A 57,436-nucleotide genomic window follows, 5' to 3' on the forward strand; every position below is an offset into this window, starting at 1 on the left:
GTTCGACGCGCAATCGAATCTGGTCTGCCAAAGACGCCGTCGGTAACGTGGGCGCTTCCTCCGGCAAGTCGGCCAAGTCACCGCCAATCATGGCTGCGGCCAGCGCATCCACCGTGACATTGGGCGGCGTGTATTCCGCCACGACTCGTCCCTGGCGGAGCACCGTGATGGTGTCGCACAGGTCGAGCGCTTCGCGCAGTTTGTGGGTGATGAAGACGACGCCGGTTCCGGCCGCGCGCAACTCGCGGATGAGATCAAAGAGCGTGGCCGCTTCGGGCGGCGTAAGGACGGCAGTTGGCTCATCGAGCAGCAAGAGCCGGGCCTGGCGATACAGCGCCTTGAGGATTTCGACGCGCTGCCGCAGTCCGACCGGCAACGCGCCAACCGTCACGTCCAGCGTATCGAGCAACCCCAGGCGCGCCGCCACGGCGCGCAGCCGGGAGGCATCTGGCGCACGCTCGCCAAGCCAGACGTTTTCACGAACCGTAAAACTATCCACCAAGTGAAAGTGTTGGTGAACCAAACCAACGCCGGCAGCGATAGCGTCGCGGGGCGAAGCGAACTTGAGCGGCTGCCCGTCGCGTTCGAGCCTTCCCCGGTCAGGGTGGACCGCGCCGAACAAAATGTTCATGAGCGTGGACTTCCCGGCTCCGTTTTCACCCAGGATGCCGTGAACCTGGCCAAGCCGTAGCGTCAGCGAGACCCCATCGAGGGCCTGGACGGGGCCGTACCGCTTGGCAATATCCCACAGCGCAAAAGTCGCCAACGTCTAGGGCTGCTCCTTGAAAACATCAATTTCACCTTTTTGAATCGCCAACGTGAGCGCATTGAGCTTGCTTTCGATGTCTTTCGGGATGAAGCCCTTCTTGATGGCAAAGCCAACGGCGTTGTCCCGGATGCCGAGGTGGACGACCTCACCTTTCTGCTCTTTTCGCAAAATGCGGCGCACGACTTCGGCCAATCCCTGCGGGTTGCTCGTCGGACTGCCCACGATGTGGTCCGGCGCAAGGTGGGACTGATCCTTTTGCATGCCGAAGGCACGGATGTTGCGCTCCTTGACAGCCTGGAAAACGCCAGCCGCCGCCGCGTCGCAATCATGGATGAGAAAGTCCGCGCCTTTATCAATGAGCGCTAGAGCTTGTTGGCGCGCAGCGGCGGTGTCGGTCCAGTTTCCAATGAAGACCACCGGAACGTCCATCTTCGGGTTGACGGCACGCGCGCCGTTCCGAAAGGCATAGAGGTTGCGCGCCGAAGCCGGAATCTCCTGCCCACCAACCGCGCCGGCCCTGCCGGTTTTGGACATCAGCCCAGCAATTGCGCCCGCCAAGTACGAAGCCTGCCCGGTATCAAAAACCACGCTCACCACGTTAGGCGCGGCGCGGTCGCCGGCCGTGACGACAAAAGTCGTCTGGGGAAAATCGCGCGCCACCGACAGCGCCTGATCGGTGAACTCGCCGCCATGGCCAATCACGACATCAAAGCCCTCCTGCGCAAAGGCCCGAAAGCCCTGCTCCCGGTCCGCCGGGCTGTCATTCACCTGTTGCTGGCGTACCTCGCAGCCCAGCTCTTTTTCGACGATCTTGAGCGCGTCATAGCCAAACGCATTCCAACCGTCGTCGCTAATTGGCCCCGGACTCAGCAGCGCCACACGCGGTTTTTTTTCACTGGCGGGCGGTGAAGCTGATGACTGGGAAGCCGGCGCGGGGTTGCCCGCCTCCGGCGCTTTGCCGCCGCAAGCCGCGCCGACCAGAAGCCAACTGAAGCTCAAGGCGCAAAGCAACCAAGACCGCTTTGGCAAGCGGCGAACGACACAGGTCACAGATAGCATCACGGTAGTCTATCGGGTGAGATCAGTGGGGTTGAAGCAGGGGGCGCTTCTGCCGCTTCACGCGAACTCAACCGCTCACGCGCGATTTCAATCACGGCCGGCAGAAGTGAAACCATGATAATCCCCAGCACAACCAGCGAAAAGTTCTTCTTGACGAAGGGGATGTTGCCGAAGGCATAACCGGCGTAGGTCATCGAGGCAATCCAGAGCAGGCCGCCAATGACGTTGTAAAACAGGAACTTTGGATAGTGCATGGCGCCAATCCCGGCCACAAACGGCGCAAAGGTGCGCACAATCGGGACAAACCGGGCAATAATGATCGTCTTTGCGCCATACTTGGCATAGAAACGCGCTGTCCGGTCGAGGTGGCGCCGGTCAAAGAACCGGGATGTATCGCTACGAAACACCTTCGGCCCAACTTTCTTGCCAATCCAGTAATTGACCGTATCGCCCAAGATCGCGGCGATGCTGAGGAGAACTACCACTAGGTGAACATTGAGCACGCTGGTTGGGGTTGCGGCCAATGCGCCGATGGCAAAGAGCAACGAGTCGCCCGGCAAAAAGGGCGTCACCACCAGGCCGGTCTCACAAAAAATCACCAGAAACAGCAGCACGTACAACCAGCCGCCAAGCTGGCCGCCCAGGGCATTGAGGTGCTTGTCGAGGTGCAGGACGAGGTCGAGCAGGTATTTGAAAAACTCCATAAATGATTCGCTGCAGACTGGTCAGCGGCGTCGAGCCGGCGAAGATGGCGTGGCTGCCGATGGCTTGGCGACCGGCTCCTCGGGTGGTTCCAGCGTCCCAGGCACGAAGACCGCCGGAAGTTCCCGCATCTCCCGTCCGTCGCCGGTCACGATTCGTTTGAGTGACGATTGGCGATAGTCAGCGTCCACGATGGTCAAGGTATAGCGCCCTTCCTGCTGCGGCTCAAGCAAGTTGGGCGTCAGGTAAATGATGCGCCGCTCCGGTGGCGCGCCATCTGGCGTCCGTGGATAGAGTTCGATTTCAGCACGCAAGTCGTAGAGCGTCTCGTCGGTAATGTTTTTGACCACCCCGGCAATGGTCACCGTGCGGACAATTTTCCCGGTCGCGCCCTTGGGAGCGGATGAGTAGGCATTGGCGTACTGTCGCACCTCAACCTGCTTGACTGGAACGGGCGGTGGGGGAGGTGTTTCAATCCCCAGTCCGCGTGGGAGCGCGGCCACCCGCTCAGCCCAGGTCGGCGGAAGCACGCGGCTGCGGATTGCCGGGAAAAAGACCACCACAACGCTTCCCAGCAGCAGCATGAACACGACAAACCCGACCCCTAGCCACAGGGCTTCACGCCCAATACCAGTTGGGCGGTCATCGCCAAGAAAATTCGGCGGCGCAATGGGAGTTGCGTTGGGTGATGGGCTGGGCGCCGCCACTTTGGGCACGAACTGCACCGGCAGTGGCGGTGCAGCGTCCGCTAAATCGGAGGTAGCGGCGGCAGCCGACTCGCCACGCACAACCTCCTCTGGCAAACGAGCTGTCCCAGGCGGCGCAATGACAGCCGTGCGAACAGCCGGCACAGGCTGGGTCAAGGGGGTCGTTTCACTTGGCGGCGGACGTAGCGTTTTTCGCTGGGCCGGGAGCCGCTCGGTGAGCGCGGCGCTCGGCTTAGGAGACGCTGACGGATTGGTTTCAAGCTTTCCAGTTTCGCGTTTTGGGGTGTTGAGCGCCCTTGAGGTTGCCGTCACTGGGACGGTTGTCTCAGCGGGCGGCGGCGTCAGTGGCGAGGTCGTGCCGTCCAGGGGAGAGGTGGTTTTGGGCAATGGCGCGGCTACCGGGTGTGCTAACCGAGCCTGAATGTCCTTGGCCAGGGAACTCACGGATGGGGTGGCTTCCGCCGCTGCCGTCGGCAGGGGTGAAGCAACAGTGGACTTTGAGGCGTTGTCCTCAGCCACCTGACGCGATGCGGACGACACCGATTCGGCAGCGCGCTCGGTGGATACCGCCGCCAAGTCATCAGCCGTAATCTGCGGACGAATTTCAACCGGGAGCGACGGCTCCGGCAATGGAGCAGTTTGTTGTTCGGCGGCCGGCGCGTTGACAACCGCCACGGGCGGGCGGGCGCCATCGGCTCCAGCGGCCGGCGTCACAGACGGCGGCGCCGCCGGCTCACCTGGCTCGACCAATCCAAGCAGTCCATCATCACCAACATCACGGTTATCCGTGGACGTTTGCAACTGGCGCAGGGCAAACCAGAGCAACGCAATCGCCAGCAGAACAAAAACAATGACCACCGTCACGCTAATCACGCCCCACCAGTTGGCAGCTAGTGCGCGTGGAAACCAGCCAGTCACCAATGCGTAAAGTGAGTTCATCAGGATTCGCCATTCAAGTGTTTGATGATGGCTTCAAGGATTTCATTTTCCTTGACACCGCGCGAGGGGCACTCAACCCACACGCCGCCGGTTTCGGTCTGGTATTCGCCTTCAATGCGCGCATAAACGGTCAGCCGCGTCCGCTGTGGGTCAAGGGGTAGGGCTTCCAGCTCGAGCGCATAGCGCCCACGTACCCAAGTGAAGTTACGCCCACCCGGACGCCGAGCAATGAACTCCAGATTAGAACCTGAGGTGAGCGCGCCACGGGTGAAAATCACCGGCTGGGTCACGAGGCGTCCGGGCTTCTCGGCGCTTAGCTTCTCATCAATGATGAGTTCGCGGTCACTCAACACCTGCTTGATGGACTCAAGCAGTGTGTCGCGTGGCACGGTAAAGGTGTAGGGGTTGGGCAGCATGGGCTTTTTTTCCTTGCCACGCCCCCAACTAATCTGCCCGGCGGCGGGCGTAAGCGACAGGCTACTGACCGCGCCCAGGAGCAGCCCGACCACAAGTAAGCGTCCAACAAAATTCGCCATAATGGAAACCTCTGGGAACCTTGCGCGTCCCCGGATTCGGAAATCAGGATGACCGACGGCGCCGGCACGCTCGCTTTCCACGCCACCTGCGCCAGCGTGCTATGTTAGCATTTCACGCCCAACGTCAGCTTGTGTTCAAGCGATGTCGGCCTGAGGCAAAACGTTTTCCCGGTAGGGCTTGAAAACATGGCGGTTGATTTTTCCGTTGGCGACTTTCAGCGCGCAGACGACATCGCGTGGATCCTTGAACACTGCCGCCGCATCGCGGTCGTTGGACTATCGTCCAAGCCGACGCGCGCCAGTCATGGCGTGAGTCGGGCCATGCTCGAATGGGGTTATGACATCGTACCGGTCAATCCGCTAGAGAAGGAAGTGTTCGGACGTGAAAGTTATCCTGACTTGGCGGCAGTGCCCGGCGAGATTGACTTGGTCAACGTGTTCCGGCGGTCGGAAGATGTGCCGCCGATTGTGGAAGCAGCTATCGCCAAGGGGGCGAGGGCGCTATGGCTCCAGTTAGGCGTGACGCATCCGAGTGTTCAGCAGGCCCGCGCGGCTGGACTGCGGGTTGTCGTGGATCGGTGCCTGATGGTTGAGCGTCAACGTCTTGGCTGACGCAGTTGACCCGGTACAGATACAACGCTATGGCTTCTTCAGCGTAAACGACTCAAAAAAGCGCTGCACATCGTCGCGATCAAGCTCGATAGGCAAGGTCGTCACAACCGCCAACTGATAGAGGCGCGGCCGAGCAAAGATAAAATCCACCCGTCCGAAAATGGCTTTGTCGTCGCGTACGCCACCAAAAAAGACGGCGCGGGCGGGGTGTCCCTGCACAATGTAGCGGTCCTCTTGCTCGATAGCCCCTTTGTAAGGCCGCAACAAGGCATCACGGGCCGCGTCCATCACTTGGTCAGGGGTGGCATTTCCCAGCTCAGGGCGTGTGAATGTTCGGACGGCGACGCTGCACACCGTCTCGTTGGCCGACGTACTCGTAAAGGCCAGAACCGCGCCGTTGGGGCTTTCCTCCCGCTTGGGCTGCTCGAAGCCACGCGGCAGGCGGACGCGGAAGCCTCCATCGGCTGAAATCAGTTCAAAGCCGGTGCGTGGTTTTTCGTCGGGGCGCTCTCGCTGGCGTCCGCTCTGGGCATAGAGCGGCGCAAGCACTGTGGCGAGCAGCGTCACCAGCCAAGCGATTCGGAGGGATTTCCAGCGGCGCGGCCATGTCTGGTGCCGTGACAGGTGTTGGTCATTGGGTCGGGTCTTCATCAGGGGTTCTCAGGAACGTGACTGTAAACGCGCAAGACTTGCCCATCGGTTTCAAAGGTGACAGCGCCATCCCGTCCGGTATGCCACTGCCCAGCGCGGGGCAGCACGCTGGCGTAACGATTCACGACTTCCACGTGGGGATGCCCAAACGGCGATTGTCGCGGGGCGCTAAACACGATGTGCGACGCCTGGGTAGCGGCGATAAAGTCCGCCGAACTCGAACTGCGGCTTCCGTGATGCGGCGCTTTGACCACGTCACAGGCAAGTTGAGCGCCGCGCGTCACGAGTTGACGCTCACTGGCGGCTTCAATATCGCCAGTCAAAAGCAGTGACCGGCCACCATAATCCACACGCAAAACCAAGGAATCATCGTTGGTTCCGGTCGGCGGCGCGCCGGCCGGTGGCCACAGAAACGTCAACTTTACGTCCCCAAGTCGCGCTTCCCGTCCGGCGTGAACGACTTGGCGCGGAATGCCATGCCGCTCAAGCCCTTGGATAAACCGCCGAAACACTGTGTCTTCAGGGCGCGCCACGCCGTGCCAGGCCTGACCAATGGAGATGCTGTCGGCCAGTACGCCGAAACTGCCCACGTGATCGGCATCGGGATGGGTCGCCACGATGGCATCCAGCCGGGCAATTCCCCGCGCCCACAAGCACCGCGCCACCACCCGTTCGCCGAGGTCCACGACATCTTCCCGGAACGCATCCGGCCGTGGCGGGCCATAGTCCACCCGCCCACCACTGTCCACAAGCAAGGTTTCACCGGTCGGAAATTCCAGCAAGATGCAATCGCCTTGTCCCACATCAAGGAAGGTCACGCGCAACCAGCCGGGCAGTGGCGCGCGCCAGGCACGTGGCGGGCTGACGGACAACCAACCAAACGCGATACACAACAAGATCCCAGCAACCATTGGCCTAACTTGGGGACGAACCGGGGGAGCAGCCAATGGACGCCAGTGATGGAGTGACCGAACAACCAAAAAGCACCCAAACGCGAACCCAACATAAATGCCAACGCCCCAGCCTTCCCAATGCGGAATCCGCCAGCTTCCCCACTGACTCCCAACCTCAGCTACCCACACGACCCACTGGACGCTCGACGCAACCAGCCACTTGAACGGCGCTACGGCGAGCGGAAAGAGTCCGAGAACAAGGAAGTAGCCCAGTGTGGCGAGCAAGACCACCGTGAGGAGGAGTTCTGCCGCAAGTGTCGCCACGCCACCGCCCGGCGTGATGCGATTGAAATAGGACAGGTTGATTGGAAGGAGCAAAACCTGAATACAGGCGCTGGCCAGTAACAGCCCAAACACCCAGCGCACCCCGGTCTGGAGGTTCCATGCGCCCCGGCCGACCCGTTCGAGCCGCCGCGCCCAGGGAGACTTGTCCAAGCGATAGGTGACCGGCTCGCGGCGCATCTGTTTTTGAAATTCGGATTCCTGCCAAAACAATGCTTCGGCAAAGCGGCGGACCACCCACGGTGCATGCGGGGGGTAGGGCGTGATGCGCGTTGGTCGCCATGCGCCAATCGCCCGCAGGCGGGCATACAGTGGCGCGGCAACCCCGACCAGCGCCAGGACCGCGCCAAACGTCAACTGAAAGCTAGGGGCAAAAAGATTCGACGGCTGCACAACAAGCAAGACGCAAGCGCAAGCGCCAAAGACATTCAGCCAATCCGGCTCACGGTAGGCCAAGCGCGTCACTTGCCACACCGAGACGGCAACGGCAGCACGCCAAACTGGCGGCTCAAGGCCAACCAGGATGGCATAGCTCCACACCGCCAGCAGGACGCCAAGCGACGCTAACCACCGGTGGCGTGTCATCCGTGACAGCAACCACGTGACGAGACCGGCAACCAGCGCAAAGTGTGAACCCGAAATAACCAGCAAATGAAACGTGCCACTTTGCCGAAACGCAGCGGCCCAGGTTGCGTCTAGGAAACGGTCACTCCCAAAGACAACCCCGGCCAGCAGACCGCTGGTCCGCGCATCGAAGTCACGTTGCACTTGATGGATGGCATACCGGCGAAGCTTGCGCAACCAAGCGCCATGGCCGGCGCGGACACCAGGCCGGCGGGTAACCGTGATGACCGAACCTTGCGCGTCATAACCTCGCCAATCGAGATAGTCGCCAACGGCGTGACTGCCGGGATTGCGGTACCGTCCCTGGCGGTTGAGCGTCACTGTGGCGCCGAGCAGCTCGCCAGGTTCGAACGCCAGTCGTTCCCATTCCAGCAAGTGCTCAGGGCGTGTCAATGGCAGCGTGAGGCGAACCCGCCCAGAAACCGGCTCCGCCGCTGCCTGATTGGCGGTCCAAGAAGCGGAGTGATTGGATAATGACCTATTCTGGTCTGATTCACCAGGAAGCAAGGTCATGACCTCCAAGTCGAAGGTGACCCGCCCGACGGCTGGTTCGGGCCAATCCGCAAGGTAGCCGGTGATAAGCAGCGGCGTTTCTGGCGCCAGTGTCCGCAGCCGGACACGAACCCGGTCAGGCAACTCCCGGCGATACCGTTCAAGGGAGGCACCCCACGCCCCACCTAAAACAATGCACAGCGCCGCCAAACGCAGTCCAGCCATCGGTTGAAAGGTGATTCGACGGCGGTACACAGCCCAATACAGCCACAGCCCAGCCAACCCACATCCCCAGAGCCAAGGCGGCGTATGAGGTAAACCAGCCTCTCCGAAAACACCCAAACTGAACCAACCAGCCGCGACCAAGAGCGGGGCGCGAATCAATAAACTTGGTGGGCCCGGTGGTGGGAAGCTGTTGCTTGACATGGTTGCAACCATTCCCTTAGTTTCCATCCTAAAGTTGGAAAAGTTATCTCCGCGCGGTTTCAGTTGGGTTGTTCTGCACGCTCCATGAGCCCCGGTTAGGTTGATCATTTACCCCAGGGTGTTCGCAAATGTCAGCAAAGCTTGGTGAAGTCCTGCTCAAAGAAGGGCTGATTACGCCGCAGCAGTTGAAAGAAGCCCTTGACTACCAACGGGCCAATGGTGGTCGGCTTGGCTCCATTTTTGTCACGCTGGGGATGGTCCAGGATGAAGCCATTACCTCGGTTCTGAGTCGGCAATACGGTGTTCCGGCGGTCAACCTGGACCTTTTCGATGTTGACCCTAACGCGGTTCGCTTGCTTCCTGAAGAAACTGCCCGCAAGTACATGGTACTTCCGCTCGCTCGCAATGGCTCGACGATGACCCTGGCGATGGTTGATCCGGCGAATGTGTTTGCGGTGGATGACATCAAGTTCATGACGGGCTTGAGCATCGAGCAAGTCGTCGTTTCTGAACTGTCGCTCGAACGCGCCATCGCGCGCTATTACGCGCCAGAGAAGGGACTCGTCCTGGCTGAGAAAATGAATGAATTCTCAGCCGGACTCAATGACCAGTTCAGCCTTGCAAACCTGAGCAATCTGGCTGGCGCAACGGCCGCGCCAGCCGCCCCGGTCAATCTCGACGAGGCGATGAATGAGATCAACGAAGCCCTTGGTGAAGGTGATTTCGAGGTTTCCGAAGCGCCTACCGAGGATGTGCTCGATCTCAGCACCCAAGCGGCTGATGAGGCTCCAGTCGTCAAGCTGGTCAACATGATCTTGGTTAGCTCACTGGAGTATGGGGCGAGTGACATCCATATCGAGCCATACGAGAAGGAGTTTCGCGTTCGCTTCCGAGTGGATGGGTTGCTGCGAGAAGTGATGCGTCCGCCAATGAAGATGCGGGCCGGTTTGACCTCGCGCATCAAAATCATGGCCAAGCTCGACATTGCGGAAACTCGCCTCCCCCAAGACGGTCGGATCAAAATCAAGCTCAAGCGCGAGACCGGTGTGCGCGACCTTGACTTTCGCGTGTCAACTCTGCCGACCCTCTGGGGCGAAAAAATCGTGCTTCGGCTGCTCGACAAAGAGAAGCTGATGCTCGACATGACCAAACTCGGTTTTGAACCGGAAAGCCTCGAAAAGTTCAAGCGCCAGATTGCCAAACCCTACGGCATGGTGTTGGTCACCGGTCCGACGGGATCAGGAAAAACCAATACGCTTTACTCGGCGCTATCAAGCCTGAACACGCCGGACACAAACATCATGACGGCTGAAGACCCAGTCGAGTTCAACCTCACAGGCATCAACCAAGTTCAGATGAAAGAACAAATTGGGTTGAACTTCGCAGCCGCGCTCCGGTCCTTCCTGCGCCAGGACCCAAACATCGTCCTGGTGGGTGAAATCCGCGACTTTGAAACGGCTGAAATCGCTGTCAAAGCCTCGCTGACCGGACACCTCGTGCTGTCCACGCTCCACACCAATGATGCCCCATCTACGGTCAGTCGGTTGATGAACATGGGGATCGAGCCATTTCTGGTAGCCACTTCGGTCAACCTCATTCAGGCGCAGCGTCTGATCCGGCGCATTTGCTCAGAGTGCAAGGCCCCGGCCAAGATTCAGCCGCCAGCCCAAACGCTGATAGAACTTGGGTTTACACCAGAAGAAGCGTCCAAGATCACGATTTATGAAGGCACCGGTAAAACCAAGGATGGGCGCGAGTGTCCGAAGTGCAAAGGCTCCGGCTACAAGGGCCGGGTTGGTCTGTATGAGGTTATGGAGATGAACGATGAGTTGCGCGAACTCATCCTCATCGGGGCCTCGTCCCTAGAGCTGCGCAAAAAAGCGATTGAACACGGCATGCTCACGCTGCGGCGGAGCGGACTCAGGAAAATTATGGATGGCATCACTACGATCGAAGAAGTTGTACGCGAAACCGTCTTATAACCCAACCAAGGTCTAGCCCAGTTAGCATTCGTGACCAGTTAGCGCTTCGGCCAGTGCGGCGCCAGCCTAGCACGGTGCGAGAGCCAAGAAACAAACTTGGTTTTTAGCTTTGTGACTGAATTCCACTGCCAGCGTCACCCACGGAGGTACACGCCATGTCGTCCAATTTTGTACTGAGCGACCTGCTTCGAAAGATGATCGAGCTAGGTGGCTCGGATCTCCATATCACCACGAATTCGCCGCCACAGGTTCGCGTGCACGGTCACCTACGCCCTCTCGACTATCCAGAAATGACGCCGGCGGATACCAAGCAATTGGCTTATTCTGTCTTGACAGATGCCCAGAAGCACCGCTTTGAAGAGACGCTTGAGCTTGACTTTTCATTTGGTATCAAAGGGATGTCACGTTTCCGAGCCAACCTGTTCAATCAACGGGGCGCGGTTGCCGCAGTGTTTCGGGGCATTCCCTATGAAATTCGGACCTTTGAGGACCTTGGCCTCCCACCAGTTGTCAGAAAACTCTGCGAAAAGCCACGCGGTCTCATTCTCGTTACAGGTCCGACGGGTTCGGGCAAGTCCACGACGCTGGCCGCGATGATCAACAAAATCAATGAAGACCGGCACGAGCACATCATCACCATTGAGGATCCCATCGAGTTCCTGCATCCACACAAAAACTGCCTGGTCAACCAGCGCGAAGTGCACGCCGACACGCATAGCTTTGCCAACTCGCTCCGCGCGGCGCTGCGGCAGGACCCCGATGTCGTGCTGATCGGGGAAATGCGTGACCTTGAAACGGTTGAAACGGCCCTGCGAATCGCCGAAACCGGCCACTTGACCTTTGGCACGCTGCACACCAACTCCGCCTACTCCACGATCAACCGCATCATTGACATCTTCCCGGCACACCAGCAGTCCCAGATTCGGACGCAGCTCAGTCTCGTGCTGGAAGGCGTGCTATGTCAGTCACTCCTGCCCAAGGCGAATGGGCAAGGACGCTGCATGGCGCTTGAAATTCTGGTTCCGAACTCAGCCATTCGCAATCTCATTCGTGAAGACAAGATTCACCAAATCTATGGGATGATGCAGACTGGGCAGGACAAGTTTGGGATGCAGACCTTCAATCAGTCGCTCCTTGGCCTCTACCTCAATCGCCAAATTACGCTTGATGTGGCGATGGCACGCTCGCACAACGCTGATGAGTTACAGGACTTAATCAACCGCGCAACCGCTGGTCAGGGCATGTCACCTGGCGGGATGCCGCCAGGCGGACGTCCGATGCCGCCAGGTGGAGCGGCTCGCCCTGGTATGCCACCGCCAGTTCGACGTTAGCCAGGTACGACTTGTTGGATTAATTGTGAAAAGTCACGGAGTTTTTGCTTCGTGACTTGCGCATCTCGATGGTATCGCCAACAATCAGTTTACGCTTTGAATCAGGGAAAACGGCTGCAAGCGCGTGGGGTGGTTCGGCACCGCCAATCGCCTCCCAAATCCAACTGGGTCTGGCTGTCGGCGAAGGTCAGACGCTGGAGGCTATGGATAGTAGCCACCACAGGAAGATGACTCGGCGTTTGGACGGGTGCCCCGCCTGCCAGCCTTAATCAAGCAGACGCATCTGTGCAAGGAGTGATTCGGTCATGCCGACGTATGTTTTCACAGGACGCAACCAGCTCAACCAGCAGGTGCGTGGAGAGCGCACGGCTGCCAGCCGCGAACAACTTGAAGCACTGCTCCGCCGTGAACAAGTCACGGTTGTCAGTGTTCAAGAAAAAAGCCGTGACATTGCCCTGCCCAAGCTCGTTGGCGGCAGCGTTTCCTCGAAAGAGTTAGCGATTTTCACGCGCCAGTTTTCCGTCATGATTGACGCCGGCTTGCCGCTGGTGCAGTGCCTTGAAATCTTGGCAAGCCAGCAGGAGAAAAATAAGTATTTCAAGCAGGTGCTCACGCAAGTGCGGACGGACGTTGAAACCGGTTCGACGCTCTCGGAGTCCATGGCCAAGCACCCGAAGGTATTTGACAACCTCTACACGAACATGGTGGCGGCTGGCGAAACCGGCGGTATCCTCGACACGATTCTCCAGCGCTTGGCCACGTTTATCGAGAAAATCGTCAAACTTCGCTCCGATGTCATTTCGGCGCTGATTTACCCATCCGCAGTTATCGTGCTGGCGGTAGTCGTGATTGCCGTCATCATGGTCGTGGTGATTCCAGCCTTCCGAAACATCTTTGAAGGTCTGCTTGGTCCAGGCGAGCGCCTGCCGCTGCCAACAGAAATCGTGATTGCCATCAGTTCGTTCATGGCCAGCTACTGGTGGCTTCTTTTGATCATCATTGTGGGTATCGTATTGGTCATTCGCGCTTACTACAAGACACCTGGCGGGCGCTTTCAAATTGACCGGCTCATGCTCAAGATTCCGATTATCGGTGATATTTTGCTCAAGATTTCCGTGGCGCGTTTCTCGCGGACACTCGCCACGCTCCTGTCAAGCGGCGTGCCAATTCTTGAATCGCTTGACATTACGGCACGAACCGCCGGGAATGTCATTGTCGGGAATGCGATCAATCGCGTGCGCGACTCAATTGAGCAGGGGCAAACCATCGTCGAGCCGCTCAAAGCCAGTGGAGTTTTCCCCTCTATGGTCTGCCAGATGATTGGTGTTGGGGAGCAAACCGGTGCGCTGGACGCCATGCTCTCCAAAATTGCCGACTTCTACGAACTCGAAGTGGACGCAGCCATTGCCAACCTCTTGACGTTGATTGAGCCGATCATGATTGGCTTTCTGGGTGTTACCATTGGGGGGATCGTCATCGCAATGTACCTCCCGCTCTTTGCCTTGGTTGGAAAACTGGCTGGACGCTAACCTCAACGTGGCGGACCTGGTTTCGCGCATGAGCGTAGCCAGGTCCTGTCTCACTCATCGCACCTAATCCCGCACGGGCCGTCGGCTCGTTGCCCAGGCTGGCATCTTCAAAACTGGGCGATAGTTCCCTTCCTCAAAACTAAACTTGAAATAGCCATCAAAGCGTGAAACGTCGGAGATTCCCTCGCCGCGCGCAAGGGTTGGCATGCGAAACCGGTCGTTGAACTGTGAATAATCCACCGTCGCCGAGATGGAGCGGATGTTTTTGAGGTTCTTATCGAGAATCTCTAAGTTGTACATGCCGTCTATGGTCAGGGTGAGCATCTCGCCTTGCTCACTTAGATAAATCACGCCAGAGGCGAGGGGCACGGTACGTGACCGCGTGCGTGGGCGAAAGCGGAAAGCCAGTTCCCCATCGCGCGGCGAAGTGGTTGGCTCGAACTCATAGTAGGCAACCCGTTCTGGTGTCAGTGGAAAAAAAATCAGATCAAAGAAGCCCTGTGCCGAGAGAATGGTCAACCCCTTGGGGTCAACGCGACTCTTGGGGCGGCCGTTGTCATCGGTGTCGCTCACGATGCGCGTCAAGACCGGATATTGCCCGGTTTCATCTGGTCGGGTTGATGGCTCAATGATGACTTCGGTTTCACGGTTCTGCCGCTGTCGCCCTGGCGCATCCCCAGGCCGGCGCGGCTTGTCGTAGCGCTCGACAGCCAGTCGCTGCCGATAGGTACACCGGTCACGCACCACGGCCGATTGGAATTGGTTGCAGATTGCCCGGCAAACCACAGGCGGGATGCCGCTGCAATCATAACCAGGACTGCCAGGACAATCTGGACCTGGCATTCGAGAAACGGTTCGTGGCACTGACCAAGCGGAAGAAAGGTTTCCCAGCCCAAGCAGGACACCGATCAGAACCAGGACAAGCCAAGACCTAAACACACATTTCATCATACCGTTCACCTCAATCAGGGTTGCTTTCATAGGGCACGACGTTCTACAAGCGAGGACGATCTTGGTTCATTCGTGGGCGTTCGCTCAACGTAGGCCCAATCCAACCTTTCCAAAAGTCCAGAGTGTGACGATGCAAGACCGTACCTACCGCCTCCCGTCTGGGTTCAATTTACCAGCCTTGGCCAACGACATTCGGCACTTTTTCCTGATGCGCGATCACCGCGTGCAAGTTGTGCCAATGGGTGAGGCCGTCATCGTTCAGGCCGTTCGGGACTCCACCCTGACCACCTTGCTTGGGCAATCATCCGCCTTGACCGTGCGGCTTCAGCCCATTGGAGATCACCTAAAAGTTGAAATTGGGACAAGCAAGTGGCTCGAAAAAGCCGCGCTGGGCGTTGTGGGCTATGTTTTACTCGGGCCACTGATTGTCTTACCAATCGTCGGCGCATTCAACCAGCTCAAGCTGGTCGAGGACCTCTGGGCGCATCTCGATACTCGGCTTATGTCTCCCTTTGATAGCCGTTTGCAAACGCCAGTGCCACCGCCAGAGCCATCTTACCGGAGCGACACGCCCTCCCAACCATCACCGGAGCAACGTTGCTTGTCGTGCCAGTCACCGATGCCGGCCAATGCGGTCTTTTGTTCCCGCTGCGGGCAACGGGCGTCAGTCATCCCCTACACGGCGGAACCAGAAGCGACTTCCCTGACACCGACTTGCCCACAGTGTGGGCTGGTCAACCAGATGGGAGCCCGTTTTTGTTCGGGGTGTGGGTACCGCTTCCCGTAGAGTCCTGGCGGGCCATCGTAGCCGGGGCGCAACCGGCTTGGATTCGCAAGACAACATATCCACCGGTTGTCACACAGACAACGGACAGGGTGGCCTTCGCTGACTTGGCAGTAAAGTCGCCAATCCTGAGCCTGGTCCAATCGCGTTCCGGCTGCTTATCGTGCATTGGGTCCTGCAAGCGGTGTCATTCACGGCGCATTGCCGATTGTTGTTTTTCAGCTTCGCGCGCCTGCGCTGCGCGGGACTGCTCAACCGCTTCTTTTGTGGTATGAATGTGAGGGCGTTTGGCTGAGTAGATGATTTTCAGGGTCTGTCCTACCTGGGTACGGTCGTACTCCGAGTAAAAAACACGTTTGTCCATCCGATGGATTTTCCCAGTGACATCACGATACTCATAGGCCAGCCGATATTTCCCATACTTACGCACAACGAGCGCATCTGTCTCGACTCCATTCGCCAGGATTTCCTGGAAGTGATGGGTTAGCTGGATAAAACGGAACACGATGAGTCCAACAGCGACAACAAGAAGCCCACAAAACAAAAAAACGGACAGCAATATGCTGGCCATAGCCCTCCATCTCACACGACCCAATTCCCGGGTCTCTTCAGTTTGATCATCAGGAAGCAGGCATCCGCCTGATGTGTTCCCTCCTAAGGAGCCGGTCACGCGAAACACAGGCGACCGACCACACCCCGTAGTGCCACCTGTGACGTTTTCCTAACCCAATCATACTAGTGCGAAGATAAATAAAGCCACAAAAACCGAACGAGGCTCACGAGAAACAAGACCGTGCCAATGCCACCGAGCGCCAACGCCCAGCGCACGCGCCGCCGCAGGGTGACAAGCCGCAAACGGTAGCCCTCTGGCAGCTCGGCCCGTTCCTCAAACCGCAGGCGGCCAGCCTCGGCCTGAATCGCGAAAAAAAGCGCGAAGACCCCTAACGGAAGCGTACAGAGCCAGCCGACGAGCGCCGCGGCGATGCCAAGCGCCAATCCGAGGAAAGCTCGCCCTTCTAGTCGAACGAGTTCATCAATCGGTGACACCGCAAGTGAAGCTGAACTATCCCCTTGCTCTATCACAGCGCCTCAAAACCAGCCGCGCCGACCCTGCACATAAGTTGCCACGAATTCCTGATCAGACTTAGTCAAATACATGATCCCTTCCACCAAGCCAATGACACTGGAGATCATGGCGCCAAAGCCACAAGTCAATATCGTGATGCCTAGCATGATCAGCCCTTCGGTGGTGTAGCCAAGGATAAACTTATGAACCCCTAGCGCCCCCAGCAAAATGGCGCAAATGGCAGCCGGTATTTTCTTGTCAGCGCCTGGAACCGGGCCGCCCGCTGATGGCGGATAAGGTGCTGGTTGATAAGAAGGCGGGGTTTGCCCACCGTATGGACTTGAGAAAACATTCAAATCAAAAGCGGTTCTCGAACCGGTCAGCATTGCCAAGCGCATCTGGTGCATAGCGTCCTCTCACAACATTAAGCCGAATCCCACAGGTTTCCAGGGTTTGCCCGACAGGATTCGGCCAGTCACAAGCGATCAAAATTGGGACAAGCAAGGTGTGGCGCGCCAACAAGTCTAACTCAAAACCAAGGTCGCCGTCCCTGAATATAAGTCGCAACAAACTCATCATCGCTTTTTGATAGATACATCACTCCTTCAACCAACCCAATAACTGAAATAGCAACTGGGATGAGGAGGAGAACAAACCCGATCCCGCAGGTCAGAATACCGACAATGACCGCAAGGATGAACCCACCGATCGTCCCACTCAGCATCATGATGCCTTCCTGCTGATAGCCCAGGACGAATTTGTGCGCCCCAAAACCGCCAAGCAAAATGGCCAGCGTGGCGGCAGTTACTTTCTTCTCGGCACCAGGCGGCGGCCCGCCTGGGAGAGGCGGCACCGGCGGTGGATAAGATGGCTGCTGGTAAGGTGACTGGGAAGGCTGACCGTAGGGACTTGTCAACAGGTTGAGTTCCAAGGCTGTAGCCATCAGCGGGTCCTCCACAACGAGACGTTGCAATGTTGTTTGGCTCAAACGAATCGTCTCAGCGAATCCCGCTGAAGTCAAATCACCCTGAAATCAGGCTCACCAACATCCCCAAGAACCACAGCGCAGTTGCAGCCCCACCCAGAATGATACCGGCCAGGGCCATGCCTTGACCTTCGGTCACACCAATTCGCTGCAACTTGCTTTTTGATTGAAAACCAAAACCCATGGCGATCGGTCCAAGCAGTCCACAGCACAGCAGCCCCAAAATGCCCAGAATAAGCGCCGTTCGCGCCTGGCTTTGCAGCCGCCCAGATTCAGCGAACAGCGTTGCTTCTTGATAACCAACCTGCCCATAGCTGGGTGGCACATAGGCAGCCATCGGCGGCGGTGGTGGATACTGATATGGAATCGTGGGTGGCGTCCCGTAAGCGCCCGGTGGAACCGGCGGCGGATAGGACGGCGCTTGATAGGGCGAGGCTGGTTGAGACTGCGGCTGGGTTGGCGCCTCAAACGGGTTTGTCGCGGCTGCCGGCGTTGTATCCGTAACCGGCGCGGATGGGTTTGGCGCGCCGCAGTTGTGACAGACTGCCACGGTATCCGCGTTGAGCGCACCACAGTTCGGGCAGTAGTAAGGCATGAGTGGCTAAGCTCCACGAGCAGCGTGAGATGTTTTCGTCGCGCCGGTCATCATCAGACCAAGCTCAGATTGGGACGCAGTCGCCGGATCGGTTTCACCAACGATGCGGCCATCATACATGACAAGCAGTCGGTCGCTGAGTGACAAAACTTCTTCCAACTCGGCAGACACAAGCAAAATCCCAACGCCAGCGTCGCGCAGCGCAATGAGCTTGCGGTGAATAAACTCGATAGCGCCAATGTCAACCCCACGGGTCGGCTGTGAAACCAGCAGCAGCCTGGGCGGCAACTCAAACTCGCGGCCCACGACGAGTTTTTGCTGATTTCCCCCCGACAGTGACCGGGACAGCGCCTGCCGCTGGGGAGGGCGCACATCAAAGTCGCGCAGCAGGGCATCGGTTCGCCGATCAATGGTTGGACGGTCCAGAAACCCAAAGCGCACGGCCGGTGGACGGTAATGATCGCCCAAGATGGTGTTGTCAGACAAATCAAAATCCAGCAGAAGCGCCCGCTTATGCCGGTCTTCCGGGATATGCGCCACGCCCAAAGCACGAATGCTGCGCGGGGATTGTCCGATGATTGACTTGCCTGAAAACCGGATATCGCCTGACGTTGGCTTCAACAGCCCCGCCAGACACTCCACCAGCTCCGACTGACCATTGCCTTCCACGCCAGCAATGCCAACGATTTCTCCGGCTCGCACGTTGAATGAAACGTCTTCCAGCGCCCGCGCGCCGCTGGCTTTCATCAAGCTTAGACGTGACACCTCCAGCAAGGTGTCCTGGGGATGCGCCGGTGTTTTTTCAACCCGTAGCAAGACTTCCCGCCCAACCATCAGACGCGCCAGGTCTTCGGCCGAGGTCTGATGCGTTTCGACTTCATCCACCACTCGCCCATCCCGCATGACGGTTACACGGTCAGAGATTGCCAGCACTTCAGCCAGCTTATGCGTAATGATGATGATCGTTTTGCCTTGTTTGCGGAGTGCGCGCAGGACAGCAAACAGTTCTTCAACTTCGGGCGGGGTGAGGACTGCCGTTGGCTCGTCGAGAATCAGCACCTCCGCGCCACGGTAAAGCGTCTTGAGAATCTCGACCCGTTGTTGCTCGCCAACTGAAAGGTCACCAATGAGCGCATCAGGATTAGCGCGTAGCTTATACCGTTCGCACAGGTCGAGTAATGTTTGGCGCGCACCGGTATAATCCACCATCAAGCCGGCGCGTGGCTCGGCACCCAGCACGATGTTTTCCAGCACGGTGAGCGTTGGCACGAGCATGAAATGCTGATGCACCATGCCCAGTCCGGCCGCAATGGCATCGCGCGGCGAAGCAAATCGGACGGACTGACCGTGCAGGAAAATCTCCCCGGCGTCTGGCTGATAGAGTCCGTAAAGGACGTTCATGGCAGTGGACTTGCCAGCGCCGTTCTCGCCGATGACGGCATGGATCGTTTGCGTGGCAATCTTGAGCGTTACGGCGTCGTTGGCAACGAGCGCGCCAAAACGCTTCGTCACCCCACGCATTTCAACGGCAACCGGGTGGGCCATGATGTCGAGGCAGCGCACTTGGTGGAGCGTCCGCTGCTTGGAAAGAAAAGTGGTGCATCCTGCTGGATTCGAACCAGCGGCCTTTGGCTCCGGAGGCCAACGCTCTATCCACTGAGCTAAGGATGCGCCCTGAAAAGGTGAGCCGGAACGTTAGCGCGGGACCTCACGAAAAGCAAGATTCACCCAAACATTTAGCCAGCCGCGACTTCCTCAACTCGCGCCGACTGGATGACCACCGCCTTCAGAGGACGGTCTTGCGCATTCGTCGGCGTTTCGGCAATGGCATCCACAACCTCTTGTCCGGCAATGACCCGGCCAAAGATCGTGTAGTTCGGCGGCAGGGCACTTTTCTTGTGCATGATGAAAAACTGGCTGCCGTTCGTGTTGGGTCCACGGTTAGCCATCGCAACGATGCCGGGCACGTATCCCGTCCGGTAGAGCGGTGAGCTAGGGTTGATTTCATCGGCAAATTCGCGCCCGAAAGCTGATTCACCCCCAGCGCCCGTGCCGGTCGGATCGCCGCCCTGAATCATGAAGCCACGAATAACACGGTGAAACGTTACGTTCGTGTAGTAGCCCCGGTTGGCAAGTGTCGTGAAATTCTCAACCGTTTTGGGAGCGTCATTTGGTAACAGCTCGAACCGAATCTCCCCATGATTGGTGACTAGTGTAGCAATGAGTTTGGCGGTCATGCCAAGTATCCTTTCAAAGGTTTAGAGTGGTGTAACAGTCACGTCCGGCCGGGACATCATGGCTCGCCAACCGTCGCCGAGATGATACGCACCGGCGTCACCGGACGGTCGTTTGGTCCGGTTGGCGTTTCGGCAATCGCATCCACGACGTCTTGCCCCTCAAAAACACGCCCAAAGATGGTATATCCCGGTGGAAGTTGATAGTCGCGGTGCATAATAAAGAACTGACTCCCGTTCGTGTTCGGACCGCGATTGGCCATGGCCACGATACCGGCCTTGTAGCCCGCCAAGTACAGCGGCGAGCGGGGGTCTATCTCATCGGCAAACTCGCCTCCGAAAGCGGATTCCCCGCCAGTGCCGTCGCCTCTAGGATCACCGGTCTGGATCATAAAGCCTTTGATTACCCGGTGGAACGTCAACCCGTTGTAGTATTTTCGTTCAGCCAGCAAGCGAAAATTCTCGCAAGTTTTTGGGGCATCCTGCGGGAGCAGTTCAAAGCGAATCCGCCCTTTGGTTGTTTCCAGTGTGGCAACCAACCGTTTTGCTGGGGTGGTTTCCGCCGGCGGCGACGGTGTGGATGACGGTGTGGATGACGCCGGCGGCGCAACTGGTGGTGAGGTTGGCGGTGGGGCGCTAGGCGGCGGCGAACTACAACCAAACGTCAGCGCGATCATCGCCAAGGTCAGGAGAAAGGACATCTGGTGTGGCAAACCGATTCGCCGGTCAGCAAAACGTAGCCAAAACATCATGGTACAGCCGTAAGTTCCTTACAGATTTAGGGTGTTTCTTCACTGAGCCATGTATTGGCACGCCACGCTCCCCAAATGCAATACACCTGGGCAAAAATCACCGAGGGTCTCCACGCCGGTCAACGATCAGCCCTTGGCTTGCGCTCGGATGGCTCGCCTGTTTTCTAGCTTGTTTTCTAGCCTGCCAGCGCGCGCCATCATCTGCCCCGCCGACAGCTTGGCAAAAGCTTCGGCAATGGCCGGTGACGTCACCCCAGGGGTTTCGGCTTTCTGGAGGGCAAGCGCCCCCAACCGGGACAACTGCCGTTTTTGACTCGGCAAAAGCCACCGCAACGATGGCTACGGTTGCCGCGGCTGCCGGATTGGACCCGACCCAGTACAATCATCTCCTGCTTTGGCAGAACTTAGCCGCCGGTGAGATACAGACTGCTCGCCGCCGACTGAGTGACCCATTACCTGGCACCACGACTTGGGCAAATGATGCCGGTGTCGCTCATGGCGAGTGGGCGCTGTGCCAAGGGCAGCCGGAAGATTTCGAGGCGGCACTCAACAGCCTCACGTCAGCCCTCGACAATACTGACTCGGCGCTGACCGCGCGCTTCAACCGCGCGGTTTTATTTCAGCGCCTTGGCCTGTCTGACCACGCTGAGGCTGAATGGGTGGCTTACCTCGCCGCCGAGACTGATGCCGCCTGGCTTGCCGTAGCACAACGGCACCGCGCGCGCCTCGCCCATCAACCACCAGATGAGGCACAACTCTGGGAAACGTTCACGACCCTCGCGCCCGACCCAAAGACGCCCGCGATGCAGGCGTTTCTTGCCCAACACTTGGGCAAGCTGGTTAGCCACACAGCCATCGCTCAGTCTGAAAGGCTGGCGACTTCAGGCGACGCAAAGCAGATGGCACAACTCCAACAGCTCGCCGAAGTCGCCAAAGATCAGGCAAACGATCACTGGATGAACGATCTCATCCAAGCCTTGGGCAACCTGCGCACGACCGGTCAGGGCGCGGCCTGGCTGGCCGCGCGCCAGGAACTCCACCAGGCCCGGCAACACTACCCAATTGAAGGCAAACCAACCGTAGCCGAACCCCTATATGCCCATGCCCGCCAGACATTTCTCGACTTGGGAGACGTGGCCAGCGCGGCCGAAGCCGATCTCGGTCTTGTGTACTGTGCGGTTCAGCGCCCTGAAACAACCAGCCTCGACCGCCTCAGCGCGGCGCTGTTGACCCTGGCGCGTGAGCGGCGCTACGCCCGACTCGAAGGGCAAGCCTTGCGCGTGCGCGCCCAACTGGCGCTCCGGCAGGCAAATGCCGCGCTCGCCACGACCCACTGCCAGGCGGCGCTTGCGCGCTTTCGGGCGCTCGCCGACTGGGAAGAAGTTCAGCGGACGCTGCTCATCCTCAGTGACGCCTATGAACGCCAAGGTGACTCACGCTCCGCGCTCACTACGTTGCGCGAGTTGCTGGTGACCGGCTTGGAACAAGGCACGAATCCACGCCGCCACTCGCAAGCCTGCGCCTTCGCAGCGCGGACCTGCGCGGCGGCCGGGGCATTTGAGCTTGGGATCATTTTTGCCGACGAGGCTCGGACGGCAGCCACCGGGCAAGCTTTCCCGGCATTCCAACTCGACGCCGAAATCCTGTTGGCCGTGCTCGGCATCAAGGTCGGTCGCCCAGCCGAAGCAGCGGCGGCGCTGGAACGGGCTGAGACCATGTTGGCCGGCATCGAAGACCCGCGGACGCGGGACGTACTCGCTTTAGACTTCCTGCCGACCGCCGCTTGGTGCCGCCTGGAACTAGGTGATCCGGTCGCCGCACTACGGCTCTGCGCCACGGCAGCCGATAACCTCCGTCAAGGGCAGCATGACGCCTACTGGCCGCTGGTGCAGTCCGTACGGAGCGCCGCACACCTGGCATTGGGCGATGACCGCGCCGCCGAGGCGGACCTTCAGGCCGGCATTCGGTGGCTGGAGGCAGCCCGCTTGCGCCTAACGAAAACGCCTGACCGCCAGCGCTTCTTTCACCGGCATGCCGATCTTTATGAACGCTTGGCTCATATCTGGCTGAAGCGCGGCGCGAGTGACAAAGCGTTTGCGTGGCTTGAACGCGCCCGCGCCCGTACCCTTCTGGATCGCCGCCAAGCCTTGAGTAACCCGGCACCCACCCCAATTGACGCAAGCCAAGCGTTTTCAGTTCAGGCACAACAAAAGCGGTTGCCAAGCGACATCGTGATCGCGGCCTATGCGGTCGGTGCCGATCAGACCGAAGGCTTCGTTCTGGACCGACACGGGCTACGTCATCGGACGCTTCCAGTTGGAAGGGAGCAGCTCAACCGCGACATCCTCGCCCTGACGCGCGCACTGACGCATCCAAGCGACGATCCGCAACCACTCCGCCAAACAGGACAACGGCTTTACGCCACCTTGATTGCACCGCTGGACCTCCCCCTGGAGACCACGCGCCGCTTGGTTATCGTCCCGGATGGGCCGCTCCATGCCTTGCCGTGGGCGGCGCTCTGCGACACACAGGCGCGGTGGCTACCAGAACAAACGCCTTTCTCGATTTGCCCAAGCGTAGCGGCGCTCATTCAGGCGCTTGAACCACGCTCACTTCCGCACAATCAATCGGTGCTGATGGCGACCGACGCTCACCTCACCTTCCCGGTGGCAGCCGACGCCTTGCCGCCACTCCCTGGAGCGCGGGATGAAATGCTCTGCCTTCAAGCGCTTCTGAATGCCGAACAGGCAAAGTCGGTACAGGTTTTGGCTGGGGAGCAAGTCACGAAAGCCAACCTGCTGGACGCGCTTCAGACCGCCGGCCTAGCTCATCTCGCGGTTCACGGGGTCGCCATGCCGAACGAGCCGTTACAGTCGGCACTTTACCTCACGGCCGCCCCAACCGATGATGGACGGCTGACAGCGGCGGAAATCTATGAACGATCCCTTCCCTCGCTCCAGTTGGTTGTCTTATCGGCCTGCGAATCAGCCCTTGGCGCGGCGCTCCAGGGCGAAGGACCGACCGGACTTGGACAGGCTTTTTTGGCGGCCGGGGCGGCGAGCGTGATTGCCACGCTGGCGCGGGTGGATGATCGCGCCATGCGCGACTTGATGTGCGCGTTTCATGCCGCCTGGCAGGCCGGGGCGAGTCCGTCCGTGGCGCTGCAAGTCGCCCAGCGCGCTTGCTTAGGGCAACACCCGGCACAGTGGGCAGTGGTCGTGGCGCTGGGTGCGCCGTAGCTTCAGACGCGCCTGAATTTTTCAGACTTACCAGACAGCGCGGCAGCAATGTAGGCTGGAAGTACGTTCCACCTTCTGAACGGCGTCCCTGCCATTTCTTATCTTTCTTGCAGGCCCTCTTGCAGGCGAGGTGCGTATGCCCTTTCCCATCAACATCCAAGTCGAAAACCCGATCAACGATCCCCTGCAAATTGAAAACTGCACGGCCGAAGTTGCCGACAATGGCGACATCCTCATCAGCGGTGAAGTCATTCACACCGGCCAGGATGGTGTGCGTCGCTACAATCCATCGCTGCTGTTTACGGTCGTGGACAAGCATAACGTCCCAATCGGCAGCAGCCGAACCATGGCCGGCGGGGAGTTTCTAGTACCCGGACAACGGGCTTACTTCACGGGCAAGGTGCCAGGCATGGGTCAGTCGGCCCGATTTGGCAAGGTCGTCATCAGCGCCATTCCCAACAGCGGCTTCCGGGAAAACAAAAAGCGTGGGCGGGCGGCTGGCTGAGAGCGCCACTGAAAAATCATTCACTTGCGGAACGTTTCACTTGCAGAACGTTCAGATGCGCTCTCGGAGTTCCCCTGGGCAACCACGGAGCCAGTGCGGCCTGGCGGGGCAATGACCGACGCTCAAGCCGCCACCTGTTCGTCGTTGATTCCGGCCAGTCGCGCTTGGTGACTCGCTTTTGAGCTGGCTTTCAAGGTATGTTCAGAGCAGTAACCCTCGAATCCACGACGACTTGATACGTTTTCGATGCCTTCCTCATCCACATCGGCGGCGCGTGTTGGCGCGGCGCAAGTCACACCACCCAAGTCAACCGCGGTACGTAAATCCAAAAAAGTAGCCACCACGACCGGCGCATCGCCCCAAACCATCGCGGATGCCCAGCCGGTGTTTCCCTTCACGGCCATTCTGGGCCAGGAAGAAATGAAACGGGCGCTCCTGCTCAACGCCGTCAACCCCAACATTCGCGGCATTCTGGTGCTCGGCCACCGTGGCACGGCGAAGTCCACTTCGATTCGCGCCCTGGCCGACGTTCTGCCGCCGATTACATTCGTTGCCGAATGTCCCTACCGCTGTCCGCCAGAAAAGCCGGCCGGGCTGTGCGATACCTGCGCCAACGCCAAACCACGGGCGAAGCTGCCCACTCTAGTTGGTCGCGTCCCGGTCGTTGATCTGCCACTCGGCGCGACCGAAGATCGGCTCTGTGGCACGCTCGACATCGAACGCGCTCTGAGCCAGGGCCAGAAAGCCTTTGAGCCGGGGCTGCTGGCCAAGGCCAATCGCGGCTTTCTCTACATTGACGAAGTCAACTTGCTGGAAGACCACCTAGTGGATGTCCTGCTTGATTCGGCCGCCGGCGGCATCAACATCGTTGAACGGGAAGGCATCTCGATTGCCCACCCGGCCAAGTTCACGCTCATTGGGTCGGGTAACCCCGAAGAAGGCGAACTGCGCCCGCAGTTGCTCGACCGGTTTGGACTGATGGCCGAGATTCGGACGATTACTGACATTGACACCCGCATTGACATCGTCAAACGGCGACTGGCCTTTGAACGCGATCCGGTCGGCTTTCGCGCCGCCTACGAGCCAGCGCAAACCGAACTGCGCACCCGCTTGGTCAACGCCCGTGACCGGCTGGATGCGATTGATGTCCCTGACAACATCCTGCGCTTCATTGCCAAGCTCTGCGTGGCGCTCGAGGTGGACGGCCACCGGGGCGAAATCACCCTGCTCAACGCGGCTTTGGCCAATGCCGCCTTTGAGGGGCGGGAAAGCGTCACCCGCGACGACATAAGCGCCGTGGCGACGCTTTCCCTCCGCCACCGGCTGCGCAAAGACCCACTTGACCGGACTGACGGCGGTGAAAAGATTCGCTGGGCGCTGGAAAAGCTCGATAAAGACGTTAGCTAGAGGGAAGCCGGTCACATGTCACACGTTGGTCAAAACGCTCGGATGGTGGCTGTCCTGGCTGCCGGGTTGCTGCTGGGGCTTGGGCTAGGCTCAACTGGGACGACGGCCCTTGGTCAGCGCGAGATGCCACCGCGGGTCAATCCCCAGGAACGCACCCTGGATGCCAACCTGTTTGTGCAAACGTCGGCGGAATACGTCGCCTGTTGCCTTCAGACCTACGCCTGGGCGACCGAGCGACTGCGCCAGCGCCTAGCCGCGATGCCCCCCTCTGACCAACCACCGGCCGTTATCATGGACTTGGACGAAACCGTTCTGGACAATGCCGGGTTTCAGTCCTTTCTCGACCGCGAAAGCAAAGGCTATGAGCAAGCCACCTGGGAACGTTGGGAGCGCGAGTTTCCGACCGAGGTGGGGCTGGTGCCCGGCGCAAAGGCCTTTATCACGGAGGCGGAACGGGCCGGCGTCACGGTCGTCTATATCTCGAACCGGACTGACCGGGACGCCACAATGGCTGCCCTGCGGCGCAACGGACTATCGGTTGATGGCATGGCCGACCGGCTCCTGCTGCGCGCGGACACGTCCGACAAGACGGGCCGCCGGAAAATCGTCGAAGATCGGTACCGGGTTTTGCTTTACGTGGGCGACAACCTGCGGGATTTTTCGGAAGTCTTCGTCACGCCCAAGCTCCAGCCCGATGCGTCTGACGCCGAGCGCCTGACAGCGCTCGCCGCCCGGCGCGCTGCCGTTGAGCAACGGGCCTATCGGTTCGGCACGGATTGGTTTCTCTTGCCCAATCCGGTCTATGGGGAATGGCAAACACCGCTTGGGAAGGAACCGCGCCGTTTTCTACGTCCGACACAGATGAAGTAGCCTTCCCAAAACGGTTCCCCTTATGTTACCGCCTCTGTTGCCGGAAACAGCCGAACCGGCACGCCACTCAGTGCCGCATTGCCGCTAGCTTCATCCACCAGTTGTTCGTCAGTGACATCGTTGATGCTGACGCCGGGATAGCGCCGCGCAACGTCAAGCTGGACACCCGGACGATCATGCCCCCACCCATGCGGCAAGCTCACCACACCGGGCATGACTTCATCGGACACTTCCACCGGCGCGCGGATAGATCCGACGCGGGAGACGACATTGACCACCTGCCCGGAAACGATGCCATGGCGCTGGGCATCCTGGGGGTGAACCAGGAGCGTGCACCGCTCTTTGCCGCGCACGAGCCGTTCGCTGTTGTGCATCCAGGAGTTGTTGCTGCGAAGCTGACGGCGGCCAATGAGGAGCAGATGACCATTGAGCGGCTCCGCAAGAGCATCGTCGAGCGCAGCACGCACGCGCGTCATGTCGCGCGTCAACAGTTCCGGCGCCAGGGCGATGCGTTTGTTCTTCGTCCACAGCCTGGCCGGCAGGGCCGGTTGCAGTGGGCCGAGGTCAATCCCGTGAACGGCGGCCTTGACCTTGGCCAGGGTCAACCCATCACCAAACAAACCCGTTCCGTACGGACCAAAGCGGAAGGCCAGGTCAAGCATCCCGTCCACGCCCAGGCCCAACCGGATGCCGCGTCGAACTTGGGCCTTGAGAGCTTCAAACGGCGTCCGGCTTGCCAGGCGAGTTTCCAGTTCAAGAAAAATTTGCCAATCGTGACGGGTGTCCGCGGCCGGCGCGAAAAGTGCCGGCGAGTACTTGACCGTATTGCGGACAGACAGGTGGTGAAAAATTGCCGCATAGTTTTCGTGCTCCAGCGTTCCGGTCGGCGGCAAGATGATATGCGCATGGCGGGTCGTCTCATTGATGTAGATGTCCACCGACGCCATGAACTCAAGCGTTTGGAGTGCGGCCTCCAACTGCTTACCGTTGGGCGTCGAAAGTACTGGGTTGCCGGCAATCGTGACGAGTGCCCGCACCTGTCCTTTACCGGGGGTGAGAATTTCCTCGGCCAGCGCGGCGACCGGCAGTTCACCGGCGAATTCCGGCAGGCCGCGTACGCGACTCTTCCAGGCCCCCAAGTGACCGGCCGTGAAGCGTTCGAGCGGGTCGAGCGCCGCCTTGGGAAACATGGCTCCGCCTTCCCGGTCCAGGTTGCCGGTGACGATGTTGAGCGCGTTGACGAGCCACTGTGCGGTCGTGCCAAACGGCTGAATGGAAAGCCCAACGCGCCCGTAGCAGACTGCCACCGGAGCAGTGGCAAAGGCGCGGGCCAGGGTTTCAATCGTCGTGGCGCTGATGCCGGTCGCCGCAGCGACCCGGGCCGGGGGAAAATCACGCACAATGGCGGCCAGGGCTTCGACGCCATCAGTAAATGCCGCCAACCGGCCAAGCCGAACCAGCCCATCGGCAAAGATAACGTGCAGCATGCCCAGCAGAAGGTAAGCGTCCGTTCCCGGCCGGATGAAAAGGTGTTGGTCGGCCAGCGCAGCCGTTTCGGTGCGGCGTGGGTCCACGACGACCAACTTGCCACCGCGCCGCCGCAGGGCTTCAAGTCGGCGCGACATGCCGGGCGCGGTCATCAAGCTTCCATTGGAAACCACTGGATTCGCGCCCATCACAAGGAAAAACTCAGTTCGGTCCACGTCTGGCACGGGCAGCAACAAGCCGTGGCCGAACATCGCATGCGCCGCGACCATGTGGGGCAACTGGTCAACCGAACTTGCCGAGTAGATGTTTCTGGTCTTGAGCGTCCGCACAAAGGATGGAAACGACAGCACCGTGCCGAAGTTGTGAACTGCCGGGTTGCCCTGATAGGTTGCCACGGCATTCAAGCCATGGCGGGACTGAATGTCGCGCAGCCGGGTGGCGATTTCATCAAATGCCGACTCCCAGGCTATGCGCTGCCAGGCGCCGCCGGGGGTGCGCCGGACGGGGTGCCGCAGCCGGTTTGGATCGTCATGTAGGTCTTGCAACGCAACGCCCTTGGGACAGACGTATCCCCGACTGAACGGGTCCTGGCGATCACCTTCGATGCGCGTGATAGCGCCATCCTTGAGCGTGATTTCAAGCCCGCACAGGGCTTCGCAGAGGTTACAAGCTCGGTAGTGTCGTTTTTCCTGGGACATGCGGCTCACCTGGCGATCTGACGCCATTCTAAGCTGGTCAAGACTACATTTCAGCGCGTTTCACGCCAGGGAACCGTGCTGGCCGGCGCGGTGTATGGCTGAACCTTGCGCGCCGGAAAGCCATGTGTCAGTGCCGTCTGCTCCCACTCGGCGGCCGTGCGCTCAGACAAGAGCTTCTTGATTTCGACATAGACTGGATTGCTCTCAATGGCCGGCGAGAAGGCAGACGCCCGCCAATCCTCGCGCCCAACGGCCGTGCAAAATCGTTGCCAGAGGTGCGGTTCGAGAAGGCCTAGGGCCAACTGACCGTCGAGCGTGGGATAGATCCCATAACAAACGATGCTTCCATCGAGCTTGACCGGCGTTGGGTAGCCTAGACCACCTGCCGCTTCGGACAAATACACTTCATAGAAGCCGCCGCCTTTGCGGAGTCCATCCAGCGCCGCAATCACGGCCCAGTACGCCCCGGCCCCGTCGGCAATTTGCAAATGCTTCCAACCGTCACCAAAGCGCGGCAGAAAGCCACCGGCCGCGAGGTAGGTCAGGTCATGACCGGGCGCGTCATGAAAAACCTCATCCCGGTAGCTCGCAATTCGCACGTAGGTCAGCTTTGGGTTGATTGTCCGCAGCGCATCCGGTCCGACGCCAAGGCGCTCCATGACGCCCGGCCGGTTGGTTTCCAACAGCACGGCCGCGTCAGACACCAACGACTTCAGGTACGCAACGCCGTCTGGTGTCTTCAGGTCGAGGGTTTCCGTTTGTTTCCCACTGGAAAGCCAGTCATACAACTGGGGTGAAAGCGCTTGGGTCATATCGCCGGCCGGCGGCAGGAGGCGCAGCACATCAAAGCCAAGGTCAGCCAGCATTCGCCCGGCCAGCGGGCCGGGCAAAAGACGGCACAAATCAAGGACTCGATTTGACATTGATCACGAAATCGTCGGTGGTGAGTTTTCAAGGGACGCCTCCTGAGCATACTCTTAGTGCGCGCCTGGTTGAAAGAGACGACGAGCTAGGAGCAACAATTCAGTGACCTCAAAGGGTTTTTGCAAGAAGGGTATGCCTTGAAAGAAACTCTCTCGAGAGGACTTGAGGGTTCCAGAAAGGCCCAGAACGGGCAGATTGGGGTAAATTTGGCGAATCTCTTTGACAAGCTCGACACCATTCAGGAGCGGCATGTGCAGGTCGGTGATGACGCCCTGAATGGCTGGGAACTCCCGGAGCGCCTTTAGCGCGAGCATCCCGTTCGAAGCCGTGACGACAGTGAAGTCGTCTTCAAACAGGTCGGTCAGTAGCTCGATGATAAGCTCCTCATCGTCAACAACAAGTAAAGTCGGCTTTTCACTCATGTGCTTCCATTGATGCCTTCCAACTTCTAGATAAAACGAAGTCTTCAAGGGATACCCAGGCTAGAGACCCAGGAAGTTCAGGCGACTTGGGGGTTCGTATTTCGCTAAGAAAGTGACTTGATAGGTCGGGTAGCAAAATCCGGCAGGATGGTAAAACTCAATATGAAGAAAACGCAATTATTTTTCTGTTATTGCGTTTCATACAGGTGAGACCAGCCGAGCACCCTAGGGACTAGCTCACATCGTTGCTGGACGCACAGTCAGCGAGGCAGTATCCTCGGCATAGTGTGATTCCTGTCTGCATTCCGCCAACTGCATTACACTTGACTGGTCATAATCAGCGCCGTAAGCAGCATCCAGGTGGGCGGCGCTTTCGATGTCCCCGAACAGTCATCCCTGGGAGGTTAGGCGTCATGATGGAAATCCAGCCGTTACGGGTCAGGTCGGTTTCCTTGGCCGCGCGTTGTGAGATTTGTCATCAGGCCGATTGTTACGACCCAGCGTCCAATGTTTGTAGCCGCTGCCAAGATGTGTTGCCTTTCATCGCGCCGTCAGGAACGTTGCGTCAACCGACCTTTGACTCGCTGGAGCGCTTCTGGACGATGCTGCTGGCCGGAAGCCGTGTCGGGTTCGTCAGCAGCTTGGTCGTCGTGGCGCTCTACATCGCGTGGCGGCAGACAGGCTTTCCAGATGCGCACCCCATCCGCAACGGCACGATGTTTGCCGAGATCGGATTTCTGGTTGGGACGTTTGCTGGCGTCCTCCGCCACGGCGGCCATGCCGAGACGCCCCGTATTGCCGCACACAACGCCATTCTGGGGTTCATTTTTGGTGGAATTCTGACCGGCTTGCTTTATCTGCTCAAGTTTGCAGCGCCCGATCTGGACGGGGCAGATTTTCTGCGCTTTCTCGCCTTCTGTACCTTCGGCGGCCTCATTTTTGCCCTGGGCGGTGGCTTTATCGGCGCGGTGCTCAGCGTGCTGATCCCGGTTGACCACCCATTGCGCCGGCGGTCAACCCATTTCTGAACGAGATGGCTGGACAAGTCTCCGCGCTAGACGCCTGGGCGGCGCGAATCGCCGAGTGCGAGCGTGAAGCGGTGCAGATTGATGCACTTGAAGGTTACACGACACCGCACGCGGCGCAGTTAGCGGCCTGGGCAGATGAACTGGCGGTTGCCTTTGGTTTTTCCGAACGCGGTCGCCGGGACCTTCAGCTTGCGGCGCTTCTCCACGATATTGGCGAAAGCCACCTGGATTTGCCCGGACTGACTGCGGCGCGGCCGCTCACGTTTGCCGAGCGCCACACCCTCTGGCGACATCCCGTCGTTGGTGAGCGGCTGGCGCAGGAAAGGAATCTCCCCGAAGCCAGCAGGCTACTGATTCGCTGGCACCACGAGAACTGGGATGGCTCCGGTTATCCAGATGGGTTGCGCGGCGAGCAGATTCCCCTGGCGGCGCGCATTCTGCGGACGGTGGACACCTGGTGTGCACTGACGCAGGCGCGTCCGTTCCGTCCGGCGCTAAGCCCATCAGACGCCCTTGACCGCTTGCGGTCGCTGGTTGGAACAACGCTTGATCCCGTCGTGGCAAGCCGCTGGTTGACGCGCGTGCTCGGCAACCCAGAGCCGGCAAGCAAAGTGTCGCCCTGGACGGTTTCCCACAGCACGGTTCATCAGCCTCCGCTAATTGGTTTTGAGTTGGCGGCGCTCCAAACGATACCGTTTCAAACCATTGCCCTGCCGTTTGGCGGTGACGGACTACTTGGCTGGCATCTCAAGCTGCTTGGCAAACAAGTCTTCACAAATGATGCGCGTCAAGCCGAGACATGCTTGGCAATTGGGTCGGTTGAAAACAACGGCTACGTCCTCACGGCCAGCCAGCTCGATGCCTGGTTGAGCCGTGCCCGCGACGCCGAAGACAATCCAGACTTTCCGTATAACCCAGCCTTAGGGCGCTGGTTTCCACCGGCGCAAGCCCGCTGGTTGGCCGGCTTCCGGCGCGCCGTCATCGCCGATCCAAACCGAATCATTCAAGCGCTTGGCATGAGCCTTGGCTTATATCTTGGGGACTACTGGCTGGCGTTCGATCCGGCATCCACAGACAGACGCTCGACACTGGAAGAGGTCGCCATTGAAGGGTTGTCCAAAGTCAATCGCGCCGTGGATAACCAACTGGCCAACCAGGCGACGTGCCTACCGGCGCAGGCATTTGCCGTCCAAACATCCGCTGATGTGGTCTATGTCCGCCTGCCGCCGTTGGCGGCCTACCATCATGCGACGAATCACCGAGACGGTTGGCGCGAAACTTGGGTGAGTGACCTCCCGGACGCGCTCGCGCAGTTGACTCAAAAACATACCGGACGCCTTGGCGGTCAGCTTGGTTCACGCCGTGAATACCGCGCGGCGTTACGTTCCTTGCTGCGGCGGCTGCCGCACATTCCTCAGTGGGCCATCGGCATCTCGCACGACGGGCAAGGCTTAGGGCTGCCTGACGACCTTCTGACGGAAATTATTGGTTTTCGACCGATTGCCAAGATTCTCACCAAACCGGTCAGCGCTTGCGGGACGCTCCTCAACCAATCCATCGTCTTTTGTCAGACTCGCGTGGACTGAGTAGCCAGTAGGTTGCCAGCCAGTAGGTTGCCAGAAAGCAGGCAAGACGGTTGAGCCTACGACGGGAGATAACCCAAGCGAATGGCCACCCCCCAGAGGACAGAGATTGCCAATCCCACCAATGAAAGCACTATCACGACGAGTACCCAGGTTGGGGATGGCTGACGGGACGACATAGCACGCCCGTAGCCTAGCAAAGTTTGATTACGGGCTGGCACCAATCTGCCGGACTTCAACCCGGCCAAGATACATGGCAGAAGCCGCCGGTTGATTGCGGCGGTTGCCAATGGCGAGTTCCGCGTCCCCTCGCTCATTGGTGACAAACAAGATGTCTATCGGCACGTAGGTTTGGCTTTCACCCAGCGCGACCGGCTCATTCAGCCATAGGCCAGTTCGATCACGCACGCCAACCACCGCCCCCCCCTGCGTGACACGCACGGCCGTCTGTAGGCGGTACATCACATGCGGCTTCAACGGAGGCAACGGCAAACGCAACCGAGTCGTATAGTTCGACACATCGGTCACAATGCGAAGCACGAGCTGGTTGCCATCCCGCTGGACTTCGGGTGGGCGCATCTCGGAAGCTGGGAGTTCCCTGGTTAGGCGTTCAAGTTCGGTTGGTTCGGCAAGCCAGACGAGCGCGGCCTCCTGACGTTGCTGTTCGCTGTAATAACCACGGCGCGCGTAGCCATTCGTGCTACCCATGAAGTAGTACCGGGCCGGCGACGAGGCACTCCCTTCCGCCATGGTGAGCCGATAGACCCGTACCGTGCCGTAGAGCGTCCCCGAAAGCTCCGCGATCAATGGCCACCGGCGCGTCTCGGCAACGTCGCGCAAGACCTGCGATTCGGGCGTGTCATCCGTGATGAGGACAACCGGTTCAGCCCCCCCGGCTGCCCAGTCCAGGAAGTTGTCATTCCCCAGTGGCGTGACGTAGTGCGTTCCAGGTGGAAAGGCAAAACGGTGGATGTCATTTCCCACGACCGTTGCGCCAGGGGCCACGACTTGGCGTAACACTGTAGCAAGATCGGCGTAGGGCGCCGGCGTGAACGTGCGGGTCCAGCGGTGGAAGCGCCACACGGCGCGCGCGCCTGAACCCAGCGCCGCAGTTACCAAACTGACCACGAGTAAACCCACGGCAAGCCCACGGAGAACACGCGGGACGGCCCTCCGCCGTTGATCCACGGCCCACCGTAGTGCATCCACCACGAAAACGCCGATGCAAAGCGCAAACCATACGGTCACGAACGGTAGCACTGCCGGCACTTTGTGACTGTCAAACAGTGCCAAACCAACCAGGCTGGTGATAGTCACAATCAACAATCCGGTTCGTGGAATGCGCCAGTCCGGGTGCGATGGAGCACCCAAAGCCTGAAGCCAGTGGGTAATGGGCCGGGTGTCTTTCTCGATTTCCTGTACGATGAGCGAGAGCCGCCGGAGCAATCCGCCACGCTCGAACATCCAACTTTCAAGCGTGCCGACTTTCGGCAGCTTGACTTCCCCGCTCGCGTATAGCTCTTGCAGTTCAGCCGGGGCCGGCATACCGCCAAAGCGCTTGCGCAGCTCGCGCACAAACTGCCAGTGCAACACCATATGGGAAATGGTTCGGATCGTACGCACGGACAGATACACCAGCGATGCCAGGGCCAGACACTGAAAAAGCCGGGCGCTCAGGCTATCCGGCGTTGGAATGAGCAGTAGTCCACCTGACCAAGCCGCATAACGCTGGGCTTCAGCCGCCAGGTTGTCCCACATACCAACGCTCGACCGATTGTAGATCACGGCCGCTATTTGCGCGGATTGCTGACTGTAGGCTGACCAGTGCGAGGCCACCCACCCACCATAAGGCACCAGCCAGAGGCTGACACCAAGCAGATAAATGCGCCAGGAGAGGCTGCCGAGCAAGTCTCCGCGCTGGACGAGCGTCCACGCCAGCATGCACAGAAACATGAGCAGTCCGATGTGGTCAAACCACCCCGCAGCGAGCGACATCCAGCCGCTCGTGAGCGCCCAGAGCCACTTGTGCCCCAAGCGGTCGGTCGCCTGCGCCCGCAGTAACAAATAGAAGCCCAAGAACGCACAGGCAACGGCCCCGGTTTCTGGGCGCAGTGTCCGCAGTGAGCCAAAGAAGTTGGGGTCGCCCATGAGACAGGCCACGCCAATGAGGCCTGCCGCCCGGCTGTGAAGCTTGCGGCCGATTAGATACGTCACAACCAAGGTCACGAGCGCCAGCAAAATGCCATAGACCCGGACTTGGGCGACTCCATCACCAAAAGCATTGAGGAAAGCCCACAGCGTCCAGTCAAGCGCTGGGCGCGTGAGTGCCAAACCATTCGTCAGCGCTTCATGAGCGAGCAAACCTTCCGTCGCGGTGGGCGCGGGAATGGTTCCAATTCGACGGGTCACAAAAAAGGTGAAGGCGGCCGTGAGTCCAGCCAGCAAAAAACCAGCCAGACCATCCGCTAGGCGGGATTCATCAGTCCAAGCCGGGATGGCATTGGACGACAGCCGCAAGGCATCGCGGCCTGCCGCGACTTTTGCTGAACCGTCCGTCATGAGGCGCTCAGTTAGTCGCGGCGGCAGACAAACCGTCCCTGCCGCCGCAAGCTATGAATGCTAGTTCAGTTCAGTTGCCTGAAAGTTTTCCAACGTCTGCTTGAGTTGGGACATGAACTGGTCAGCCACCGCGCCGTCAATGAGACGGTGGTCGAAAGTCAGCGAAAGGTAAGACATGTGACGGATGGCAATGGCATCGTCATCCGTCACGACCGGGCGCTTGACGATGGCGCCGACTCCCAGGATGGCCACTTGCGGCTGGTTGATGATGGGTGTCCCGATTAGGCTCCCGAAACTGCCGTAGTTGGTAATCGTAAACGTGCCGCCCGCCACTTCATCCGGTTTGAGTTGCTTGGCCCGCGCGCGCGCGGCAAGGTCGCCAATGCTTCGGGCCAACCCAACGAGGTTTTTTTCTTCCGCATGCCGAATGACCGGCACAATCAGGCCCCAGTCGAGCGCGACGGCAATGCCGATATGGTAGTGCTTCTTGTAGATGATGTTGTCGCCCTCAATCGAGGCATTGATGACCGGCCAGGCGCGCAACGTATCTACCACGGCCTTGACGATAAAAGGCAGGAAGGTGAGCTTCGCGCCATGCTGCGCTTCAAAATCGCGCTTGTTGCGCTCGCGCAGCCGGTGAATATGCGTCATGTCCACTTCAAAAACCGAGGTAACATGCGGCGACGTATGCTTGCTGAGAACCATGCGCTCGGCGATCTTTTTCCGCATGGAGGTCATCGGCGTGATCTCTACGCCATCGCCGGGCAGCGTCATCGCCGGAGCGCTCGGCGCGACCACCGCCGGGGTGGGAGTCGGCGGCGGCGCCGCAGCAACCACTGGAGGAGCAACCACTGGAGGCGCGACCGGGGCCGTGACCGGCGCGCTTGCCGGCAGTGCTTGGCGTCGCTCCAGAAAAGCGAGAAAGTCATGCTTCGTGATGCGTCCGCCGATGCCCGTGCCCCGAATCTGGCGCAAATCCACTTGGTGCTCCCGTGCCATGCGGCGCACGAGCGGTGAGGAGCGGATGCCAAAGGCATCGGGCGCTTCTGAAGCGTCTTCGACATCGGCTTCATCAATCCTGGTTGCCACCACGGCCCTGGTGGGCGCACTGGCTGTTCCGTTTGGAGGCGACGCTGGAGCCACTGCCTGAGGAGCGGCTTCCGCTGGTGCGGAAGCGCCCAGAGCCGGCGGCGTTGAAACCGGAGCCGATACTTCATCGCCAATGTAGGCCACCACTGTGTTGACCGGCACGGTTTGATTCTCACCAATAAGCACTTCCACCAACACGCCCGCCTGCGGAGCTGGTATCTCCGCATCCACCTTGTCGGTTGAAATTTCAAAGATGGGTTCGTCGCGCTCGACTCGATCCCCAACCTGCTTCAACCACTTGATGATTGTGCCTTCCGTAATGGACTCGCCCATTTGAGGCATGACGACTTCGTGACGCATAACTGCAAATCCTTTATCAATGAAATCTTTGTGAGAACGGATCATCGAGTAGCGCACAAGCTGGCGCGGCTCGGTTGATTAATACTCTACCAGCTTGCGCGCGGCTGCCATGACTTTCTCGACATTGGGCAAGAAGAAGTCTTCGAGCGGAGGACTGTATGGCGTTGGCGTGTCAATTGAAGCCACCCGTAGAATTGGTCCATCGAGCTGCTCAAAGAGTTCTTCGGCAATGAAGGCCGCGAATTCGCCTCCAATGCCACCCGTCAGTGTCGCTTCGTGGAGGATAATGACCTTATTGGTTTTCTGCACCGTCTGGGCAATGGCTTCCTTGTCGTAGGGAAGCAGCGACCGCATATCCACCACTTCCACCTCGATGTCAGCCTCGCGGGCGAGCGTTTCCGCCGCCTCCAGCGCGACATGAACCATCGCCCCAAATGTAAGGATCGAGACGTCGCTGCCGGCCCGCCGCACGGCGGCCTTGCCGATGGGCACGACGTAGTCGGTATCGGGGAGGTCTTCCTTGATCCGGCGATAGAGGTACTTGTGCTCAAAGTACAGCACCGGGTCGTCATCGCGGATCGCGGCCTTGAGCAACCCCTTGGCGTCGTAAGCCGTCGCCGGTTCAACCATTTTCAGCCCTGGGGTGTTGAGAAAGAAGGCTTCCGGATTGAGTGAGTGAAAGGGCCCGCCGCGCACGCCGGCCCCGGACGGGCCACGCACCACAATTGGAACCGCCAGCCCTTGGCGGTAGCGGCTCGTCGCGGCGTAGTTGGTCAGCATGTCGAACGCGCAGGAGATGAAATCAATGAACTGCATTTCTGCTACCGGGCGAAGGCCCATGTGCGCCGCGCCACACGCTGCGCCGACAATCGCCGCTTCGGAAATAGGCGTGTCAATGACCCGGTCGGGTCCGAATTCTTCAAGGAGTCCGGCCGTGACCTTGAAGGCCCCGCCGTAAACGCCGATGTCTTCACCGAGACAGAACACATTCGGATCACGGCGCATTTCCTCAAACAAGGCCTGCCGGATGGCTTCGAGATACGTGGTGAGTGCCATGGTGTCGTGCTGTTTGTGACTGTTTTTTTAGAGGTCGCGCTGGTTCAAACGCTTCCGCAATGTACCACCTAAAACCCATTCCGCAACGGCATTCCCGCGCCGAACCAAGGCTTGCCGGGCTTCAGGTGAGCCATCGCACGATAGCACTGGACAGCACTTCAGTCAGTATCACTTGAGCATGCCCACTCGGCCCATTCATCTCCGGCCTTTGCGTAGGCTCGGCACAACGGGCGTCTGGCAAAGTCGCTCCTCCAGACCTGGCCTGCCGGCGCGAATCTTCCCCGATGCCCCTACGAGGCTTCACAAGCTGGTTTCCTTCAACTCAAGTCAAACGATTTCTTTAGGTGAGCATCGGCCTTCCAGCCGATAGCGAGAGGAGAGCGGCTTCCATTGCCAAGACGCGGTTGATATTGCGATTGAGGTTGCGCCGAATGGCTTCAAAGCGGTCGAGGGCGACTTGAAGCTGTTTGAGTGAAAGCTGCGTTGCCAACGCCTGTAGCTTTGACACGATATCCACATGCGTTAGCACGTCTTCCATGCTATCCCCTGGCTGAGACGCCAACGATGCCGCCTTCAAGCACGTCACGTCACGCAGCAGGCTCGCCAGAATGTCCAGTGCAGCTTCAAATTCCGGGCGCTCAAGCTTGCCGAAGTAGTTTGCGGCTTTCAGCAATCGCGTCACGGGTGTCCCCTGGGTCAGCAGTCCCAAAAACTCCAGCGCAATCTTGCGTTGCTGGCGGTAGTCTTCCAAATCCAGCCCCACGACGGTGCCGGGCCGGCCTTGCGCCAGTCGCGCCAGCAAACGGCGGTCTGCCGGCGGACGCTTGGCTTGTCGGTCGAGGCACTGCTCAACTTCATCCAGGGTCAACGGCGTGAACCTCACTTGTGGACAGCGCGAGCGGATGGTCGCCGGCAGGGCATCTGGACGCGCGCTGATGAGGATGAGCTGCGCATGGGCTGGTGGCTCTTCGAGCGTCTTGAGCAAGGCGTTGGCGGCCGCCGTGTTGAACGCATCGGCAGGCTTGAAGAGCAGCACCCGCCGTCGCGCCTCATAAGGTGGATCGGTCACGAAACGCACCGCTTCGCGCGCTTGTCCAATCTTGATCTGCGCTCCATCTGGCGCCACCAGTTTGACATCGGGATGTTCGCCCCGCGCTATTCGCTGACACACCGAGCAGGTGCCACAGCCTTCGGCCGGTGCAACCTGGCAGTTCAGCGCCTGGGCAACGGATAGCGCACACAGCCGCTTGCCAACACCAACGGGTCCAACAAACAACAGCCCAGTGGGCAACCGCTGCGCGTGGAGGCTCCGCCGTAGCAAATCTTTCGCTATGGATTGTCCGATCAGATCATGAAACGCCATACGTTCGCCGGTCGCACGCAGGTAAACTGGCTTGCATGCGGTACATTTTCATAAAATTCCGACTTGCTTATCAAGGACGGCTTCGGCATAGTTTCAACCGGAAGCATCCCAGGTCGTGGATAGTTCCAGTTTTCGAGGAGTCACCGCTTATGACCCTAGCCACCACTGATGCCGCAACCGTCGAGGTTGGCAACCAGTCTTCCCCGCTGCCCAGAGGCTTGAAACGCGAAACAATTGAGCTACCCGGCGGTGAAATCCTTGAGTATGACTACTTCAGCGCCGATCCCGCGACCATGACACGGCTGACGGATTTGCTTTTCAAGGAACACTGGCGGGAAATTGTCGTCGGCCCCTGTATTCAGGGGGCGGTGTTTGAAGTCCGGTTCGAGCAAGCGCCCGACGTCACGTTTTCTGATGGTTATCTTACCGTGGACCTCGGTTACTGGCACTTCCATTTGTGCACGGGTGTTCACAAGCACGCGCCAACGCCGGAAGTCGCCCGACAGCGGCAAGTTGCCCAAGTGGCCTTCTTCCTGCAACGTGGGCAACGGTGTGGCGGCGGACGCAGTTGGGGACTACGGCTGTGGAACGGCCTCGGCGAACAGATGACCACCGTCTTTTTGCCAAACCCCTATTTGACCGATGACATGAGGGTGCGCAAGAACCCAGACTGGAATCGGCTTGGGCTGTGGCACAAGCTCCGGGAAATCTTTTTGGGTGAGCCAATCCCGCCTGACCTCGTCACCCACTACAATCAAGAGCCAATTGTGTCGCTTCACCACTAGTGACCGGCACACCGCGCGGCCGTCGTGCCTACCAGTCCAGCGGTAACGCCCAAAAACGTTCCGGCAAAAACACTGACCGCCGCCCAACCTGTAGGCGGCGGTCAGCGTCCAGGACAAATCACCTGAAAACCCGGCTTCACAGCACTAGCCAATAAGAACGCTGGCTGACGGCGAACCCGGAAGTATCCCTTCATTCATGGATCACCTCCTTGCAACGTCAGTATCGGCAACCCGTAATTGCCACATTGCGCCGTCACACTAGCAGACCGGGGGTTGTCAGAAAAGCGAAAATTCACTCGCAGTCATGGCGTTACGCCTGACACCATTGGGCCATTGGCCACCAATGACACCTCATTGGGTTGCAAGCGAGCTGGATGTTTCAGATACGCGCTATAGACGGCGCACGATTGCCCGCCTTCCTTCAATACCGGTACGGCTCACGGGCCAGACCGCGACGGCCCGCGCGGTTTCCGGCAGCGCCACTTGGTGGCAAGTGGCTGGCTGCACCTGCAACTCCCAAGTTTCACCGGTCTGAATGGCGATGCACCAACGCGCAACCGGCGCGGCTTTATCGGACGTGCTGTCCATCGTGGGTGACACGACCTGCCAGGCGGCAACCAGATGACGCCTGGTTGGATCAACCCCGATCTCCAGGCGCGGCGCCGGCAGCACCGTCGCATCCAGCCAGGGAGACGCTGGCACCAGCGCTGGGATGGCATAGACTTCCTTTTTGAGTAAGTCGGACAACCCGCCCCGGTTGCGTCGAAAAGCGCGAAAACTGAAGTGGATGTTTCCTCCCTGTCGGTTCAACCGCCTGGCGAGTCTGACTTGAGCTGCAATTTCATGAGCCGGAACGGCGCGCGGCGTGCCATCCGCGACCTTGAAGGCCGCGCTTCCAGGCCAGACGTGGCGTCCCTGGCGGTTCTGCGCCAACCACCATTCGAGCAAACGCGGGTAACTTTGCCGCTCACGCTCAATCGGCCAGTACAGTTGGGGAGCGAGATAATCCACCAGTCCCTCTGATAGCCACCGGCGGGAGTCGGAGCATAGCTCCATGTAAGAGTTAAGCCCCTGAATACCAGGTGGGTGGTCTGGCTGCCAGATGCCAAACGGACTGATACCAAATTTCACGTACGGCTTGAGCCGCCGAATCCCGGCTGAGACTTCCCCAAGAAAGACGTTGATGTTATGGCGTCGCCAGTCATCGCGCGTCCGCCAGGTCTTTCCGTGACCATACCGCGCCCAACTCGCATCGTCTGGAAACGGGATGAGGTAGCCGGAGACCAGTCGTTCCTTGTACGGATAGAAATAGTCATCGAAGTGAACTGCGTCTATATCGTACCGCTCGACGACATCCAGAATCACCCGACAGGAATGCGCGCGCGCTTCCGGTTCGCCTGGGTCGAGCCAGTGATAGCGACCATAAGGCTTAGCCAAATCCGGTCGCTGCCGCGCAATGTGCTGCGGGTCAACACCCCCTTGCCGCGCTCGGTGCAGCGCCCGAAATGGATTGAACCAAGCGTGTAGTTCAAGCCCGCGGGCATGGGCCGCTTCAATGGCAAAGGCAAGTGGATCGTACAGTGGCGACGGCGCTTGCCCCATGGTGCCGCACAGGTACTCGGACCACGGCTCATACGGACTCGCATAAAGCGCGTCGCACATGGGTCGAACTTGAAAAATGACCGCGTTGAAACCCAGTGTCTGCGCCAGATCGAGAATCCCAAGCAACTCGGCCTGCTGCTGCTCAGGCGAGAGGTAGCGCGACGAAGGAAAATCTATATTCTCAACCGTTGCTACCCAAACCCCGCGAAACTCACGTGGGAAGCGTGGCAGCCCGGCACCGAGCTTTTCGGCAGTCTCTAGGTCCTCGCTTGGCCAACTGGAAAGGCAACCCAAAACCCCTTCGGTTGGAAGCACGCAGCCTCCCAAACCGAGTGCCAAGCTTTTCAAGAACTCACTGCGCGTCATGACGTGCCAACCACCGGCGTTGAATCCACTCCCTGGCCAAAACCTGGTTCCGGTCAAAAATGGACGATGAAGTTCTCGCCCACAAGCTTCCCTTTGCCTTCAGCCACCAGTGCATCCAACGCGGGTGGGTCTATGCCATCGGCACGCACGACGGCTGATCGGGAAAGTGTCGCTCCATCGGGGAGGTTCACGCCGTCTCCGACAATCACTTCCCTGAGGACTACCTTAGCGCCGACCCGGACGCGGTTCCAGAGAATTGTACGCGCCAAGCTGGCGTCAGACGCAACTTGGCAAGCCGCGCCCCGAATCACAGCCCGTTCATCGCCGGCCAGGCGACAGGAAAGATCGAGGTAGCGCTCCAAGGTGCTGAATTCGTACCAAGCCTCATCGGGCGCAGCCACGTGAGCCATGACACGCTGCCCATCGGCGATGGCGCGTGGGTACACGTCGGTCGTCGTGTGTGAGAACACACCCGGCGGGATGTAGTCAAAGATTTCCGGTTCAAGCAGTTGGATGCCGGTAAAGAATAGCGGCGGCGCCTCCCAAACCGGGACGGACGAACCGGCATCGGACGGCGGCGGCGCGAACCTACGAATGGCCCCACCTTCATCTACCTGGACGACGCTGAATCGCTCGCGCCGGAGATTTGGCTTGAGAATCAAGGTTGCCAAGGCGCGGTGGTTGCGATGTGTTGCGCGGGCAGCCTCCAAGTTGATGTCGGTCAGGAGCTTGCCGTTCATCACGACAAAGGTCTCCGTTGGGTTCAGCAGAGCCTTGGCGTGGTCGAGTGCGCCCCCGGTGCCCAAAATCGCCCCTTCCTCGTGGCTGTAGGTAATGCGGCAGCCAAAGGGCGAACCGTCACCAAGCGCGGATTGAATCGCCTCCCCCCTGTAGTGAAGGTTGACGACCAGTTCACGGCAGCCAAAACGCGCCAGATAAGCCACGCCGTGGGCAATGAGCGGCTGCCCGAGGACCGGCAGCGCCGGTTTTGGACGATCCAGCGTCAAAGGAAACAGCCGCGTCCCGAATCCGGCGGCTAACAGCATGGCTTTCATGGCGTGAACGGAAGACGTCACCTACCGCTTGAACAACTTGCCGATGAGTTCCCCAACGTCCTGCTGGAGGAGACCTTTTTTGGGTTCGGCCGACTTGGGATCGGATTTTGGCACAGGCTTGGACTTCTCGGCCGCGCCGGTGACTGACCCGGCGGAGGCAGCGGTTTGGCTCGTCGCTGGCTTGAGGGACAGCATCTGCTTGGCCACCGGGTTATCTGGTTGGATAGATAGCACCGCCTCAAACTGCTTGCGCGCGGATTTTTCCATCCCAGCCTGGTGATACATGTGACCAAGTGCTAGGCGGGCGTCCACATAGTTCTCATCTAGCTTGAGAATGGCCAGAAGCTGATCTTCGGCTTCCTTGCGCAACTTGGGATTCTGCATGCACAACGAGGCGAGCCGTGAACGATAACGGATCACGTCGGGGGCAAGGCGAACCGCCTCCCGCAGGTAGGTCATCGCGGTGATGAAATCCTTGCGCTCGATAGCCGCACAGGCGAAGTCATAGCTCCGTGCCGCTGTGTCAGCTTGTGTCTCCGGTGGGGGCGCGGCCGAACCGGTGGACGATCCGGTTTGGCGGCCAAGCTCTTGCGTGCGACTCTTGGCAGTCTCGCTTCCTGCCTGCGTGAACGTTGGCGGCAAAGCTCCGGTCGTGCTCGCCCCAACTGGCATGCCTGGCGGAGTTGGCACCGGAACTGGACGGCTCGCCGGGGCCGTTGGTGCCGGCGACGCTTCACTGGCGGCTGTCACTGACGCAAATTTTGCCTCCGTCCGGTCGCTGGTTTCCGGTATGACCCCAATGAAATCGTCGTACCGTCGGCGCACTTCCGGGTCGCGGAGCTTCTCGTAAGCTTCGCTAACCTTGGAAAAAACCCACTCGGCATCGTTGAGTACGTCAGGCAGCCCAAGGTTACGGTACCGATCCGGGTGATACTTCTTCGCCATCTGGTAATACGAACGCTTGATGTCGCTATCACTGGCGGAAGGACTCAAATTGAGCATGTCATAGTACGTTGTTGTCCTAAGGGACAAAAACTCACGCAACATCTGAAACTCAAAGCGCGCTTCATCCAGATTGACTTCAGTTTCAGGCTCCGGCAGGTTGACCGGCGTTGGCGGCGTCGCGGCGGGAGCCTGGGTTGGCGTGGCCACGGCGGCCACCGGTTGCGGATTGGCCATAGTCGGACGCGGATGGCTTGTCACCAAGATACCAGCGCATACCAAGCCATACACCACACGCAGGATGGTCGCTTCAGGAACGCCGCTGATGAGCACCAACTCATCAATGGTCATCCGCCCCGTGATTCGCGACAGAACAAAACCCTCCGTGCCGTCAAGTGTTGCCCGTTGGAGTTGCGTCATTGCATCTGGCGACAGTTCAATGTGCTGCGTGGTCGGGCCTAGCGAGCGGCGGATCGCCTCTTCATTGGTCATGCGCCGCACCCCCAGGAGAATCAGGTTTGGCGTCAACAGGTCCAGTTTGACGTCATGGGCGGCGCGCGAGCCCTCATCGAAGGAGAAGTCCCCGCTCACCCACTCAAAGGCCGCGAGAATGATGTCGGTTAGGTGCTGGCGGGCATGCGTCTCCACCATCTCACGCGACATAGCGCCCATTTCGACCAGGACTTGCCCGAAACGCTGCTTGGCGTTGGGCTTTTGAACCGCGGCTTCATACTGCTCGCGGGTAATCAGGTCGCGTGACAGCAAAAAGTCGCCCAGTCGCTCGTGTGGCAGATTTGATAACGCAAACACCACATCACCGTTTTCAACGAAGACGGCGCGCAGTTCGCGCTCGCGGGTCAGGCGGAGCAGCCCAGTACGCCGCGTGAGGTGCAAGTCACGAATGATGTCAGCAAAGTTGAGGACTGAAAGCTTGCCGTTCATGCGTACCTGGTGAAAGTTGGTCAATATCAGGGCCGGCGGTCGCCGGGTTGGCCTGGCGCGCTGCGGAAGAGGCGCACTTCTGATTTTGCTTCGCTTTTGAAGGTGACACAAGCCAATCGCGATGAAGTCACGGTGGTCTGCCGCCTCGCAGTGGCGAGCCACCGCCCACGCCTTCCTCTGGGCATGGCTTGACCACGTTTGGAATGGTTTCAGTATCCAAGAACATGTCATAGCTGTTCTATAGCGTGCTATGGTTAGCCTTGGTCCTGCCGGGCAACATCCACCGCGGTCCTCAGTGGTGGCACTTCACGAGGTGAGCGATGCGTCATGTTTTGCTGTGTTTTTGTGTTTTACTGGGCGGACTGGGCGGGCTGTCCAGTAGCCCGCGACTGCCTTGCGTTGCGGGTCAAGCCACGCCACCACCGGTCAGGTCAGCCGCCGGTGAAGAAGAGGAGTTCACGCTCGATGTCGTCAACATTTCCCTACCGGTCACGGTATTGAACCAGCAGGGGCGATTCATTGCCGATCTCTCACAAGCCGACTTCGAAGTTTTTGAAAACAATCGTCGCCAATCCATCATTGCCTTTCAGCGCCGGGATGGGCTTCCGCTCAACATTGCGATTCTGATGGATACCAGCACCAGTGTCCGGTATCGGCTGGCATTTGAGCGCGAAGCGATTACGGAGTTTCTGGGCAAGCTGCTCGACAACCGGCGCGATCAAGCCTCATTCGTCACCTTTGACGACGAACCACGCATCCGGGCCGGTTTTACCAACGACTTTCAGCAGCTCGCCCGCGTCGTCAATAGCGTGACGACGGCCAATGGGCGCACGGCGCTCTACGACGCCATCAAGCAAGTCTGCCTCGAGCAAATGCCATCTGCCAGCACCCGGCGGCGCGCGATTTTACTTGTCACGGATGGCGGCGACACGGCCAGCGACACGACACTGGACGAAGCCATCTCGATTGCCCAGCGCGCAGAAGTGACTATTTACGCCATCAGCACCAAAGGCGGTGGGGTGTTTCGCGTCGAGGGCAACCCCTATTTCAATATGGATGACCGCAATCTGAAACGACTCTGCAAAGAAACCGGCGGCGATGTTTTTTTTCCCAGCGACCTGAAACAAACCAAACGCGCCTACGACTTGGCCAAGGATTACTTACGCAATCAATACTTTCTTGTTTACGAGCCAAGCGAAACCCGCAACAATAAGGGCTTTCGGGAAATCGAGGTGCGTGTTCCCAAACATCGGGGGGCGCGCATTCTCACCCGGCGGGGCTATTTCCCCGGTGGACTGGCGACTGGCACCAAGTAACGCCGAGGTCAGCCGGCAACCAACAACCAAAAACCTACCAATAGGAAAACTACTCACGCCACGCGACACACCTTATGCACTACCGCTCGGCACTCTGGCTTGGATTTCTTGGCGGCGCGCTCGCCTTGCCGAGTTTACCGCTCAAGGCCGATACGATCCGTCTCAAAAACGGACAGACCGTGATTGGCAAGATCGTCCGTTATGAAAACCGCCGGTTCGTGATCGTGTACGAACGATCATCACCGGCAACCCAAGCCACCATTGCCCTTGAAGATATTGAAAGCGTCGAGTTTGATGGGCGACCGCTGCCGCCCGGTTATGCGGGTGGTGGGCGTGACGATCAGCCGTCCAACCCACCTGAACCACCACGCCGCGACCCACCGCCGGCACGCGTGCCACCCACCACCACGGGCGGACTGACCCAGACCGTCAGCGTCAGTGCGCGCGAAGACTGGACCTACACGCAACTCGATGTCCGGCGGGGTGACCGGATTCGCGTCTCAGCGCGTGGAATCGTTCGGCTGGATAGCCGGCGGCAATCCCCGCCAGACGGTATTGCCGACGACGATCCCGACAAGCTCATGCCGGGTCGCCCGACCGGTGGGCTGATTGCCGTCATCGGCGATGACAACAACGACTTCATTTTCATTGGTAGTTCACGGGAGTTTGTCGCCCAGCGCAGCGGCAAGCTTTACTTGAGCGTCAATGAAGGAGACTTATCAGACAACAGCGGGAGCTATGAGGCACGGGTCGAGGTGCAGCGCAATCCCTGACCTTCCCAAATGTTTCCAAACACACTTTTCAAGTCTGGTCTGGCTTCGTAAACTTTGATGCTAAAAGCTTTATACTTTCAGACGAGGGAAGTTCAAACCATGCCGATCTATGAGTATGTGTGTGGAGATTGCGGTGCGCAGACTGAAGCCATTCAGAAGCTTTCCGATACGCCGCTCACGACTTGTTCAGTGTGTGGCAACGATGCTCTCAACCGCGTGGTCTCGGCGCCGAGTTTCACCTTCAAAGGTTCTGGGTGGTACATTACCGACTACAGCGCCAAAGGCCGCCAAGAGAAACCATCCACATCATCCCAGCGTGAGGAAAGTCCCGCTGAGGCAAAGGCTGGTAAAACTGGCGCTGGCGACACAACCGTGACCTCCAATGCCAAACCATCAACCCAAGCTGCGTAAGTTTTCGTTTCCACGGTCAACAACCCGTTACACGATCCGACTACTCCCGCTGGTGAGTGTGCTGCTCATTGGGGCTGCATCACTCACCGCTTGTCGTCCATCACCGGCCCAATCAGTGGCCGTCATCAAAACTGAGTTCGGCAACATCGTTTTCGAGTTTTTTCCCGATGTGGCTCCAAAACATACGGCCCAGATTCAAGGACTCATTCGGAGTGGTTTTTACGATGGGACGGCCTTTCATCGCGTCGAGCCGGGAAGCCTCATTCAAGGCGGCGACCCAAATTCCAAAACCGCGCGTGAGGACACCTGGGGACTGGGACGACCAGACCTCCCCAAAATTCCGGCTGAGTTCAGCGCCCTCAAGCATGTGCGCGGGACGGTGTCGGCCGCCCGGGTTGGTAGCGACAAAAACAGCGCCACGACGCAATTCTTTATCTGCTGTCGGGCGCATCCCGAATGGGACAACCAGTATAGTATTTTTGGTCGGGTGATTGCAGGAATGAATGTCGTGGATATTATTGCCAATGCGCCAACCGTTGAGGGAACGACCCGTCCGAAGCAAAAAATCACTATGCTGTCGGTCACGCTTGAACCACGGAGCAACTATCCGCCAACGCCGCCGCAACCCTAAGCGCCTGCCTATGCCCGACCGCGAATCTCGTTCGTTTGAACCGGACACGATACCCACCAAAATGCTGGGTGGCTCAACGGAAAATACAACCCGTCGTCCTGATGAAAGCGACGATGACATCGCGGCCGCCATTGACGAACTCATCCATCCAACCGGAGCCTTTCCACCGCCGTCGCTCGAAGACCAACTCGCCGCCGAGCGGCGGACCGAAGCCGAACTCAAAGGCATGTTTGGCTCGATTGTCTGGGAGTTTCTCGAACCCGTTGGACTCTCGCTTTACACGCTGGCGGATTACGTCGCTCGCGCCGGTAACGCCTCTGATCAAAGCCGGGTCGTGAAGGGGACAGTGGATGCCTGCGTTGGTGCGCTGCGTCCGCTCATCAAGGCATCGGAAACCATTCAGTACCATGACATCCTTGATGTGTTGAAGGGTATCGAGCGTCCACTGCTTGAAGTTCGGGTGGGAAAGCGAACCCTCACGCAACGCGACACCAAGAACCTGACGCGCGATTTCAATGAGTTGCGTCGCCTCATTCGCCAGAGTCTGGCGTCAGAGCCGGTTTCAGCCCCAACCGCGTCCAATGAAGCCATCGCGCCCACGCCCCACATTGCCGATGTCGCGGGGTATTTCAAGACGATTGACCCGGTCAACCTACAACGCCTGCATGCGGCGGGCATTACGCGGCTGGGCGATATTGGCACAGCGTCAGCGTATGAGCTGGCGACGGCGGCCGGGATTCCCGTCACAGTCGCTGAACAGGTCAAGGCCTGTGCTTTCCGGGCAATTTTGGAAAACGCTGCCGTGCTGCCACCTAATCTGCCCGATAGCCCATCGGCCGCCGTGCCGAGCAGTCCCGCCCCCAGCAACCTCGCGCCCGGCAGTTCGTCGGGCAGCAGTCCACCGGGCAATGTCGCGGGTGGGCTGCTTGGCAGCGCATCGGCAACTGAGCCAATGGATGGACTACCGCCATCACTTGACCTCAGCGGTGAGTTTGCAGCCTTCGATGGTGAACAGGCCATCACAGAAGCGCGTCGGTTGTCGCATTTACGGGAACTCATCCAGCAGGAAGGCGCGCGGTATAGCCAGGCTGGGGCGCGCTTGAGCGTTGAGTTTCACCGCGCCCACCGCGCCCTTTTGCAGCTCCGGGCCGAACACAACCGGCTTCGGGGCGAGGTAGAGTTTCACCGCGAGGAACTCCGCTCGCTTCTTGACGCACCGCCATCCGGTAGCGAGTCGGAAGATGCCCACAAAGCCCTGATGGCCGCGGTCCAGCAGACGCTCGACACCCTTACGGCGGCCATCAAAAAGTCTAACCTGTTTGCTCAACAACTCACGGAAGCCCTTACGGAAGCCCGCGAGCTGCTGGGCGAGGTCAACGAACTCCGGCGCAAGCGTCGTCCGCGGCGGGGTGATGCCCGCGAGCCGTAGCCGCGCGCGCCGGTTCAGGCTGGCGCGAGATGGCGCTGCCGAACGGCTTCGTAAAGCACCACGCCTGCGGCCACCGACACATTCAGCGACGTAATCTGCCCAAGCAGTGGGAGCGAAACGACCAGGTCGCAGCGCTCCCGTACGAGTCGGCGCATGCCCTTCCCTTCGCTACCCAGCACGATGGCGGTTGGCAGCGTGAAGTCCCAGGCTGTGTAAGGGCGTTCTCCATCGCGCTCGACGCCGACAATCCAGATGTCGCGCCGGCGGAGCGCATCCAGCGCCGTTGCCAAGTTGACGACACGCGCCACTGGCAGGTATTCCGTTGCGCCCGCTGAAGCCTTGACAACGGTATCCGTCAGTCCGGCGGCGTGGTGTTCCGGGATGATGACGGCGCGCGCTCCGGCACACTCCGCCGTACGGATGACGGCTCCCAGGTTGTGGGGGTCTTCGACTTGGTCAAGCACCACAAACAGGGGCTTGTCGGTGGCGCTGGCAAGTACGTCTTCCAAATCGGCATATTCGACCGGCGCGACAAAGGCCGCCACGCCCTGGTGATTGGCCCGGTGGGTGACAGTGTCGAGCCGAACCCGATCAACTTCGACTAGCGGCACACCGGCTTGGCGCGTCAGCGCGCGCAGTTCGTCCAGACGGTTTGGCTTGCCGCCGCGCGCAACCAGCACTTCGCGCACGCGCCGCCGCCCGCTACGTAGCGCCTCAAGGACTGGTGATACGCCATAGATAACCGACATGCTCTCTTTTTCCTTTGCTGTTTCGATTCAAAGGCAACGGGATGGTGACGCGGCCTATCAACGCAAGTTACAGACGACTGGACTATCCGCGCAAGACGGTGCCAGTTCCATTGCCGGGCTACTTTCGTTAGGGTAGCGCCAGCAAGCTCCAGCCACCTTGAGCGAGGATCGCCCACCGATGTATCACCGCCTGACCGTTCTTTGTTCTGCTCTGATGTTGGTCATGTTCATGGCCTGTTCTTCCAGCCAGCCCGTTTTGCCGGCGGTAGCAGCGCCGCCCCCGAATCCCACAGCGCCCAAAAGGGCCGAAACGCCGAAGTCCGCCGGCGGAACCGTTGCCGGACTCAAGCTCGTCAAGAAAATGACCGTCCCGGCCGGGCCGAAGTCCCTGCGGGTGCTACCTGATGGCAAGCGGGTCATGACGTGCAATTTGTATGGCTACCAAGTGACGTTCATTGATGCCAAGACCTATGAGATTCTCAAGAAAGTGCCGGTTGGGGGTGAACCGGTTGAGTGTACCTTTACCAAGGGCGGCAAATACGCCTGGGTCTCGCTGTATGGCAGTGAGCGGGTCGGGGTTACGAGTTTTGTCGTGGTGATTGACACCGAGACGTACCAAATCGTGGCCCGCATCCCGGCTGGGCGGGTTCCGAAAGTGGTCGCCGAAAGCCCGGACGGCAAGTGGGTTTATGCGGCGAACTGGCTCTCTGAGTCCATCACGGTCATGGACGCCGAGAAACTCACCAAAGTCAAGGATGTGCCGGTTGGACGGGTGCCGCGTGGCATTTGCTTTGCCCCGGATGGCAAGCTGGCCTATGTCTGCATCATGGGCGGACATAGTTTGGCTGTGATTGATGTCGAAAACGGTCATCAGAAAATCCGCGACATTGAAACCGGCTACAATCCGCGCCACGTGTGCGTCTCGCAGGATGGCAAGCTGCTCTATGTGGCGCTCAACGCCTCTGGGACGCTCATCAAGATTGATCGGGCGAGCGAGACGATTATTGGACGCGCCAAGACCGGCACGCAGGCGCGGTCAACGTCCCTTTCCGTAGATGACCGCTATGCGTTCGTCTGCAACTACGAGGACAATAACCTGGGCGTTGTTGACTTAGAGCAGATGAAACAACTTTTTACGGTCAAAACTGACGTGCACCCGATTGGCGTGACGACCATGCCGGATGGCAAGCACGTCTGGGTCTCGAACTACCGTCCGAGTACGGTGTACGTGTTTGAGATTGAGTATGCCGGTGAGCCGGCAGGCGGGAGCTAGACTTGGGGTACGGGTTGCCGTGGGGCTGAGGGTTGGCCATTCGTGAAGTTGGTTTCCGGTTGGGGGAGGTTCTGGGAACGATGTAAGGATGCCCGACCTTTTCAGGGCTACCTGCCGGGAGCGCGCGTTCGTCATCGCATGCGAGCGCAGGCAACACGGATGGCTTCTCCCGAAGCGAATCCGGCGGGAGCACTTCAATTTCCGGCAGCCAACCAAGCACGAACCGCTCCAGCCCCGCCCGCCAGCGACGGGTCATCTCAATCGTCACCGATTCGTCCTGCTGCGCTGTTTTTGGGGAGTATTCAATCACCCTTTGGGTCAGATGGAACGTCCGTTCCGTGAACATGCGCGCCGTCACCCCAAACGTCCGCAGCCGAACGGTTACCGGCGCGCCGTGAATGCCGTTGAAGCAATTGTTGGCCTGCCTTTCTGAATCCAAGTGGTATAATACAGTGATGGATAAAAACAATTTTCTGGCCGCACTTCAAGAGGAAGCGAAAGCGTTTAATTCAGCAGTGTCCACTCAAGGCGGCGACTGGATTATCAAGGGGTTTATCGATATAGCTAGGAATATTTACACTATTTCAGTGGACACAAAAGTTATCTCAAAAATCATGGAGCTTTTGCTGTTCCCGAAACTTGCGCATTTCGCCGAAAAACATGGTTTCAAAATGGTCTTACCAGAACAGCAGAACTTCTATCCAGATATAAGTTTTGTGGACGATGACGGCCGTCGTTTTGCGCTTGACTTGAAAAGCACTTATAGAATTGATAGCAACCGTGTGAATGGTATGACACTTGGGGCCTTTACCGGATATTTCCGGGAAAGAGATAGCAAAAAAAACGTAACCTTTCCGTACGGTTCCTATAGAGGTCATTTTGTTCTGGGCATGATTTACTCAAAGGTAGATGATTTGATTGATGAGCGAAGAAGATATACTATTGATGAACTTGAAAACATTACATCCGTTATCAGAGATTTTCAGTTCTTTGCTCAAGAAAAATACTGCATTGCATCTGACCATCCAGGAAGTGGTAACACCAAGAATATTGGTTCAGTTACAGAGATTGATAAACTTGTGAGTGGCTCTGGACCATTCGCCTCATTAGGTGAAAATGTTTTCGATGACTACTGGGTATATTACTTGACCAAAGATATGGCAAGAGCAGCGGAACTTAAGCAACCGCCTTACACCAATTTGCGTAGTTATTCCAAATACAAAGGTCTGGCAAAGTGATTATCCAAGGTCTACCACGCACAGTAAAACAAGTTATTGTCCCCCCGATAAAGTGTCAGGGGATTAAAACTAAACTTGTTAAGTTTATCTTGAGCAACATTTCCTGGAACGGCAAAGGGCGGTGGATAGAACCGTTCCTTGGATCAGGCGCAGTATTGTTCAATGTTCAGCCAGAGCGCGCATTACTTAATGATGTTAATCCTCATATCATCAGGCTATACCAGATGATTTATGATGGAAGTTTGTCGCCTGAACAAGTTAGGTTATACTTGACCACGGAAGGTAAAAAATTATTATCAAATGGCGAAGACCATTATTATTTAATCAGAGAATGTTTCAATAGAACTAGGAATCCTTTAGATTTTATTTTCCTCAACAGGTCATGCTTCAATGGAGTCATGCGTTTTAACAGCAAAGGAGAATTCAATGTCCCGTTTTGTCGTAAGCCGGATCGCTTTCGTCAATCCTATATAACCAAGATAGTAAATCAAATCTCTCAGGTACGCAGAATAATGCAAGGCAAAGAGTGGGTGTTTTTCACTGGAGACTGGCGCGAAGTCCTTAGCAATGTAGATGTAGACGATTTTGTTTATCTTGACCCACCCTACATCGGCAGGCATACAGATTATTATCAAGAATGGTCAGAAGATGACGCAGAAGATTTAGCAAGAGTTGTTCGAAACTTACCATGTGGTTTCGCATTGTCTATGTGGAAGGAAAACAAGTATCGTCTTAATCAGCATATTGAATTTTACTGGAATGGATTGATAGAAAGAACCTTCACTCACTTTTATCATGTGGGCTCAACAGAAAATCTCAGAAACTCAATGGAAGAAGCTTTGTTGATAAAACATGGTTATGAGACGGTGCTTATTGAGACTACAAAATCCGATAAGCCCATCCAATTGGAATTTGCTTTACATGAGCAGGCAGGCTAACCTGCGCGGCACCCGACTTGGACTTCGCGCTCCCTCCGGGCGCGCTCGGCCAAGCAGGCGAGCGCAAACGTTATCCAGATCTTGCTTTAGCGAAAAGTCTGCCGGCCGGTCAAAGGTCTCGTTGGCAAGTTCAATCTGTTCGATGTGATCGATGGATAGGGAGATGATGCCGGACCGGCGCGAATCAACGCCAAGGGTCTTGAGCATGCCACCTTCTGGGTCGAAGTACACCGCGTAGGGCGCAAACACCTGCTCTTTCTTTTTCTCATCGGTCAGCGAGCAGTACATGAGCGCCACGTTCCGCCGCCCATACGCGGCGTACGCCAGCGTTTCAATCGTTTTGGTATGGGTTGCGTAATCCTTCGGTCACCAGTGACGTGCCGTAAATCTCGCTAAAAACTGTCCGGCATAGCGCGCGGTAGTTCCGGGAGTGCGGCTCTCACCTTCTTCAGCAGTGACTCGCCATGCCTGGCAAAGGGACTGCGAAAGGCGGCTCCCCCTAACGCACTGATAACCTTTTGCGACAGCAGCAAGGGCATCGTTCCCTACGCACGTGGGAATGAACCGGACTGGGGGGTTCGCTGCGCGTTTCGTGCCAGTTCCTAACCAGAAAGGGACTGACTGCCAGGCGTAGGGCCGGTTGCGTTCCCTGCTTGCGCTTGTCTGAAAACCCAAGGGGCACAAGGTAGTGCCCCTGAAAACAAACGCCTCGGACGCGCGTCTAGCCTCCAAGCAGTGCCAAATCAAAACCCTCCACGGCCGCCAGGTCGCGGAGAATCGCGTCCAGGTCAAAGTACAGCATCCCCAGTCCGCCGCCTGACAACCGCAAGCTCCCCGGACGCTCCATGCTTGGCAGCCATACCGGCTGCGGAACCGGCTGTGGAACAGGCCGCGCCGCTTCCGGCCGCCGTACCCGCCGCCGCGGCAACCGCCGCCGCCGCCGCTGCCGCAAGCTCCCTAACTCGCTGCCGGCCGAACTCCCAATCCCAAACCGCTGCAATCCCGGCACATCAAACGTCTCCTCGTCCTCAATCCAGTCGCTCCATTCAAGCTCCTCGATGATTTCCTCTTCCGATTGACCGTCCGTGACCACATAACCGGCAGCCAACAACTGCTCTACGTTTGCAAACGCGATCGGCACCCCCCGCGCGGCCAGCCGCGCTAGGTAGGTGTCCCGCAGCAACGCCGGCAAATAGTGCAGCAATGCCTGCGCCGCCAAATCACCACCATCCCCCTCAAACACCCCCGCCACCACATCACGGACGGAATCGGGAAGCCGTCGGACGTGATCCGGCGCGAGCGGCAACCCATCGCCCGCCGTAAAGATGGCTTCCGCAACGGCCGGCGCAAACCACTCCTCCAGCCGCTCCCGTGGTACGGCAGCCCCATCGGCGCGAAAGCCAGACACTTCCAGCGTCCGGCGAAAGCGAGTCTGCGAAATGCGATACTCCGGTTGCGGCGGGAGTTCCGGCGCAACCGTCCCACGCGGGGTCTTCTTTTCCGGGGCTGACATCAACCGAATGAAGCCAAACAGAGGCGAATGTACCCCAAACTCAACCACGTAAGTCCGGTCAGGAAAAACGCTAAACCATTCGCTGCCTTGATACAGCACCGGGTAGTACGTCTCGGTTTCGCTTTCGCGCTCCGTCACCCGCAACACCGGGCGAAACGTCGCCACTTCTTCCGGCGAAAACAGGTCTTCCACCGAGCGCACTGTCTCCGGCCGCGCTTCCCAGTACACGAACATCCGAAATGGATCCTGAATCAACGCGGCAATCGCATCTGCTTCATAGTCCTCTGGCAGCGGCGCAAGCTGCGGGGGCGCGTCAACCTCGACGGACGGACCTTCCGGCATGGCCGAAAGAAACGTCGGGGTTTCCTTGATGGCTGGCGATGCCGCCAGCACATCCGCGACGGCTGTCGTCAGAAGCGGCTCGGACGCGCCCCCCTGGCCGGCCAGCAAAACCGCTTCCAGGTCGCCGGCCGGTACGGTTGGCTCGCTGTCCGGCGCATCACCGGTTGGCTCAAGATCCGCTTCGCCAATCACCAACTCCGGCGGGGCGACTTCGGATGCTTCTTGGGATTGGGGCTGGACTGGTTCATCAGGTTGGTTGGCCATAGCTAAGGGATAACTCCTTGGGGTATTTAGGACAATTTGCTATCAAAAGCTGCCGACTCTAGCGCGATTTCTGAAAACATGCATCCTTTCCCTGCCTTCATGACATTGCCCACATATTGCGCCGAAAGATTTTCCCGCCTGCCACATCGCGTTTTGCCGCTGCTGCTTGCGCTATGCCTGTGCCTGGCGACGCCACTCCAGCCCGTTGCCGGCCAGGTGTCACCCCGCTCCCCACGCGCGCCTGGCGCGTCCATCCCGGAAACCATCACGCTCGACGGACTCACCGCTCCGGTCATCGTACTGCGCGATACCCGTGGCGTGCCCTACATTACCGCCGCCAACGAAACTGACCTTGCCTTTGCCCAAGGCTTTGTCACGGCCGGCGACCGGCTGTGGCAAATGGACCTCCTGCGCCGAACGGCCGCCGGCGAACTGGCCGAACTTTTCGGCCCAGTGGCGCTCGACGAAGACCGCCTGCACCGCACATACGGCTTCCAGCAGGTTTGCGACGCAACCCTAGCCCAGATGGACGCCGAAGAACGACAGCACCTGGAAGCCTATGCCGCCGGGGTCAATGCCTACTTGGCCCAGTGCGACGACCAGCACCTTCCCATCGAATGCCGGCTCTTGCGCTACCGACCGCGTCCCTGGCAACCGGCCGATACCCTGTTGATCGGCAAAGTCTTTGCGGAATCGCTCTCGACAACCTGGCCGGCCGACCTAGCGCGTGCAAGCATGGCCAAGGCCAATCCCAACGCCTACGCCATGCTCACTCAACACCCAACCATCGTGCCGGAAGTGCTCATTGTTGGCAGCGATGAACCACCTCCACCGCCCGCCAAACGAACAAAACGCCAACGGCGGTCGCAGCTTTCACCCGGACTGGCCATCGAAGCCGAACGCTGGCTGACTGCCCACCGGCAATCCCTAGCCCGAGCCGGGTTGTGGGCCGAAGAGCTTGCCGCCAGCAACAACTGGGTCGTTTCCGGGAAGCGGACAACCACCGGCAAACCGCTCCTGGCCAACGATCCCCACCTCGACGCCTCTGCGCCGGGCATTTGGTACATGGTCAATCTCGCGGTTCCCCAGTATCGCGTCGCCGGGGTCACGGCACCGGGCATTCCGGGCGTCCTCATCGGCCACAACGAACGCATTGCCTGGGGCTGTACCAACCTGGCACCGGACGTACAAGACCTATTCTACGAAACCTTCGATCCGGCCCGCCCGCGCTTCTACCAAACACCCCAAGGCTGGCGCGAAGCCGAAGTCCGCACCGAAGCAATCAAGGTTCGCCGCGCCATCGGCGCGCCAGAGG

51 protein-coding genes, 1 tRNA gene and 1 pseudogene (2 of these 53 only partly in view) are annotated in these 57,436 nt (G+C 58.9%); 21 read left to right on the plus strand and 32 right to left on the minus strand.

What is annotated here, in order from left to right; genetic code table 11:
• The 5 genes in view from J8C06_RS07425 to J8C06_RS07445 are tightly spaced (at most 59 nt apart) and all read right to left on the minus strand, a layout consistent with a single transcriptional unit that may run on beyond the window.
• A protein-coding gene (locus J8C06_RS07425) for an ABC transporter ATP-binding protein (RefSeq protein ID WP_211428084.1) crosses the window boundary here: on the minus strand, positions 1-766 show its 5' portion. The gene continues 749 nt to the left of window position 1, outside the view; the window shows 766 of its 1,515 coding nt (coding positions 1-766); it begins with the start codon at positions 764-766; its stop codon lies off the left edge, out of view.
• A 3-nt stretch (positions 767-769) separates the two neighbouring features.
• Positions 770-1,768 (minus strand): BMP family protein, encoded by a 999-nt coding sequence (locus J8C06_RS07430; protein WP_211428085.1) that lies wholly within the window; start codon positions 1,766-1,768, stop codon positions 770-772.
• A 59-nt stretch (positions 1,769-1,827) separates the two neighbouring features.
• Positions 1,828-2,532, minus strand: a complete 705-nt coding sequence (locus J8C06_RS07435) for a DedA family protein (RefSeq protein WP_211428086.1) — start codon at positions 2,530-2,532, stop codon at positions 1,828-1,830.
• A 21-nt stretch (positions 2,533-2,553) separates the two neighbouring features.
• Entirely contained in the window at positions 2,554-4,176 is a 1,623-nt protein-coding gene (locus tag J8C06_RS07440) for a hypothetical protein (protein WP_211428087.1), read from the minus strand.
• The gene (locus tag J8C06_RS07445; RefSeq protein ID WP_211428088.1) at positions 4,176-4,712 is read right to left on the minus strand and encodes a hypothetical protein; all 537 of its coding nucleotides are present in this window, start codon (positions 4,710-4,712) and stop codon (positions 4,176-4,178) included. The genes J8C06_RS07440 and J8C06_RS07445 overlap by 1 nt, the downstream gene beginning before the upstream one ends.
• A 186-nt stretch (positions 4,713-4,898) precedes the next feature.
• Between J8C06_RS07445 and J8C06_RS07450 the strand changes: the two genes are divergently transcribed.
• Complete coding sequence (locus J8C06_RS07450) at positions 4,899-5,324, plus strand: CoA-binding protein (RefSeq protein WP_211428089.1); 426 nt, start codon at positions 4,899-4,901, stop codon at positions 5,322-5,324.
• A gap of 27 nt (positions 5,325-5,351) precedes the next feature.
• Here J8C06_RS07450 and J8C06_RS07455 read toward each other — a convergent pair whose 3' ends face one another.
• The gene (locus J8C06_RS07455) at positions 5,352-5,975 is read right to left on the minus strand and encodes a hypothetical protein (protein ID WP_211428090.1); all 624 of its coding nucleotides are present in this window, start codon (positions 5,973-5,975) and stop codon (positions 5,352-5,354) included.
• Positions 5,975-8,860: a ComEC/Rec2 family competence protein gene (locus J8C06_RS07460; protein ID WP_343216845.1), complete on the minus strand. Its 2,886-nt coding sequence runs from the start codon at positions 8,858-8,860 to the stop codon at positions 5,975-5,977. Before J8C06_RS07460 ends, J8C06_RS07455 begins: the two co-directional genes overlap by 1 nt.
• A gap of 20 nt (positions 8,861-8,880) precedes the next feature.
• Here J8C06_RS07460 and pilB point away from each other — a divergent pair, with 20 nt between their 5' ends.
• From pilB to J8C06_RS07475, 3 genes are all read left to right on the plus strand, one after another.
• Complete coding sequence (gene pilB, locus J8C06_RS07465) at positions 8,881-10,734, plus strand: type IV-A pilus assembly ATPase PilB (RefSeq protein WP_211428092.1); 1,854 nt, start codon at positions 8,881-8,883, stop codon at positions 10,732-10,734.
• Between the two features lie 155 nt (positions 10,735-10,889).
• On the plus strand, positions 10,890-12,065 hold the full coding sequence (locus J8C06_RS07470) for a type IV pilus twitching motility protein PilT (RefSeq protein ID WP_211428093.1): 1,176 nt from the start codon (positions 10,890-10,892) through the stop codon (positions 12,063-12,065).
• A 305-nt stretch (positions 12,066-12,370) separates the two neighbouring features.
• Positions 12,371-13,594, plus strand: coding sequence for a type II secretion system F family protein (locus J8C06_RS07475; RefSeq protein ID WP_211428094.1), 1,224 nt, complete (start codon positions 12,371-12,373; stop codon positions 13,592-13,594).
• Positions 13,595-13,657: 63 nt separating this feature from the next.
• On the opposite strand, the gene J8C06_RS07480 is transcribed toward J8C06_RS07475, so the two are convergent.
• Positions 13,658-14,341 carry a hypothetical protein gene (locus J8C06_RS07480; RefSeq protein ID WP_211428095.1) on the minus strand — a complete coding sequence of 228 codons (684 nt, stop codon included), beginning with the start codon at positions 14,339-14,341 and terminating at the stop codon, positions 13,658-13,660.
• Positions 14,342-14,675: 334 nt separating this feature from the next.
• Between J8C06_RS07480 and J8C06_RS07485 the strand changes: the two genes are divergently transcribed.
• Positions 14,676-15,332: a zinc ribbon domain-containing protein gene (locus J8C06_RS07485; protein WP_211428096.1), complete on the plus strand. Its 657-nt coding sequence runs from the start codon at positions 14,676-14,678 to the stop codon at positions 15,330-15,332.
• Between the two features lie 184 nt (positions 15,333-15,516).
• Here the strand turns inward: J8C06_RS07485 and J8C06_RS07490 are convergent, their stop codons facing one another.
• From J8C06_RS07490 to J8C06_RS07535, 10 genes are all read right to left on the minus strand, one after another.
• Complete coding sequence (locus tag J8C06_RS07490; protein ID WP_211428097.1) at positions 15,517-15,900, minus strand: DUF3592 domain-containing protein; 384 nt, start codon at positions 15,898-15,900, stop codon at positions 15,517-15,519.
• A 164-nt stretch (positions 15,901-16,064) separates the two neighbouring features.
• Positions 16,065-16,376, minus strand: coding sequence for a hypothetical protein (locus J8C06_RS07495; protein ID WP_211428098.1), 312 nt, complete (start codon positions 16,374-16,376; stop codon positions 16,065-16,067).
• Positions 16,377-16,418: 42 nt separating this feature from the next.
• A complete protein-coding gene (locus tag J8C06_RS15430; protein ID WP_455423687.1) occupies positions 16,419-16,802 on the minus strand; it encodes a TM2 domain-containing protein in 384 nt (127 codons plus the stop codon).
• Positions 16,803-16,924: 122 nt separating this feature from the next.
• Positions 16,925-17,338 (minus strand): TM2 domain-containing protein, encoded by a 414-nt coding sequence (locus tag J8C06_RS07505; protein WP_211428099.1) that lies wholly within the window; start codon positions 17,336-17,338, stop codon positions 16,925-16,927.
• Positions 17,339-17,417: 79 nt separating this feature from the next.
• Entirely contained in the window at positions 17,418-17,975 is a 558-nt protein-coding gene (locus J8C06_RS07510) for a DUF4190 domain-containing protein (RefSeq protein WP_211429860.1), read from the minus strand.
• 6 nt (positions 17,976-17,981) lie between these two features.
• Entirely contained in the window at positions 17,982-19,520 is a 1,539-nt protein-coding gene (locus J8C06_RS07515) for an ABC transporter ATP-binding protein (protein WP_211428100.1), read from the minus strand.
• A 50-nt stretch (positions 19,521-19,570) separates the two neighbouring features.
• Positions 19,571-19,646, minus strand: a tRNA-Arg gene (locus tag J8C06_RS07520).
• A gap of 65 nt (positions 19,647-19,711) precedes the next feature.
• On the minus strand, positions 19,712-20,212 hold the full coding sequence (locus J8C06_RS07525) for a peptidylprolyl isomerase (RefSeq protein WP_211428101.1): 501 nt from the start codon (positions 20,210-20,212) through the stop codon (positions 19,712-19,714).
• Between the two features lie 56 nt (positions 20,213-20,268).
• Positions 20,269-20,961, minus strand: a complete 693-nt coding sequence (locus J8C06_RS07530; RefSeq protein ID WP_246602003.1) for a peptidylprolyl isomerase — start codon at positions 20,959-20,961, stop codon at positions 20,269-20,271.
• A gap of 126 nt (positions 20,962-21,087) precedes the next feature.
• On the minus strand, positions 21,088-21,282 hold the full coding sequence (locus J8C06_RS07535; RefSeq protein ID WP_211428102.1) for a hypothetical protein: 195 nt from the start codon (positions 21,280-21,282) through the stop codon (positions 21,088-21,090).
• Positions 21,283-21,296: 14 nt separating this feature from the next.
• Here J8C06_RS07535 and J8C06_RS07540 point away from each other — a divergent pair, with 14 nt between their 5' ends.
• From J8C06_RS07540 to J8C06_RS07555, 4 genes are all read left to right on the plus strand, one after another.
• On the plus strand, positions 21,297-24,200 hold the full coding sequence (locus tag J8C06_RS07540) for a CHAT domain-containing protein (RefSeq protein ID WP_211428103.1): 2,904 nt from the start codon (positions 21,297-21,299) through the stop codon (positions 24,198-24,200).
• Positions 24,201-24,336: 136 nt separating this feature from the next.
• Positions 24,337-24,705 carry a hypothetical protein gene (locus tag J8C06_RS07545; protein ID WP_211428104.1) on the plus strand — a complete coding sequence of 123 codons (369 nt, stop codon included), beginning with the start codon at positions 24,337-24,339 and terminating at the stop codon, positions 24,703-24,705.
• Between the two features lie 246 nt (positions 24,706-24,951).
• Positions 24,952-26,112, plus strand: a complete 1,161-nt coding sequence (gene bchI, locus J8C06_RS07550; RefSeq protein WP_211428105.1) for a magnesium chelatase ATPase subunit I — start codon at positions 24,952-24,954, stop codon at positions 26,110-26,112.
• Positions 26,113-26,127: 15 nt separating this feature from the next.
• Entirely contained in the window at positions 26,128-26,982 is an 855-nt protein-coding gene (locus J8C06_RS07555) for a 5'-nucleotidase, lipoprotein e(P4) family (RefSeq protein WP_211428106.1), read from the plus strand.
• Positions 26,983-27,002: 20 nt separating this feature from the next.
• Here J8C06_RS07555 and J8C06_RS07560 read toward each other — a convergent pair whose 3' ends face one another.
• The 3 genes from J8C06_RS07560 to J8C06_RS07570 are packed head-to-tail and all read right to left on the minus strand — an operon-like array spanning position 27,003 to position 30,514.
• Entirely contained in the window at positions 27,003-29,168 is a 2,166-nt protein-coding gene (locus J8C06_RS07560; RefSeq protein WP_211428107.1) for a molybdopterin oxidoreductase family protein, read from the minus strand.
• 50 nt (positions 29,169-29,218) lie between these two features.
• Positions 29,219-30,091: a CoA transferase gene (locus tag J8C06_RS07565; RefSeq protein WP_211428108.1), complete on the minus strand. Its 873-nt coding sequence runs from the start codon at positions 30,089-30,091 to the stop codon at positions 29,219-29,221.
• Positions 30,092-30,145: 54 nt separating this feature from the next.
• Entirely contained in the window at positions 30,146-30,514 is a 369-nt protein-coding gene (locus J8C06_RS07570; RefSeq protein WP_211428109.1) for a response regulator, read from the minus strand.
• A gap of 413 nt (positions 30,515-30,927) precedes the next feature.
• Here J8C06_RS07570 and J8C06_RS07575 point away from each other — a divergent pair, with 413 nt between their 5' ends.
• Together J8C06_RS07575 and J8C06_RS07580 are read left to right on the plus strand one after the other, a co-directional pair.
• Positions 30,928-31,542 carry a hypothetical protein gene (locus tag J8C06_RS07575; protein WP_211428110.1) on the plus strand — a complete coding sequence of 205 codons (615 nt, stop codon included), beginning with the start codon at positions 30,928-30,930 and terminating at the stop codon, positions 31,540-31,542.
• A 5-nt stretch (positions 31,543-31,547) separates the two neighbouring features.
• The gene (locus J8C06_RS07580; RefSeq protein ID WP_211428111.1) at positions 31,548-33,128 is read left to right on the plus strand and encodes an HD-GYP domain-containing protein; all 1,581 of its coding nucleotides are present in this window, start codon (positions 31,548-31,550) and stop codon (positions 33,126-33,128) included.
• Between the two features lie 204 nt (positions 33,129-33,332).
• Here J8C06_RS07580 and J8C06_RS07585 read toward each other — a convergent pair whose 3' ends face one another.
• From J8C06_RS07585 to holB, 4 genes are all read right to left on the minus strand, one after another.
• Entirely contained in the window at positions 33,333-35,684 is a 2,352-nt protein-coding gene (locus J8C06_RS07585; protein WP_211428112.1) for an ArnT family glycosyltransferase, read from the minus strand.
• Positions 35,685-35,744: 60 nt separating this feature from the next.
• A complete protein-coding gene (sucB, locus tag J8C06_RS07590; protein WP_211428113.1) occupies positions 35,745-37,133 on the minus strand; it encodes a 2-oxoglutarate dehydrogenase, E2 component, dihydrolipoamide succinyltransferase in 1,389 nt (462 codons plus the stop codon).
• Positions 37,134-37,211: 78 nt separating this feature from the next.
• Positions 37,212-38,189 (minus strand): alpha-ketoacid dehydrogenase subunit beta, encoded by a 978-nt coding sequence (locus tag J8C06_RS07595; RefSeq protein WP_211428114.1) that lies wholly within the window; start codon positions 38,187-38,189, stop codon positions 37,212-37,214.
• A gap of 340 nt (positions 38,190-38,529) precedes the next feature.
• Positions 38,530-39,552: a DNA polymerase III subunit delta' gene (gene holB / locus J8C06_RS07600; protein WP_211428115.1), complete on the minus strand. Its 1,023-nt coding sequence runs from the start codon at positions 39,550-39,552 to the stop codon at positions 38,530-38,532.
• Positions 39,553-39,701: 149 nt separating this feature from the next.
• Here holB and J8C06_RS07605 point away from each other — a divergent pair, with 149 nt between their 5' ends.
• Positions 39,702-40,337: a DUF7676 family protein gene (locus J8C06_RS07605; protein WP_211428116.1), complete on the plus strand. Its 636-nt coding sequence runs from the start codon at positions 39,702-39,704 to the stop codon at positions 40,335-40,337.
• Positions 40,338-40,727: 390 nt separating this feature from the next.
• On the opposite strand, the gene J8C06_RS07610 is transcribed toward J8C06_RS07605, so the two are convergent.
• Genes J8C06_RS07610 through J8C06_RS07620 form a run of 3 tightly spaced genes read right to left on the minus strand, consistent with a single transcriptional unit; the run spans position 40,728 to position 45,244 of the window.
• Positions 40,728-42,305, minus strand: a complete 1,578-nt coding sequence (locus J8C06_RS07610) for a glycoside hydrolase family 10 protein (RefSeq protein ID WP_211428117.1) — start codon at positions 42,303-42,305, stop codon at positions 40,728-40,730.
• Positions 42,306-42,358: 53 nt separating this feature from the next.
• Positions 42,359-43,381 (minus strand): sugar phosphate nucleotidyltransferase, encoded by a 1,023-nt coding sequence (locus tag J8C06_RS07615; RefSeq protein WP_211428118.1) that lies wholly within the window; start codon positions 43,379-43,381, stop codon positions 42,359-42,361.
• Positions 43,382-45,244, minus strand: a complete 1,863-nt coding sequence (locus J8C06_RS07620) for a DUF4388 domain-containing protein (RefSeq protein ID WP_211428119.1) — start codon at positions 45,242-45,244, stop codon at positions 43,382-43,384.
• 320 nt (positions 45,245-45,564) lie between these two features.
• On the opposite strand from J8C06_RS07620, the gene J8C06_RS07625 reads away from it, so the two are divergent.
• The 5 genes from J8C06_RS07625 (at position 45,565) to J8C06_RS07645 (ending at position 49,804) form a co-directional block, all read left to right on the plus strand.
• The gene (locus tag J8C06_RS07625; protein WP_211428120.1) at positions 45,565-46,560 is read left to right on the plus strand and encodes a VWA domain-containing protein; all 996 of its coding nucleotides are present in this window, start codon (positions 45,565-45,567) and stop codon (positions 46,558-46,560) included.
• A 74-nt stretch (positions 46,561-46,634) separates the two neighbouring features.
• On the plus strand, positions 46,635-47,333 hold the full coding sequence (locus J8C06_RS07630) for a hypothetical protein (RefSeq protein ID WP_211428121.1): 699 nt from the start codon (positions 46,635-46,637) through the stop codon (positions 47,331-47,333).
• A gap of 99 nt (positions 47,334-47,432) precedes the next feature.
• Entirely contained in the window at positions 47,433-47,744 is a 312-nt protein-coding gene (locus tag J8C06_RS07635) for an FmdB family zinc ribbon protein (protein ID WP_211428122.1), read from the plus strand.
• Positions 47,716-48,375 carry a peptidylprolyl isomerase gene (locus tag J8C06_RS07640; RefSeq protein ID WP_211428123.1) on the plus strand — a complete coding sequence of 220 codons (660 nt, stop codon included), beginning with the start codon at positions 47,716-47,718 and terminating at the stop codon, positions 48,373-48,375. The genes J8C06_RS07635 and J8C06_RS07640 overlap by 29 nt, the downstream gene beginning before the upstream one ends.
• Positions 48,376-48,385: 10 nt before the next feature.
• Positions 48,386-49,804 carry a hypothetical protein gene (locus J8C06_RS07645; RefSeq protein WP_211428124.1) on the plus strand — a complete coding sequence of 473 codons (1,419 nt, stop codon included), beginning with the start codon at positions 48,386-48,388 and terminating at the stop codon, positions 49,802-49,804.
• Between the two features lie 14 nt (positions 49,805-49,818).
• Here J8C06_RS07645 and rlmB read toward each other — a convergent pair whose 3' ends face one another.
• Entirely contained in the window at positions 49,819-50,553 is a 735-nt protein-coding gene (gene rlmB / locus J8C06_RS07650; RefSeq protein ID WP_211428125.1) for a 23S rRNA (guanosine(2251)-2'-O)-methyltransferase RlmB, read from the minus strand.
• A gap of 229 nt (positions 50,554-50,782) precedes the next feature.
• Between rlmB and J8C06_RS07655 the strand changes: the two genes are divergently transcribed.
• Positions 50,783-51,826, plus strand: a complete 1,044-nt coding sequence (locus tag J8C06_RS07655; protein WP_211428126.1) for a cytochrome D1 domain-containing protein — start codon at positions 50,783-50,785, stop codon at positions 51,824-51,826.
• A 175-nt stretch (positions 51,827-52,001) separates the two neighbouring features.
• Here J8C06_RS07655 and J8C06_RS15435 read toward each other — a convergent pair.
• Positions 52,002-52,295, minus strand: a pseudogene (locus J8C06_RS15435) (WCX domain-containing protein); the annotation flags it as partial.
• On the opposite strand from J8C06_RS15435, the gene J8C06_RS07660 reads away from it, so the two are divergent.
• Entirely contained in the window at positions 52,225-53,064 is an 840-nt protein-coding gene (locus J8C06_RS07660; RefSeq protein ID WP_246602004.1) for an EcoRV family type II restriction endonuclease, read from the plus strand. The pseudogene J8C06_RS15435 and the gene J8C06_RS07660 overlap by 71 nt on opposite strands.
• Positions 53,061-54,002: a DNA adenine methylase gene (locus J8C06_RS07665; protein WP_211428128.1), complete on the plus strand. Its 942-nt coding sequence runs from the start codon at positions 53,061-53,063 to the stop codon at positions 54,000-54,002. Before J8C06_RS07660 ends, J8C06_RS07665 begins: the two co-directional genes overlap by 4 nt.
• Here J8C06_RS07665 and J8C06_RS07670 read toward each other — a convergent pair.
• Positions 53,982-54,290, minus strand: coding sequence for a hypothetical protein (locus J8C06_RS07670; protein WP_246602005.1), 309 nt, complete (start codon positions 54,288-54,290; stop codon positions 53,982-53,984). The two genes, J8C06_RS07665 and J8C06_RS07670, sit on opposite strands and share 21 nt — an antisense overlap.
• Before the next feature lie 433 nt (positions 54,291-54,723).
• Positions 54,724-56,121 (minus strand): DUF4912 domain-containing protein, encoded by a 1,398-nt coding sequence (locus J8C06_RS07675; protein WP_211428129.1) that lies wholly within the window; start codon positions 56,119-56,121, stop codon positions 54,724-54,726.
• Positions 56,122-56,220: 99 nt separating this feature from the next.
• Between J8C06_RS07675 and J8C06_RS07680 the strand changes: the two genes are divergently transcribed.
• Positions 56,221-57,436 carry the 5' end (the start) of a penicillin acylase family protein gene (locus J8C06_RS07680; protein ID WP_211428130.1) on the plus strand. It continues 1,331 nt past the right edge of the window, so 1,216 of the gene's 2,547 nt are visible here — the first part of the coding sequence; its start codon is at positions 56,221-56,223; the stop codon falls past the right edge of the window.

It is taken from the genome of Chloracidobacterium validum (genome assembly GCF_018304825.1).
Taxonomy (GTDB): domain Bacteria; phylum Acidobacteriota; class Blastocatellia; order Chloracidobacteriales; family Chloracidobacteriaceae; genus Chloracidobacterium; species Chloracidobacterium validum.

Excerpts from the sequence above, each read along its gene's own strand:
- J8C06_RS07435 (WP_211428086.1), bottom strand. The coding sequence starts at position 2,532 with ATGGAGTTTTTCAAATACCTGCTCGACCTCGTCCTGCACCTCGACAAG.
- J8C06_RS07440 (WP_211428087.1), bottom strand. The coding sequence starts at position 4,176 with ATGAACTCACTTTACGCATTGGTGACTGGCTGGTTTCCACGCGCACTA.
- J8C06_RS07445 (WP_211428088.1), bottom strand. The coding sequence starts at position 4,712 with ATGGCGAATTTTGTTGGACGCTTACTTGTGGTCGGGCTGCTCCTGGGC.
- J8C06_RS07450 (WP_211428089.1), top strand. The coding sequence starts at position 4,899 with ATGGCGGTTGATTTTTCCGTTGGCGACTTTCAGCGCGCAGACGACATC.
- J8C06_RS07455 (WP_211428090.1), bottom strand. The coding sequence starts at position 5,975 with ATGAAGACCCGACCCAATGACCAACACCTGTCACGGCACCAGACATGG.
- J8C06_RS07460 (WP_343216845.1), bottom strand. The coding sequence starts at position 8,860 with ATGATCAACCTAACCGGGGCTCATGGAGCGTGCAGAACAACCCAACTG.
- pilB (WP_211428092.1), top strand. The coding sequence starts at position 8,881 with ATGTCAGCAAAGCTTGGTGAAGTCCTGCTCAAAGAAGGGCTGATTACG.
- J8C06_RS07470 (WP_211428093.1), top strand. The coding sequence starts at position 10,890 with ATGTCGTCCAATTTTGTACTGAGCGACCTGCTTCGAAAGATGATCGAG.
- J8C06_RS07475 (WP_211428094.1), top strand. The coding sequence starts at position 12,371 with ATGCCGACGTATGTTTTCACAGGACGCAACCAGCTCAACCAGCAGGTG.
- J8C06_RS07485 (WP_211428096.1), top strand. The coding sequence starts at position 14,676 with ATGCAAGACCGTACCTACCGCCTCCCGTCTGGGTTCAATTTACCAGCC.
- J8C06_RS07490 (WP_211428097.1), bottom strand. The coding sequence starts at position 15,900 with ATGGCCAGCATATTGCTGTCCGTTTTTTTGTTTTGTGGGCTTCTTGTT.
- J8C06_RS15430 (WP_455423687.1), bottom strand. The coding sequence starts at position 16,802 with ATGCACCAGATGCGCTTGGCAATGCTGACCGGTTCGAGAACCGCTTTT.
- J8C06_RS07505 (WP_211428099.1), bottom strand. The coding sequence starts at position 17,338 with ATGGCTACAGCCTTGGAACTCAACCTGTTGACAAGTCCCTACGGTCAG.
- J8C06_RS07510 (WP_211429860.1), bottom strand. The coding sequence starts at position 17,975 with ATGCCTTACTACTGCCCGAACTGTGGTGCGCTCAACGCGGATACCGTG.
- J8C06_RS07515 (WP_211428100.1), bottom strand. The coding sequence starts at position 19,520 with ATGGCCCACCCGGTTGCCGTTGAAATGCGTGGGGTGACGAAGCGTTTT.
- J8C06_RS07525 (WP_211428101.1), bottom strand. The coding sequence starts at position 20,212 with ATGACCGCCAAACTCATTGCTACACTAGTCACCAATCATGGGGAGATT.
- J8C06_RS07530 (WP_246602003.1), bottom strand. The coding sequence starts at position 20,961 with ATGATGTTTTGGCTACGTTTTGCTGACCGGCGAATCGGTTTGCCACAC.
- J8C06_RS07540 (WP_211428103.1), top strand. The coding sequence starts at position 21,297 with ATGGCTACGGTTGCCGCGGCTGCCGGATTGGACCCGACCCAGTACAAT.
- J8C06_RS07545 (WP_211428104.1), top strand. The coding sequence starts at position 24,337 with ATGCCCTTTCCCATCAACATCCAAGTCGAAAACCCGATCAACGATCCC.
- bchI (WP_211428105.1), top strand. The coding sequence starts at position 24,952 with ATGCCTTCCTCATCCACATCGGCGGCGCGTGTTGGCGCGGCGCAAGTC.
- J8C06_RS07555 (WP_211428106.1), top strand. The coding sequence starts at position 26,128 with ATGTCACACGTTGGTCAAAACGCTCGGATGGTGGCTGTCCTGGCTGCC.
- J8C06_RS07560 (WP_211428107.1), bottom strand. The coding sequence starts at position 29,168 with ATGTCCCAGGAAAAACGACACTACCGAGCTTGTAACCTCTGCGAAGCC.
- J8C06_RS07565 (WP_211428108.1), bottom strand. The coding sequence starts at position 30,091 with ATGTCAAATCGAGTCCTTGATTTGTGCCGTCTTTTGCCCGGCCCGCTG.
- J8C06_RS07570 (WP_211428109.1), bottom strand. The coding sequence starts at position 30,514 with ATGAGTGAAAAGCCGACTTTACTTGTTGTTGACGATGAGGAGCTTATC.
- J8C06_RS07575 (WP_211428110.1), top strand. The coding sequence starts at position 30,928 with ATGATGGAAATCCAGCCGTTACGGGTCAGGTCGGTTTCCTTGGCCGCG.
- J8C06_RS07580 (WP_211428111.1), top strand. The coding sequence starts at position 31,548 with ATGGCTGGACAAGTCTCCGCGCTAGACGCCTGGGCGGCGCGAATCGCC.
- J8C06_RS07585 (WP_211428112.1), bottom strand. The coding sequence starts at position 35,684 with ATGACGGACGGTTCAGCAAAAGTCGCGGCAGGCCGCGATGCCTTGCGG.
- sucB (WP_211428113.1), bottom strand. The coding sequence starts at position 37,133 with ATGCGTCACGAAGTCGTCATGCCTCAAATGGGCGAGTCCATTACGGAA.
- J8C06_RS07595 (WP_211428114.1), bottom strand. The coding sequence starts at position 38,189 with ATGGCACTCACCACGTATCTCGAAGCCATCCGGCAGGCCTTGTTTGAG.
- holB (WP_211428115.1), bottom strand. The coding sequence starts at position 39,552 with ATGGCGTTTCATGATCTGATCGGACAATCCATAGCGAAAGATTTGCTA.
- J8C06_RS07605 (WP_211428116.1), top strand. The coding sequence starts at position 39,702 with ATGACCCTAGCCACCACTGATGCCGCAACCGTCGAGGTTGGCAACCAG.
- J8C06_RS07610 (WP_211428117.1), bottom strand. The coding sequence starts at position 42,305 with ATGACGCGCAGTGAGTTCTTGAAAAGCTTGGCACTCGGTTTGGGAGGC.
- J8C06_RS07620 (WP_211428119.1), bottom strand. The coding sequence starts at position 45,244 with ATGAACGGCAAGCTTTCAGTCCTCAACTTTGCTGACATCATTCGTGAC.
- J8C06_RS07625 (WP_211428120.1), top strand. The coding sequence starts at position 45,565 with ATGCGTCATGTTTTGCTGTGTTTTTGTGTTTTACTGGGCGGACTGGGC.
- J8C06_RS07630 (WP_211428121.1), top strand. The coding sequence starts at position 46,635 with ATGCACTACCGCTCGGCACTCTGGCTTGGATTTCTTGGCGGCGCGCTC.
- J8C06_RS07635 (WP_211428122.1), top strand. The coding sequence starts at position 47,433 with ATGCCGATCTATGAGTATGTGTGTGGAGATTGCGGTGCGCAGACTGAA.
- J8C06_RS07640 (WP_211428123.1), top strand. The coding sequence starts at position 47,716 with ATGCCAAACCATCAACCCAAGCTGCGTAAGTTTTCGTTTCCACGGTCA.
- J8C06_RS07645 (WP_211428124.1), top strand. The coding sequence starts at position 48,386 with ATGCCCGACCGCGAATCTCGTTCGTTTGAACCGGACACGATACCCACC.
- rlmB (WP_211428125.1), bottom strand. The coding sequence starts at position 50,553 with ATGTCGGTTATCTATGGCGTATCACCAGTCCTTGAGGCGCTACGTAGC.
- J8C06_RS07655 (WP_211428126.1), top strand. The coding sequence starts at position 50,783 with ATGGCCTGTTCTTCCAGCCAGCCCGTTTTGCCGGCGGTAGCAGCGCCG.
- J8C06_RS07660 (WP_246602004.1), top strand. The coding sequence starts at position 52,225 with ATGCCGTTGAAGCAATTGTTGGCCTGCCTTTCTGAATCCAAGTGGTAT.
- J8C06_RS07670 (WP_246602005.1), bottom strand. The coding sequence starts at position 54,290 with ATGTACTGCTCGCTGACCGATGAGAAAAAGAAAGAGCAGGTGTTTGCG.
- J8C06_RS07675 (WP_211428129.1), bottom strand. The coding sequence starts at position 56,121 with ATGGCCAACCAACCTGATGAACCAGTCCAGCCCCAATCCCAAGAAGCA.